Below are 56,797 nucleotides of genomic sequence, written 5' to 3'. Positions count from 1 at the left end.
AGCTGCTGATAGCCGACCGCGCCGACGATCACCTCCTTGCCCAGCACCCAGGAGGGCGTGCCGCTCAGATTGAGGCCGTCGGCGAGCTCCGCGACCTCCCTGATCGCGGCCTTGACCTCGGGGCTCTTGGCGTCCTTCTCCAGCCTGGCCGTGTCGGCGCCGAGCTCCTTGGCGACGGCGAGCGCCTGCGCCTTGCCGACCGAGCCGCGCAGCCCGAGCAGCTTGCGGTGGAACTCGTAGAATTTGTCCGGCTTCAACTGCAGGCGCAGCGCGGCGGCGATCTCCGCCGCCTCCACCGAGCCCGGGCCCAGCACGGGAAAATCCTTCAGCACGATCCGCAGCTTCGGATCGCCGTCGACGAGCTTGGCGACATCGTCGAGCGCGCGTTTGCAATAGCCGCAATTATAGTCGAAGAACTCGACCAGCGTGACGTCGCCCGCCGGATTGCCGACCACCGCCTGATTGATGGAATTGAACAATTTGTCGGCGCTCTGGCTGACGACCTTCTGACGAGAGTCCGCCTCGGCGACCTTCTGGCGGCGATCGAGCTCGTCGATCGCGTCGCGAATCACCTCCGGATTGGCGATCAGATAATCGTGGACGATCTTCTCGATCTCGGCCTTCTGCATCGTCTGGGCCTCGGCGCGCAGCGGCGCGGCGACGGCGACGAGGCCGAAGACCGCCGCGGCCGCGGCGCGCGCGAATGCGCGTTTCTCGAAAACAGGGGCGAGCCGCATGGGGAATCTCCTCGGGGGGTTCGGAACGCCCTCTCTAGGCGTTCGCTCGTCAGGGCTGGGTGCGCACGCCGTCGTTGAGCAGGAGCGAGCCGAGCCCATAGTTGAATTTGGCGTCGCCCAGCGTGCGCAATTGCAGCGACACCATGATCGTCTGGTTCCGCGAGAGCCCGGTCGCGGTGTTCCCTTGGAAGACCGACGAGTAATTGATCGAGAGAGTGGTGCACTCGTCCTTGTAGCCGCCCCCCAGGCCCAGCGCGGCGACCGAGAACAACGGAGCCATTCCCGTGATGGTGCTGCCCGTCAGCGTGATATTCATGGCCGGCGAGGTGGTCAAGGAATTGTAGAGATAGCGGCTCATGTCGAATGTGGCCGAGCCGGTGAGGAAATAATTCTTGGTGATGTCGTAGCGGCCGTTCACCGACATGCCTTGCCGGCGCTGGTCGAAGCCGATGACCTGCTGCGAGGCGTAATTGGCGTATTGCAGATTGACCGTGAGCGGATCGAGCTTGAGCGACGCGATGACGTCGATGCGGCGTCCGCGCAAGCCGTCCGGATCGAAACGGCCCTTGGCGACGACGCTGAAGATGGAGGAAGGCGCGACGGCGAGACGGCCCACCCAGTCCGAGGTGCGCGTGTCGAGGCCCGAGGACAGGCCGACATTGGCGGCGTCGGCCGTCGAATAGCCGTTCTTGCCGGCGACCTGCCGCGACTGGCCGACGAGCGCATTGACGAAGCCGCCATTGGCGAAGGCGAGCGTCGCCTGGCCGCCGTAATTGACGCGCGTGCCGGTCTCGAAACGATCGTAGCCCGAATATTTGCTCCATTCGAACAGGTTCGAATCGTCGAAGACGAGGCTCTGCGCGTCCATATTGACGAGCGAGGGTATGGACGACTGGTTCGGCCGGGCCACGACCTGGGCGATCGGCTCGAAGACGAGGTCGCCGAGATTGCTGCGGGCGAGAATCGGGTAGCGCCATTCGACGCCGCCGCCCGGCGTCGCCTGCCCGCGGAAGACATTGTCCGCCCCGTTGACGAACAGCGACTGCGCGGCGTTGGGGATCGGCTGCCAGAAGCTGTTGTAGGCCGCATAGGAATTGGTGGTGTCGTAGCTGAGATAAGAGCCAGAGACGCGCGTGAAGGCGAAGGGCGTCCAGGAGCCGCCGAGCGGATCGATGATCCGGCGCTGCCACGAGGCCATCGCCGTCGCATGCTCGTAATTGCCGCCGACGCCGCGCAACAGACAGCGGCTCTTATAGGGATCGACGGACGGCGAGTAGACCTGGCACACATTGTAGAGGCCATAGAGCGAGTCGAGCGTGCGCGGCTGGATCGACTCGTAATTGGCGATGCTCGCCGAAGTGCTGGTGAAATTGCCGTCGAGCGTGATCTGGCCGCCGATGCCGAAGGTCTTGGCGGGGTCGATGTCGAAAGCGCGATTATAGTCGAGCAGCGGATGCACGACCGGCTGCTGCGCCTGCACGTCAGTCGCCGAAAGACCCTGGAAGTAGTAGCCGCGCAGATTGAAATAGCTGCGCGGCCCCTGTCCCGTCAGATAGACGGTCGAAGACGCTTCGCGGAAGAAGTAGTTCTGCAGGAAGCTGTTGTACTGCTTGTAGTCCTGCAGGAAATAGCGGTCGCTGAGCGCGGTCACGTCCCAGCCGAAGCGCCAATAGTCGTTGAGCGCGAATTCGCCGTTGCTGTAGACCGAGCCGCGCCAGCGCTCGTTGCGCGCGCCATAAGGCGCGATGGTGAAGGCGCTGGGGTCGCCGACATGAGCGCCCTCGGCGCGAATCACGTAAGAGCCGTTCTCTAGCCGATGACGGAACTCGGCGGCGAGGAAGGGTCCCTGCCGCGTGAAGCCCGTCGGCGTGATGGTGAGGTCGTAATCGGGCGCGAGCGCCCAATAATAGGGCACGCCAATGCCGAAGCCGAGTTGCTGGCGGTAGGTCAGCTGCGGGTTGAGGAAGCCCGACTTGCGCTTCACCGACGGATCGGCCGACCAGAAATAGGGAACATAGGCGATCGGCGTCCCGAACAATTCGAGCGAGGCGTCCTCGTAATAGATCACCTTCTCGTCATTGTCGTGGACGATGCGCTTGGCGTGGACCGTCCACAGACGCGGCTTGGTCGGATCGTCCTGGCAGGCGTCGCAGGCCGTATAGGCGCCCTGCTCGAAGGTCGTGACCTCGCCCGCGCGCTCGGCGCGGGGCGAGCTGAAATGGGTGCTCTCGGCGCTCTCGACCTGGAGACTTTCGATGAAGCCGTTCTTGAAATCGTCGGTGAAGTCGAAGCGATCGGCGTAGGCGACCGTTCCATTCGTCTCGGTCAGCTTGGCGTGACCCTCGGCGAAGACGCGCTGCGTATTGCGGTCATAGACGACGCGGTCCGCCTCCAGCATTCGGCCCTTGTAATAGATCTGCACGGAGCCGAGCGCGGTGACGACATTGCGGCGCTCGTCATAGGCGAGCTCCTTGGCCTCCACCACCATGCGCTGCGCGCTCCCGGGCGGCGCCGCGGGCGTCTGGGCGCGCGCGGCGACCGGCGCGGCGGCGAGCAGCGCGGCGAGAAACGAGAAGAGATGCGAAACGACGCGCGGCCGTGCGAGCGCACCGCCGACGAACGCCGGGTGCGGCTTGACTTCGCGAGAGCGGCGACGACGGCGGGGGCCCATCAGCCGTCCTCCGAATGCAATAATGCGAGCGCACCCAACATGCTTCCGACGAGAGCAGGCGACCAAGCAGCGACCAGCGGGCTGATGACGCCTGCGCCACCCAGATCGGAAAAGATTTTCGATCCGATATAAAGCACGAAGCCCGACGCGACGCCACCCGAAATGGTGCGCGCGATTCCGCCAAATCGAAAGAATCTTAACGAAAAGGAAGCGGCGACGAGAACCATGGCGACGAGCAGCAAAGGCCGCGCCAGAAGCGTCTGAAATTGCAGAGCGTAGCCGGTCGGGTCGAGCCCGGCGTCGCGGCTGCTCTCGCCGAGCCTCGGCAGATCCCAGAAGGGCGCCCCCTGCGGCGGAGTGGCGGCGGAGGCGAGTTGCTCGGGCGTCAGATCGGTCGCCAGCAGATAGGAGCCGACGGCGCGCGATTCCTCGCCCGGCGCGTTGACGCGGGCGTCCTCGAGAACGAACACGCCGGCGAGCAGCCGCGCGCGCGCCGCCTCGACCCGCTCGAGGAAAACGCCGTCCTTCTGATAGACATTGACGCTGACGCCATCGAGCTCGAGGCCGCCCGCCCGCACATTGACCGCATGCATGATCGCTTGGCCGTCGACGCCGTTGAGGCGGAACCATTTGCCATGGTCGATGCGCACGCTGCCTTCGACTCCGAAGAGCTCGAGCTCCATCTGGTCCGAGCGCATCTTCATCGTCGCGGAGAGCGGATTATAGAGAGTGACCGAGACGACGCCGATCGCCGCCGCGACCAGAGCCGGCGGCAGCAGGAACTGCCAGACCGACATGCCCGAGGCGCGCGCCACGACGAGCTCGAGCTTGCGCGTCAAATCCACGAAAGTCGCCATGGAGCCGAACAGAACCGCGAAGGGAAGAATCATCTCCGCCGTCGCCGGCACGCGCAGGATCGTCATCAACGCCACCGTCCCCGCGCCCGCCTGCGGAATGTCGCCGGCGCGCCGCAGCAGCTCCACGAAATAGACGACGAACATGAGACAGAACATGGTGACGAAGATCGTCATGATCGTCTTGGTGAAGCGCGCGGCGAGATAGCGGGTGATCGTGACGCCGATCATGCGGACCTCGCGCTCTGACGCGAAAGCGGTCTCTGTCGCGCAGAATCGATCGCCATCGCCTGTCGTCGCCCCTCCCCCATGCGGCCGCGGCGTCCCGCGCCGGCGCGCCCGTCGCTTCGCTAGACGCTCGGACGGCTCGGCGCAAGCCGGCGGCCGTCCTCCCTCGTCTCGCGAGGGTCCGCCATCCGCCCGATCATTCGGGGCGCCGAGCCGGCCGGCTCTCGCCCCGCCCACGAGAATCGACCCCGCTCGAGGCTTTTCCTGGGCGGACGAAGACGCGCGCGACGGCGACGCGAATGGCGGAAGATTCCCGCCGGTTGCGATGTCGCCGGCCATACCGCCAGAGCGAAGCCGGTTCCCTGAACGCAGGTCGAGCGACGAACGTTGACCCCCGGCGGCGTCGGGAGGATAGTCGTGCCAACGACTCCCCGCTGCTGCGGCAAGCGACTGTTTTCCCTACGAGAGGTTCAAAAATGTCCGCCTATGTGAAAATCGAAGCAGTGTCTTTCGGCGAGGCGGAGCGGCGCCTCGCGGCGGCTCCGGAGGACGGCGGCAGACCTCTCGTCCTCGTCGCCTTCGCCGGCGCCAAGCTGCGCCTCGGCGCCGAGACCGAGACGTTTTTGAAAGAGACGCTGCCCCAGCTGACGCGCGCCGCCGCCGCGGCGAAATTCACCGGCAAACGTGGGACGTCGCTCGACCTCTACGCGCCCCAGGGGCTCGCGTCGGTCGGCCGGCTGCTCGTCATCGGCGTCGGCGCCGCCGCGGAGGGCGAAGCCGCCGATAAGAGCGAGCCGTTCGACGATATCCTCGGCCTCGGCGGCCAGGTCTCCGCCAGGCTCGGCCAGGGCCAGAACGCGCTCGTCCTCTTCGATGCGCCGGAGGCTCCGGCCGACCCCGCCGCCGCGGCCGGACAATTCGCGCTGGGCGCCGAATTGCGCGCCTATAAATTCGATCGCTACCGCACCAAGAAGAAAAAGGACGAGGCCGAGCGCGAAGGCGCGAGCGACGTCGCCGTCGCCGTCGCCGATCCCGAAGCCGCGCGTGACGCCATCGCGCGGTCGCTGGGCCTCGCCGAGGGCGTCGTCCTCGCCCGCGATCTCGTCAACGAGCCCGCCAATATATTGTATCCGGAGGAGTTCGCCCGCCGCGCCAGCCAGCTCGCCGATCTCGGCGTGGAGGTCGAGATTCTCGACGCGGCGGCGCTGCAGACGCTCGGCTTCCGCGCGCTGCTGGGCGTCGGCCAGGGCTCGGCCCATCCGAGCCGCGTCGTCATTCTGCGCTGGAACGGCGGCGCGCCCGGCGCGCAGCCCATCGCCTTCGTCGGCAAGGGCGTTTGCTTCGACACGGGCGGCATTTCCATCAAGCCGGCCGCCAGCATGGAGGATATGAAGGGCGATATGGCCGGCGCCGCGGCCGTGACCGGCCTCCTCCACGCGCTCGCCGCGCGCAAGGCCAAGGCCAATGTGATCGGCGTGCTCGGCCTCGTCGAGAACATGCCTTCCGGAGAGGCGCAACGGCCGGGCGACATCGTCACCTCGCTCTCCGGCCAGACGATCGAGATCATCAACACGGATGCAGAAGGGCGTCTCGTGCTCGCCGACGCCCTCTGGCATGTGAAGGACAAATACAAGCCCGCCTTCATCATCGATCTGGCGACGCTGACCGGCGCTATTCTCGTGGCGCTCGGACAGGAACATGCGGGCCTCTTCTCCAATAATGACGAATTGGCGGGCCGCATCCTCGAAGCCGGCAAGGCGACCGGCGAGAAGCTCTGGCGCCTGCCGATGGGGCCGGCCTATGACAAGCTCATCGAATCGAAATTCGCCGATATGAAGAACACGGGCGGCCGCCACGCCGGCTCGATCACCGCGGCGCAATTTCTGGAGCGATTCGTCGATAAGACGCCCTGGGCGCATCTCGACATCGCAGGGACCGGCATGGGCTCGCCCGCCTCGGACATCAGCCAGAGCTGGGCGTCCGGCTGGGGCGTGCGGCTGCTCGACCGCTTGGTGAAGGACTATTACGAAGGCTGAATGACACGTTTCGCCCCGCCCGCCGCGGGCGGGGCGGCAAAGGCGGGAGGCCGATCGGATAACCTCTTGCTCGGCCGACCAGAGCAGTCTATAGACGCGCTCGTCCGCTCCCTTCGTCTAGTGGCCCAGGACGTCGCCCTCTCACGGCGAAAACAGGGGTTCGAGTCCCCTAGGGAGCGCCAATAAAAACAAAGAGTTAGATGGCGCAAGCCACGGCGATGCGGGCTAGTGCCCAACTTCTGCCCAATAAGCGTCGGCGAACGCGAGCGGTCAGGTGCGGACAAAAAAGGGCGTCCGGCCTCGATTCGTTGGTCTTGCCACTCTGCACGCGCTCTCTCCTTGCTCGCGCCGTCGTCAGGGGAATCGCTTGAAACTCAGCGCCAGGGCCGAGTTATTGCTCGGAAGAGGTAGTGGTCGTTCCAGGCGGCTGTTTTCTTTTTGATTTTGAGGCTGGCCTTATCGGGTATGTCCTTGATGAGGTTGAGAGCCGCGTGTTTGATCGTCGCCATGTTGGCGGGTCCGTTCTCGGTGCGAAGACGCATCTGGTCGTCGTGGAAGACGACGTCCAGAACCCAGTGGAGACCATTCTCCACGCCCCTGTGGGCGCGGGCTGCGTGGGCGAACTGCTTGGCGGACAATAGCGCCGAGGAGAGATAGTAACGGCGCGCCACGCTCGTCTTTCCATCCCGCTCCACCGTCGCCTCGATCATGCCGATCATGGCGAGCGCGGAAAGCGCGGCTCGCCGGGAAAACGGCGGTCGGTGGAGAGCCAGTCGACCGTGTGATATCACTCGTCGTCGGCCGGCTCCTCGGGCCGGGAGTCGGCGAGCGGCAGGGTGAAGCTCAGCCTTGCGCCGCCGCCGGCGTTCTGCTCCGCCCAGAGCTTCCCATAGTGAGCCTCCACGATCGCGCGGGAGACCGGCAGGCCGACGCCCAGCCCATGCGCCTTCGTCGTGATGAAGGGCTCGAACAGCACATTCACCACATCTTCTGAAAGCCCCGCGCCGGTGTCGGCGATGTCGGTGCGGATCATGCCGCCTTCGACGAGGCGGGTGGAGATGATCAGCTCGCGCCTCTCGGCGCTCTGCATCGCCTCTATGGCGTTGCGCTTCAGATTGAGCAGCACCTGACGAATCTGAATGCGATCGACGATGACGGTGTCGTCTGCCGCCGCGAGATCGAGCGTGGTGGTCACTTTGACATTGCTGCGGGCCATGTCCGTGAAGGCGCAGGCGTCGCGGATGATGTCGTGCAGGCGCTGGAGCGTCTTGTCGGGCTCGGAGCGCGTGACGAAGCCGCGCAAATGGCTGATGATCTGCGCCGCGCGCGTCACCTGCGCGACGGCGCTGTCGAGGATCGGCTCGACATCGGTCGCGGCCGGCGTTCGGCGCCGCAGCACGCGCCGCGCGGCGCTGAGATAGGTGGCGATGGCCGAGAGCGGCTGATTGATCTCATGCGCGACATTCGCCGCCATTTGCGCCATCAGATCGAGACGATCGGCGCGCAGCTCGCGCATCTGCGCCTCCGTGCGGCGCTGGTCGGTGAGGTCGCGCAGGAACAGCACGAACAGCCGACCGCCGTCCTGCGCGGCGTCGCTGATGGAGAGCTCCAGAGGAAAGAGCGCGCCGTCCTTGCGGCGGCCGACGCGCTCATGGCCGGATTGTCCGGAGCGCCTTTCGGCGCGGAGCAGCTCCAGGCGAGCGTCGCGGAGCGGCTCGGGGAACAGTATGTCGACCGGCCGGCCGACCACTTCCGCCGCCTCATGGCCGAAGAGCCGCGTCGCCGCGGCGTTCAACGAATGAATGACGCCGGCTTCGTCGAAGATGACGAGCGCGTTCACTGCGCCTTCGACGATCGCGCGAAGGCGCGTCTCTTCCGCGCGGCGCTCGGCGCGCGATTTCTCGCTCAGATCGCTGATCATGACGGCATAGCCGTAGACGTCGTCGGCCTCGTCGCGCAGCGCCGCGATCGACTCCTCGGCGGGGAAGATCGAGCCATCCCGGCGGCGGCGCATGACGTGGCGCTTGACGATCCCGCGCTCCGGAACCGCGTTCGGCGGCGCCTCGTCCTGCGCCTCGGCGGGATGGAGGATCGACAGCCGGCGGCCGAGAATTTCGTCACGGCTCCAGCCGGCGACGCGCTCCGCCGCCTCGCTCCAGGCGACGATGCGCCCCTGCGAGTCCAGCGTGAAAATCGCCGAGGCCGGCGCGCTTTCGGCGAGCAGACGGAAATGCTCCTCGCTCTGCCGCAACGCTTTGCGCGCGCGTTCATGGTCGAGGCTCTTGATCGTCTGCCAGCGGCCGCCCCGGCGGATCAGCGCGAATTCATGGCGGGCGATCACCTCGACGATCTCGGCGGCGCCGATCGATTGCAGGCAATAGGAGCAGAGCGTCAACATGCGCAAGGAGCCGTGCACGGCTCCCAGGTCCTTCTCATAGGCCATGAAGAGCGGCCAGACCGCCTTGTCGAGCGCATAGGCGTTGCCGCAGGCTCTCAACCCCTCGAAACCGTCGCGCAGAGCCGCGTCATGGGCCGCCCGCCAATCGTGCAGCAGCCGATCGATGTCCATTTTAGCGCCGCGAAAATACCATTCATCGCCGGAGACGATGTCGATGCGGCCCAGCGCGAGATCCGTCTCGAGATCGGCGACCAGCATCGTCAGACGGGCTTTGGCCGCCGCCACCGTCAGCGGCGGCGAAGCGACCCACAGGCAGCGCTCATTGGCGGCGAGACCCGCCGCGAAATAGGGAGCGACAATGTCGAGGAGCTCGTCGATATCGGCGTACAAGTGGCAAAAACGCGCGCCCCACGGCAAGTCTCCCACGCCCTCTATGCCGGACGGACGCGATAGCCGCTCGCTCCGCGACCGGTGAGTCACGAATCCCGTAGCGGTCTCAGGTTGCATTTATTCATTTCCAGTATGGACCGCCGCCTCTGGTTTGTCGGGCCGGGACCGCTCGCCTTCGTGCCGCCAATCGGATCGAGACCAAATGGGAGCATTGCCAAAATGGGACAATGTTTCGTCGCCATCTGTGTCGATCAAGAACCGCGCCAGAAGCGACTCGTCCCGAAAATCGGCTGGCGCCGTCCCCTTCTCAGTGGGCGGCGGCTCGCGTGGCGACGACCTCATGCGCGTGCCGGCCGACCATCTCGGTCAGATGATCGAAGGACGCCTCGAAAAATCCGGCTCCCGAAGTGGCCGAGCGCAGCTCGACGATGAGATCGCCGATCTCCGCCTCCGGAATGAGCGCGTCGAGCTCGTCCCAGCCGTCCCATTCCGGGCGTGGTCCGAAGCCCAAAATCTGCCCGCGCCGCGCCGAGACGATGCTGGTGGCGCGGGAGATCGCCTCGCTCGGCGCGAAGATCGACACCGAGAGCATGGGCTCGAGCAGCACGGGCTCCGCTTTGCCCATCGCCTCGGCCATGCCGATGCGCGCCGCCGTGCGGAAGGCCATGTCGGAGGAATCGACCGTGTGATAGGAGCCGTCGACGAGCACTGCCTCCACATCGACGACGGGGAAGCCGAGGGGCCCGCGCGCGAGCGCGTCCCGGCAGCCGGCCTCGACCGAGGAGAAGTATTGTTTTGGCACAGCGCCGCCATGGACGCGCTCGGCGAAAGCGAAGCCTTCGCCGCGCGCGCGCGGCGCCACTTCCAGCACCACATCGCCGAACTGGCCATGGCCGCCGGACTGCTTCTTGTGGCGTCCGCGCACCGTCACCGCATGGCGGATCGTCTCCTTATAGCCGATGGCCGGCGCATGGGTGGCGACCGTAACGCCATAGCGCGTCGCGAGGCGCTCCAGAGCGACGCGAATATGCATCTCCCCCTGGCCGAGCAGCTTCATTTCGCCCATCGCCTGATCGTGGACGAAGACGAGGGAAGGGTCTTCGTCGATGAGCTTGGCGAGCGCGGCGGCGAGGCGCATCTCGTCCTTGCGGTCGCCGACAGAGAGCGCGAGCGCATAGACCGGATGCGGCGCCGCGATCGCCGCCGGCGCTTCGGGCGCCCCGCCGCGCGCGTCCTGCAGCGCCTCGCCGGCCGCAATGCCGTCGAGCCTTCCGAAAGCGACGGTTTCGCCCACTTCCGCTTTCGCTTGCCGCGTCGTCGCGGCGCCGAGCAGCGACGACACGCCGCTGATCTTCTCCTCCGCGCCACGGGAGCCGACGACGGCCTGTCCATCCGAGAAAGAGCCGCGCAGCACGCGCGCGAGCGACAGTTTTCCGCCGTGCGGCGTGTGCGCGGAGCGAAACACATGCGCGAGCGCCGGGCCCGTATCGGCGACGCCGAGCCGCGCCCGCGTCGCGGCGACGCCCGGAGCCTCGTGGCGTAAGGCTTTGAGCAGGCGCGTCACGCCGGCGCCGCGCTCCGCCGAGCCGATGAAGACGGGCGCGACATGGCCGAAGCGCAACTCCTTGGCGAGATCGTCGAAAATCTGATCGCGCGGCGGCTCTATGTCGCCGAGCAGCTCCTCCATCAGCGCGTCGTCGTAATCGGCGAGCCGCTCCAGCATGGAATAGCGCGCCTCTTTCTCGGGCCCGGCTTCGCCCGCGGGAATGTCGACGATTTCGGAGGACGCGTGCTCGCGATAGACATAGGCGCGCTCCAGCGCGAGATCGATGAAGCCGACCGCGATGCCGTTGTTCCAAATCGGGATTTGCCGCAACAGCAATGGCGTGCGCGAGACGGTTTGCAGCAGGGCGAGGGAATCGCGCAGATTTCCCGCGGCGGCGTCGATCTTGTTCAGAAACAGGAAGTGGGGAACGCGCGCCTCTTCCACCGCGCGCAGGACGAGTTGCAGCGCCGGCAGCTTGCGCGGATCGGCCTCGGCGACGACGACGGCGGCGTCGGCGACGGCGAGGACACGGCGCTGCTCATGCGCGAATTCGACGGAGCCGGGACAATCGACGAATGTGTAGCGGTCGCCGAGATAATCGGCGCGCCCGATGTTGCATTCGACGCTCATCGCATGGGCGCGCGCTTCCGGCGAGGCGTCGCCGACGGTGGCGCCGTCACGCACCAAGCCTTGCCGCTGCACCGCGCCGCAACGCGCGAGCAGACATTCGAACAGGCTGGTCTTGCCGCTCTGAAAGGGGCCGACAAGCGCGATCAGTCGCGCGCCTTCGGCTCGCGCCGCGCCGGACGTTGTCGTTTCACTCATGTCCCGCTCCCGTTGCCCGGCGCCGGCGAGTGGAAACCTTGTCGGCTCCGTCGGGACGATGCTCCCACCACATGGGCTCGCGCGCAAGCCGCGAAACGCGCTGCGGCGCCGCAGGCTCGCGCGCGACGGAAGCTGGAGCGCCCCGCGCCGGGGCCGTGCGGCGGCGGCGCGACGACATGCAGGGCAGGGGAGCGAGGGGCCTCCTTCTCCCGCCGTCGGGGGAAGGCCGGGCGGCCCGGCTTCCACTCACCGCCGAACCGCGTTACTAAGGCCAATTCTCGAATAAGGAGCCTTCATGCGGCCGAGCAAACGCGCGCCAGACGAAATGCGTCCCGTCAGCTTCGAACGGGGCGTCGCCCGCTACGCCGAGGGCTCCTGCCTCGTCAAATTCGGCAATACGCACGTGCTGTGCGCCGCCACGCTCGAGGACAAGCCGCCGCCGTGGCTGCGCGGGCAGGGGCGCGGCTGGGTGACGGCGGAATACGCCATGCTGCCGCGCGCCACGCACACGCGCACGCGCCGCGAATCCGCCTCCGGCAAGCCGTCCGGCCGCACGCAGGAGATTCAGCGCCTGATCGGCCGCTCGCTGCGCGCGGTCACCAATCTGCCGGCGATGGGCGAGCGTCAGATCGTCATCGATTGCGACGTGCTGCAGGCCGACGGCGGCACGCGCACGGCCTCGATCACCGGCGCCTGGCTGGCGCTGCATGATTGCTTCCAATGGATGCGGTCGCGCTCCATCATCAAGGACAATCCGCTGCGCGACCATGTCGCCGCCGTCTCCTGCGGCGTGTGCGGCGGCGACGCGGTCATCGATCTCGACTACGCCGAGGATTCGACCGCCGAGACCGACGCCAATTTCGTCATGACCGGCGGGGGCGGGCTCGTCGAGGTGCAGGCGACGGCGGAAGTCGCGGTGTTCTCCGAGGACAATCTCGGCGCCATGCTGGCGCTCGCGCGTTCGGGCGTCGAGAAGCTCGTGCAATTGCAGAAGGCGGCGCTCGCGTGAGGCGCAGAATCGAAGGGCGCCTCGTCATCGCGACGCATAATCCCGGCAAGCTGTGGGAGCTGCGCCAGCTCTTGGAGCCGCATGGCGTCGACGCCGTTTCCGCCGGGGAGCTCGGCGTCGTCGAGCCCGAGGAGACCGAGACGACATTCGCCGGCAATGCGTTGTTGAAAGCGCGCGCCTCGATGCAGGCGACGGGCTTGCCGGCCTTCGCCGACGACTCGGGGCTCTGCGTCGATGCTCTCAGCGGCGCGCCGGGGGTCTATTCGGCGCGCTGGGGCGGCGAGAACAGAGATTTCGCCGCGGCGATCCGCCGCGTCGAGCGCGAGCTGGGAGAGCGCGGCGCGACGCCGCCTTTTACAGCGCATTTCATCTGCGCTCTGGCGATCGTCTGGCCGGACGGCCATGTCGAGGAATTCGAGGGCCGCGTCGACGGCGTGCTGGTGTTTCCCCCGCGCGGCGAGAAGGGCTTCGGCTATGATCCGATCTTCCTCCCCGACGGGCTGGAGCGCACCTTCGGCGAGATGATGTCGGCGGAAAAGCACGCGCTGCCTGGCGACGGCTCGCGCGCGCTGTCGCACAGGGCGCGGGCCTTTCAGGCGCTGGCGCGGGCGTGCCTTTCGTAAAGCGCGTCCAACTTCACCGCACCAAAATCTCCACCCGCCGGTTCTCCGCCCGGCTCGCGGGATCGTCGCCGGCGACGAGCGGCGCGCCGTCGCCGATCCCGGCGCTGGTCAGCCTTTCGCGCGAAACGCCGATGCGGCGCAGATAATCGAAGACCGCGCGGGCGCGGCGTTGCGACAGTTCGCGCTTGTCCTCGGCCGAGCCGACCGAATCCGCATGGCCGCGAATCTCGAGCCCGGCGTCGGGGCATCGCTTCAGCGATCCGGCGAGACGGGCGAGAAATTTCTCTGTCCCGGAGCCGAGCGCGACGCTCTTGGCCGAAAAGCGGATTTTCTCGGAGGCGGCGAGAGCGGCGAGCGCCGCGCGGCAGGGCGAAGCCTCGGCCTCGGCCGCGGGGCCGAGGGGAGGCGGCGCGCTCGGCCCTTCCGGAGGTGGCAGGGTCGGGTCCCGCGGCGTGTTCCAGACGAGCGCGGCGGGGAGCGGCGGTTCCTCGGGGGCGGGCGCCGAGGGCTCGGCCGAGCGGCCTTCCGCTATCTTTTCCTTGCGGCTCCTCCTCGTCGGGGGCGGCGCCTCGGCGACGCTCGGCCGCGCGGCGAGGGCCGCCGGGGCGCGCTCCTGCTCGCGCCTGGTCCAGGCGGCCTCGGCGGCGCGATGGGCGGCCTCTTCGGCGAAGGCGGCGGCCAGCGCCTCCTCGCGCCGCCGGGCGGCGGGCGGCGACAGCGCGTCCACGCGCCAGACCGTGCGCACGCCCGCGGCGCGCGCGAGCCGTTCCGCCAGCCCCCTGTGGCCGGGCGCGTCGGCCGGCAAATAGACGTCGCGGCCGCTCACTTCGAAATTCAACGGATCGCCGCCGTCGCGCAGCACGAGCGAGCCGAGGCGATGCCCGAGCGCCGCCTCGAGGCTCCGGGCCGCCTCGCTATTGGCGACGACGGCGAGGAGCGCGATCGCGACCACGCCGATCCGCCAGCCGACGCGCTCGCGCGAGAGCGGCCCCGACCACAGCGCGACCGCGCCGACGCCGGCCAGAAAGGCCGCATAGAGCGCGAAGGCGCCTTCGAAGTAGAGAGCCAGACGGCCGAGCGCCGCCTTGGCGAATATCACGGCGAGGCAGAGCGCCATGCCGAGGAGGAAATCGCCTTCGCGCAGCAGGGCCGGGTCGTCGCCCTCCCGGCGCAGGCTGCCGAGGCCCGCAAGGGCGCCGACGAGAAAGGCGATGGCGAGCCAGACGCCGTAGAAGCCGAGGAAATAGGTCATGTCCTGCGGATGATCTCGGGCGGGACACGACCCCGCGAAGCGGCAATTAACGCTATTCGGGCGCCTTTCAATGCGCCGATGCGCGGCCGCCGCCGCGGCGCGGCGCGCGACGGCTTCGCCACAGCGTGACCTTCTCGGCCCGCCGTGGCATAAAGCCCCCATGGCTGCGACGATTCGAAACGCGTTCGACCCGGGCTTCGGCGTCTATGTGCATTGGCCGTTCTGCCTGTCGAAATGCCCCTATTGCGACTTCAACAGCCACGTCCGCAAGGGCGAGGTCGACGAAGATCGCTTCATCGACGCTTTTCGCACGGAGATCGCGCATCGCGCGGCTCTCGCGCGGGGGCGCGAGGTGCGCTCGGTGTTCTTCGGCGGCGGCACGCCTTCGCTCATGCATCCGTCGACGCTCGAAGCGATATTGAAGGCGATCTCCGACCATTGGCCGCTCGCTTCCGACGTCGAGATCACGCTCGAGGCCAACCCCACCAGCGTCGAGGCGTCGCGCTTCCGCAGCTTCAAGGCGGCCGGCGTCAATCGCGCCTCGCTCGGCGTGCAGGCGCTGAACGACATAGAATTGCGCGCGCTCGGCCGCCAGCATTCGGTCGCCGAGGCGCTCGCCGCGCTCGACATCGCCAACAAGACTTTCGAGCGCGTCTCGTTCGATCTCATCTACGCCCGTCCACAGCAGACGCCGGCGGCCTGGCGCAAGGAGCTCGAGCTCGCGCTGGCGCGCGGGACCGAGCATGTCTCGCTCTATCAGCTGACGATCGAGCCGGAGACGATGTTCGAGCGCATGTTCGACGCCGGCAAGCTCGATATTCCCGACAATGAGACGCAGCGCGCTCTGTGGGACGTCACGCAGGAGGTGACGGCGCGCGCCGGCCTGCCGGCCTATGAGGTCTCAAATCATGCGCGGCCGGGCGCGGAATGCCGGCACAATCTCGTCTATTGGCGCTATGGCGAATATGCGGGCATCGGCCCCGGCGCGCATGGGCGGCTCATCACGCCGCGCGGGCGGCGCGCCCAGGCGGCCGAGAAGCACCCGGAAATGTGGCTCACCTGCGTCGAGACCGAAGGACACGGGCTCGTCGAGGACGAGTTGCTCTCCGCCGAGCAGGAAGGCGACGAGTTCCTGCTGATGGGCCTGCGCCTGCGCGAAGGGATAGATCCGGCGCGCTATTTCGCGCTCACCGGCAAGAAGCTGTCGCAATCGCGCGTCGCCGAGCTCATCGGCGACGGCCTCGTCGAGCTGACGCGCGACAATCGGCTGCGCGTGAGCTCGGAAGGATTTCCCGTGCTCGACGCGGTGGTGGCCGATCTCGCGGCCTGAGCGGGCCAGACTCTTCGATCTCTCATGGAAAAACGAAAGGCGGCCAGGGCAGCTCGCCCTCGCCGCGATGGAGCGCCGCCGCGCGTGGCGTGAAGGCGCCGTCGGCTTCGTGCAGGACGAGCGGCGCAAGCAGGGACAGCGGGGCCCTGGAGCCTTTGACGCCGCGCAGGAGAATGCGTGTCGCCGCTTCGCCCGCGCGCGGACAGAGCGGCAGGATGGCGAGCGCGCCGAGCCGGGCGCCGACGCCAGCGAGGCAGTCGGCGAGCGCGTCGGCGCGATGGATCATGACGAAGAGGCCGCCTGGACGCAGCAGCGCGACGCAGGCGCGCAGCCAGGGCTCGAGGCCCTCCGCGCTCACATGGGCGAGCGCGCGTCGCGGGTCGGGCGAGACGCGCGCGCGGCCGGGCGTGAGATAGGGCGGATTGGTGAGCACGACATCGGCGCTCTCATTGGCGAGTCCGGCGGCGCGGCGGGATGCGGCGGAGAGAAGATCGGCCTCGTGGACGGCGGCCCGCGCGGTAAGATCGTTCTCGGCGATATTCTCGCGCGCCAATGCGCAGGCGGCGCTGTCGATCTCGAGCAGCGCGATCTGCGCCGCGGGCGCGCGCTGCGCGGCGGCGAGGCCGACGATCCCGGTCGCGGCCCCGGCGTCGATGACGAGGCCCCGTGCGCCGGGCGGCGTCGCGGCGGCGAGCAGCACCGCATCCGTGCCCGCGCGATGGCCGCGCGCCATCTGGCGGAGGCGCAAGCGACCCGCGAGAAAATGATCCGCGGTCGGAGATCCCTCCGGGGTCGGCGAAACGTTCATCGCCGGGCAAACGTTCATCGCTGACAAAATGTCACAGCTCCCCCCGTCGGGCAATCGCTCGGCCATTTCCATGCGTCCAAGGTCCAGCGACGGGACCACAACAGGAAGACGCCATGAAAACGACCGAGAAACCGACCGACATCATTCGGCTCCTGGCCGCGACGGCGATCCTATACGCCTTTTCGACGATCGGCGCTTTGGAGCCTGCGGGCGCCCAGCCGGCGCGCGGACTTTCCTGCGGGCGGCTCTGGTATCAGCGGAACGCCATCTACGCCCGCGCTGGACATTGCTTCAACACCGAGCGCGGGCGCGCGACCTTCGGCGAAGGATGTTTCTCGCCCTATGGTCGGCTGAGCGGCGCCGAGAGCCGGCAGGTTCAGCGGATTCAACGGCTCGAGCGCATGAACGGCTGCTGAGAGCGAATTGCGCCCCGGCCGGGTCAGCCGGGGCTGCGACCCTCGGGAGAAGGCCGTCGCGCAGAGCGGCCGAGCGCGCATCCCGGCTTGCCGCGGGCCCGTCGAAGCCTTAAGTTCCCCCGCGTTCTATAGAGAGCAGGGCAAGGGGGCTACGTGGGCATCGTCATACCGCTGGAAGAAAAGGAAGAGAAGTCCGCCAGCCTCGATAATCTGCTTTCGCTGATCGGCCCCGATCTGCAGCGCGTCAACCAGCTGATCCTGCAGCGCATGGGCTCGGATGTGACGACGATCCCCGAGGTCGCCGATCATCTCATCTCGGCGGGCGGCAAGCGCCTGCGGCCGATGCTCGTGCTCGCCACCGCCGGAATGTGCGGCTATCAGGGCGACGGCCACCTCAAATTCGCCGCCGGCATCGAATTCATGCACACGGCCACTCTGCTGCACGACGATGTGGTGGACGAGAGCGACATGCGCCGCGGCAAGATCGCGGCGCGCATGCTCTGGGGCAACGAGACCTGCGTTCTCGTCGGCGACTTCCTGCTCGGCCACGCCTTCAAGATGATGGTGGAGCCCGGCGTGCTCTCCTGCCTGACCGTCGTCTCGCAGGCCGCGGCCGTCATCGCGGAAGGCGAGATTTTGCAGCTCAACGCCGCCAAGGACACGCAGACGACCGAGGACGCCTATATGGCGGTCATCCGCTCCAAGACGGCGGAGCTCTTCGCCGCGGCGGCGGAGGTCGGGCCGATGCTCGCCGGCCGCTCCAAGGCCGACGAGGCCGCCTGTCGCAGCTATGGCATGAATCTCGGCGTCGCCTTCCAGCTCATCGACGACGCGCTCGACTATGGCGGACAATCGGCCAAGCTCGGCAAGAATGTCGGCGACGATTTCCGCGAGGGCAAGATCACCCTTCCCGTCGTGCTCGCCTTCCGCCGCGGCAGCGAGACGGAGCGCGAATTCTGGCGGCGCACGCTGGAGAAGGGCGAGATTCACGACGGCGACGTCGAGACCGCCTGCGCGCTGATGAAGAAGCACGACGCGATCAAGGATACGGTCGAGCGCGCGATTCATTACGGCGCGATCGCGCGCGACGCGCTGGAGATATTCCCCGCTTCGCCCTGGAAGTCGGCGCTGCTCGAGGTCGTCGATTTCTGCGTCGAGCGCGCCTATTGACGCGAGAACGCCCCGCGGGCGGGAAGCCGGCGGGGCGTGAGGACGAGGAGGAGACTTTTCGGCGTCAGTCGCGCCCCTCGCCTTCGTGCTCGCCTTCATGCCCGTGATGATGCGGGCCCTTGGCGATCGCATGGAGCAGAATGGCGAAGCGGCGCTTCTGCGCATCGTCGAGGCTGTCGAAGAGCGGCTTGGCGGCCTCGGCGAGCTTCTGCGTCTCGGCGGCTTTGGCGGAGAGCGTCTTGGAGTGGAGCTGGAGGCCTTCGATCACGCTGCGATGCTCGTGGATGTCTTTCCACTTGTCCTTGTTTTCGGCGAAACGCGCGGCGCGCGCCTTGGCGATGTCGCGCAGCGCGGTCTCGACCGCCGGCCAGTTCTTCTCCTGGGCGGGGCTGAGCTTGAGGCCTGCCTTCAGAGCGGCGATCTTGGCGTCGGCGAAAGCGGCGTGATCTTCCGCCGAGAATTGGTGATGATGATGCTCCGCCGTAGCCTGCTGCGCCGAGACTCCGGTCGAGAGCGGGAGGGAGAGAGCGACCGCGGCAACGGCGGCGAGGAGATGTTTCTTCATGAGCGTTCACCTGAGGGGGTGGGTGGACCTGACGCTCCGACAATTCGTTCGCGGCGGACGAAAAGCAACTTAATGTTTGGTAATGTCCTCGGCGAGAAACCTTTCGTCTACTTAATGTTTTACGTATTCGTATTTTACATGTTCGGCCGGAGCGCGCGCCGCGGCCGCGATCCGGCTCGCGTCTCGGGCAAGGAGGGAGCAGGAGAGTGAGCGCATTCGCCGCCATACGCATCGACAAGGACGAGGCCGGCTATCGCGCCGCCTATGCCGAGCTCGCCGAGAGCGAGCTGATGGAGGGCGACGTCGATGTCGAAGTGACGCACAGCACCGTCAATTACAAGGACGGCCTCGCCGTGACCGGCAAGGCGCCGGTGGTGCGGCGCTTCCCGATGATTCCGGGCGTCGACTTCGCCGGCCGCGTCACGCGTTCCGACCATCCGGACTTTCGCCCGGGCGATCAGGTGATCGCCGGCGGCTGCGGCCTCGGCGAGCAGCATTACGGCGGCTTTTCGCAGCGCGCGCGCGTCAGCGGCGACTGGCTGATCCATCTGCCGAAGGGGCTGACGCCGGCGCAGGCGATGGCGATCGGCAGCGCCGGCTATACGGCCATGCTCTGCGTGCTCGCGCTGGAGCGCCAAGGGCTCGAGCCTTCGCGCGGGCCCGTCGTGGTGACGGGCGCCGCGGGCGGCGTCGGCTCGGTGGCGGTGGCGCTGCTCGCGGCGCTCGGCTGGCGCGTCGTCGCCTCCACTGGACGTCCCGAGGAGGGAGCCTATCTCAAGGATCTGGGCGCCTTCGAGATCATCGACCGCGCCGAGCTCTCCACTCCCGGCAAGCCGCTGCAGAAACAGCGTTTTTCCGGCGGCGTCGACACGGTGGGCGCGGTCACGCTCGCCAATGTGCTGGCGCAGACGGCGATGGACGGCGTGGTCGCGGCCTGCGGCAATGCGCAGGGAATGGAGCTGCCGACGACGGTCGCCCCCTTCATCCTTCGCGGCGTCTCGCTCATCGGCGTGGAGAGCGTGCGGCCCAATCTGCCGCTGCGGCGAACCGGCTGGGAGCGGCTGGCGCGTGATCTCGACAAGGGGATGCTCGCGCGCATGACCGAGACGGCGCCTTTCTCGGAGGCGCTGGAGCGCGCGCGGTCGATCGTCGCCGGCAAGATCAGAGGCCGGCTGGTGATCGAGATCGGTTGACGGGCGAGCTCGGCGGACGTTCGATCGACGTCCGCGACAGCGACGATTCTCGCAGCGTCGGACAGGACGTGATGACATGAGCAGCGCCTTCACCAAAGAACAGAACGACGACGAGCTGCGCCAGGAGCTCCCCGATCGCCCGGTCAGTCCGCATCGCAATCTCGTCACGCCGGAAGGCTTGGCGCAGATCGAGGCCGAGCTCACGCGTCTGCATGTGGAGCTCGAATCGGCGCGGGCGAAGGACGACAAAGGCGCAGTGGCGCTGGCGGCGCGCGATCTGCGCTATTGGACGGCGCGGCGCGCCAGCGCCGAAGTCGTGCGGCCGATCGCCGACCATGAGCAGGTGCGCTTCGGCCATCGCGTCGTGATAGAGGACGAGTCCGGCAAGCGTCAGGCCTTTCGCCTCGTCGGCGAGGACGAGGCCGATCCCGCCAAGGGCCTCATTCCCTATGTCGCCCCGCTCGCCAAGGCGCTGCTCGGCAAGAGCGTGGGCGATGGCGTCGAGGTGATCCATCACAGCGCCAGGATCGTCGAGATCGCCTGAACCGCGGGAGAGGAACCGCGCGAGAAGTCGCGCGGTCCGTCGTATCGTCGTCACGCGGCCTTTTTGACCGCGGGCTTGGCCTGTGGCTTGGCGGCCTTCTCGGGGGCCGGCTCGGCGACCGCGGCGGCCTGCTTGCGCGCTGGCTGCGGCTCCTGCTTGGGCGCGATCTTGGGCGCGATCTTGCCGGCGACCTTCGCCTCCGCCTTGGCCTGGGGCTTGGCCTCGCCCTTGGATTTCGCCTCGGCCTTGGCCTCGACCTTGGCCTCGATCTTGGCCTCCGTCTTCGGCTCGGCCTTGCCGGCGGGCGCGCCCTTCTTGAGGCGGCGCTTCACCGATTGCCACAATTCGCGCATCTCCTGCGCGGCGACGCCCTCCGGATTGAGCTCGCAGACGCCGAGACCGAGACGAGCGGCCTCCTGATAGTCGACGCGGGCCGAGACGAGCGGGGCGAGCAGCGCGCCCATCTCCTGCAGCGCCTGAGCGCCCTGATCGACGCGGGCGGTCTGCTGCGCCGGCGGGCATTGGTTGAGAAGAAAGGCGTAGTCCTTCTTCTTGTCCTTGATGCTGATGCGGGTCAGCTCGCAGGCCCATAGATCGAACACATTGGGCCGCGCCGGAATGATGCAGAGATCGGCGGCGCGAATGGCGGCGTCGGTATATTCGGTGTCGGCGCCGGGCGCGTCGATGACGACGAGCGTGACGCCTTTCTTCTCGAGCGCGACGAGCGCCTTGCCGAGCTTGGCCGGCGGCACGTGCTCGACCGGAACGTCGGTCGCTTCGCGCGCCTTCGACCATTTGACCAGGGACTGGAGCGGATCCAAATCGATAATGAAAACACGCTCGCCCGCTGAGCGGGCGGCTACGGCGATGCTGCTGGCGAGCGTGCTCTTTCCGGCGCCGCCCTTCTGCGTGACGAATGCGATAGTGCGCATGCTGATCGACCTGTGTTTGAAAGATTGGGCTCCTACGCCGCCAGGAACGTTACAGGGGAACACCACGGGGGAACGCCACGAAGGGAACAGGGAGGGTCGGTAGATTTTTACAGAATCGTAATACTCCCCGAATGGTTAACCGTCGGTTAAATCGGGCCTGCAAAGGTAAAGGTTCGGAAAATACGAACAAGAGAAGGGGACGCATGTCATCCGCGGCGATCGTCTATAATGGCGCCCATGAGTGATTTGTTCGCCGCCGCCGGGCTCGAGCGCAATGCGCCGCATCCGCTCGCCGATCGTCTGCGTCCGCAGAAGCTGGAGGAGGTCGCCGGCCAGGACCATCTCGTCGGTCCGGACGGGGCGCTGACGCGCATGATTCGCTCCGGCTCGCTCGGTTCGCTGATTCTCTGGGGCCCGCCCGGCGCCGGCAAGACGACGGTGGCGCGCCTTCTGGCGCATGAGACCGATCTCGCCTTCGTGCAAATCTCGGCGATCTTCACCGGCGTCGCCGATCTCAAGAAAAGCTTCGAGGCGGCGCGCGCCCGTCGCGCGGCGGGGCAGGGCACGCTGCTCTTCGTCGACGAGATTCATCGCTTCAACCGTGGCCAGCAGGATTCCTTTCTGCCGGTGATGGAGGACGGCTCCGTCACGCTGATCGGCGCGACGACGGAAAATCCATCCTTCGAGCTCAACGCCGCCCTTCTGTCGCGCGCCCGCGTGCTGGTCTTCAAGCCGCTCGACGCGGAGGCGATCGAGAGACTGCTGAAGCGCGCGGAGAGCAGCGAGGGAAGGCCGCTGCCGCTCGAAGAGGACGCGCGCGCGGCGCTCGTCGCCATGGCCGACGGCGACGGCCGCGCGGCGCTGACGCTCGCCGAGGACGTCTGGCGCGCGGCCAAAGAGGGCGAGGTCTTCGACCGCGCCCGGCTCGCGGATGTGGTGCAGCGGCGCGCGCCCGTCTACGACAAGGCGCAGGAGGGCCATTACAATCTCATCAGCGCGCTGCACAAATGTGTGCGCGGCTCGGACCCGGATGCGGCCCTCTATTATCTCGCGCGTATGCTGGTCGCGGGCGAGGACCCGCTGTTCCTCGCGCGGAGAATCGTCCGCATGGCGGTCGAGGACATAGGCCTCGCCGACCCGCAGGCGCTCGTCGTCGCCAACGCCGCCAAGGACGCCTATGATTTTCTCGGCAGTCCGGAGGGCGAGCTGGCGCTGGCCCAGGCGGTCCTCTATGTGGCGGCCGCGCCGAAGTCCAACGCCGGCTATGTCGCCTATAAGGCCGCCCGCCGCCTCGCCGAGGAGAGCGGCTCGCCCATGCCGCCCAAGACCATCCTCAACGCGCCGACCAAATTGATGAAGAGCGAAGGCTATGGCGAGGGCTATCGCTACGATCACGACGAGCCGGACGCCTTCTCCGGCCAGGATTATTGGCCGGAGGCTATCGGGCGGCGGAGCTTCTACCGGCCGGTCGAGCGGGGATTCGAGCGCGAGATCGCCAAGCGGCTCGACTATTGGGAGCGGTTGCGCCGCGAGCGGCGCGGCTCGTGACGCGGCCCTTCGCAAGTCATTGAACAGAATCGGTTTCGCGCGGCGAAGCGTCGCTGCGACCGGCCGACTGCATGACGAATGCTTTATTTCTTGCTCTGTGATGTTCGAACAATTGTCAGGCTTCGATGCTGCGACGCATCGAAGCGCGCCGCGCGCGCGAACGCCGTGATTCTAGCTAAGATATAGAAATTAAACAATATATTTGCACTCTGGATTCGTCCGGCGAATCGCGTGCGAGCTTTGTTTCCCTCGCAATGTCAAGCAAATAGCGTCATGTAACAAGTATTAAATGTTGTATAATTGTCACAATTGTCGATGAAAGCACTATCCGTCCCAGCAAGTGGACTGTTCAGCGTTGACGCGGCTTTGTTCCGCGGCGTAGTACACGCTCGATCGGCAACACCGAGCGGCCGCTCGGATTTTCGGCGTCGGGGGGCGCCAGCGGCGGCCGCACTGATCGAAACGAGGGAACCATGAAGACGATTTCCGCAGCCGGCGCGCTCGCGCTGGTTCTCGCCGCCGCGCCGGCTCTCGCGGCCGACCTTCCGTCGCAGAAGGGCGCGCCGGCCTTTGTCGCTTTGGCCGCTCCCGCCTTCAGCTGGACCGGTCTCTATGGCGGTCTCAACATCGGCTATAGCTGGCTCGAGAGCTATCGCCTGTCCGGCGTCGAATTCGGCCCCGGCGGCGCACCGACCGGCGTCGCCTGGAACTATCCGTCGGCCGACATCGACGGCGTCATCGGCGGCGGCCAGATCGGCTATAATTATCAATTCGCCAACAGCGGCTTCGTCGTCGGCCTCGAGGCCGATTTCCAGGGCGCCGATCTGAGCGGCCAGACGCAGGGCGTCGGCTCCAATGTCGGCTATTTCCCGGTGCTGACCACGCGCCATTCGATCGACTGGTTCGGGACGGTGCGCGGCCGTATCGGCTATGCCGTCACGCCGACCATTCTCGTCTATGGCACGGGCGGCTTCGCCTATGGCGAGGCCTCCAGCCGCTTCACCTATTGGGACACGGCCGGCTTCTGGGGCCAGGGCTCGGAGAGCGACATTCGCACCGGCTGGACCGCCGGCGGCGGCGTGGAATGGGCCTTCATGCCCAATCTCTCGGCCAAGATCGAATATCTCTACACCGAGCTCGACGCCGGCCGCGGCTTCTGGTTCAACCAGATCACCCCCGGCGGCGCCGTCTCGGCCTTCACCTCGCAGCAGCGCGGGGTGCAGAACCACTTCCACACGATTCGCGTCGGCCTGAACTATCATCTCGATCTGTTCGGCGCGCCGGCTCCGGTCGTCGCCAAATATTGACATCTCGGCTCGTCGCAGAGCCTGCTGTCGAGAGAGCCCGGCGCCCGCGCGCCGGGCTTTTCGTTCGTGCGGCGCGGCGCCTGTTTTTTCGGCGCGCCGGCGTGGACGCGGCCGGGCGTACGGGTTAAAGAAGTCTCGAGATGCGTATGCGAGACTTGGCCCATATCCTCCGCCGCCTGGCGGCGCCGAACGTCGTTCCGACCGACGCCGGAGAGCGGCGATCGAGCTTCGCGCCTTTCTCGAACTATTCTAGCCTCGCCCGCATGCGCCTTCTGCGCTACGGCGCGGCGCTGCTGGCGAGCGCCATGCTCGGCTCGCTATTCCCGCAAATTTCCGCGCCGATCCGCGCCTTGTTCGCGGCCGGCGAGAAAGCCGGCGACGCCTCCGTCGTCAAGGCCGCGGAAGGGCTCGTCAAGCTCTCCGCCGAGCAGATCGAGGCCGCCAAGATCGCCATTGTCGCGGCCGCGCCCGGCGTGCTGACGCGGGCCGTCGTCGCCCCGGCCGTCGTCGCCGTCGATCCGGACCGCATCGGCCGCGTGGCCGCGAAAGTCGCCGGCGCCGTCGCCGAATTGCGCAAGAAGCTCGGCGATCCGGTCGAGAAGGGCGAGGTGATCGCCGTCATCGAGAGCCGCGAGGTCGCCGACGCCAAGAGCGACTATCTCGCCGCCAAAGTCGGTCTCGACCTGCAATCGGCGCTGTTCCAGCGTGAGAAGGGGCTCTTCGAGAAGAAGATTTCCGCCGAGCAGAGCTTTCTGAAGGCGCGCGGCGCCTATGAGGAGGCGAAGCTGCGCGTCGATCTCGCGCGGCAGAAGCTCGCCGCGCTCGATCTCTCCGAGGCCGAGATCGCCGCGCTGCCGAGCCAGCCGGTCGGCGAGCTGCGCCGCAAGGAGATACGCGCGCCCTCGTCGGGAAAAGTGATCGAGCGCCGCGCCGATCTCGGCCAGCCGGTCGGCGGCGAGGGGCAGACGAAGGAGCTGTTCGTCATCGCCGATATCTCCACCGTCTTCGCCGAAATCGCCGTCGCCTTGGCCGATCTTCCTCTGGTGCGGGAAGGGCAGAGCGTGCGCCTTTCGCACACTGACGAGGACGAGGCCGAGGGCCGCGTCGTGTTCATCGGCCCCATGCTCGACCACGAGACGCATTCCGGCCGCGCCGTCGCCTCTTTCGCCAATGCGGATTTCGCGCTACGGCCCGGCACGGCGATGACGGCGCATATCGCGCTCGAGGAGAAGCCGGCGCGCCTGCGCCTGCCGCGCTCCGCCCTTCTCACCTTCGAGGGCGAGACGGTCGTCTTCGTGCGCGCGCCGGAAGGTTTCGTGAAGCGCAAGGTCGAGACGGGCGCGAGCGACAGCGAATCGATCGAGATCGTCTCCGGGCTCGAGGCGGGGGAACAGGTCGCCGCGACCAACGCCTTCGTCCTGAAGGCGGAGCTCGGCAAATCGCGGCTCGAGGGTTTGGACTGACCGCCCGTCTCGTCGATGACGGCGGCGCGTGTGACGGGAATGTGTGACCGGAGATGATCGAGCGTTGCATCGCCTTTTCGGTTCGTCAGCGCTGGCTCGTCGCGCTGCTCACTTTGCTCGCCTGCCTCGTCGGCGCCGGCTCGCTCGAGCGCCTGCCGATCGACGCCGTGCCGGACATCACCAATAATCAGGTGCAGATCAACGCCATCGCGCCGGCGCTGTCGCCGACCGAGGTCGAAAAGCAGATCACTTTCCCCATCGAAAATGTGATCGCCGGCATTCCCGGTCTCGAATACACGCGCTCGCTCTCGCGCAACGGCTTCTCCCAGGTGACGGCTGTCTTCGCCGAGAAGCTCGACATTTATTTCGCGCGCCAGCAGGTGAACGAGCGTCTCGCCGAGGCGAAGGAGAATTTCCCCGCCGGCGTCGAGGCGCGCATGGGGCCGATCGCCACGGGTCTGAGCGAAGTCTACATGTGGGCGATCCGCTATGCGCCCAAGGAGCCCGGCCGCAAATATAGCGACGGCGAGCCGGGCTGGCAGAATGACGGGACCTATCTGACGCCGGACGGACATTCGCTGCGCAGCGAGCTCGAGCGCGCCGCCTATCTGCGCACCGTGCAGGATTGGATCGTCAAGCCGCAGCTCAAGGTCGTGCCCAATGTCGCCAGCATCGATTCGCTCGGCGGCTATGTGAAGCAGTTCGATGTGCGGCCGGATGCGATGAAGCTCTATTCGCTCGGCCTCTCCTTCGGCGATGTCGCCGCCGCGCTCGAGCGCAACAATCAGAGCCGCGGCGCCGGCTACATAGAGCGCAATGGCGAGGGCTATGTCGTGCGCAGCGGCGGCCGGCTGGAGAGGATCGACGACATTGAGCGCGTCGTCGTCACGACGCGCAACGGCGTGCCGCTGCGCGTGAAGGACATCGCCGAAGTGGGGATCGGCCGCGAGATGCGCGTCGGCAGCGCCAGCATGGACGGCGAGGAGGTCGTCATCGGCACGGCCCTCATGCTGATCGGCGGCAATAGCCGCTCGGTCTCCGCCGCCGTCGGCGCCAAGCTCGACGCCATTCGCGCCGCGCTGCCGCCCGGGATAGAGGCGCGAACGATCCTCGACCGCACCGTGCTCGTCGACGCGACGATCCGCACCGTCGCCTCCAATCTCGCGGAAGGCGCGCTGCTGGTCATTCTGGTGCTGTTTCTGCTGCTCGGCAATTTCCGCGCGGCGCTCATCACCGCGCTGGTCATTCCCGTCACCATGCTGCTGCTCGCCACCGGCATGGTCTATGGCCGCATCAGCGCCAATCTCATGAGCATGGGCGCGCTGGATTTCGGCCTCATCGCCGATGGCGCGGTGATCGTCGCCGAGAACAGCCTGCGCCATCTCTTCGAGCGGCGCCATGGGCTCGGCCGCGCGCTCTCGCTCGAGGAGCGGCTGCAGACGGTGATCGCCTCCGCCGTCGAGATGATCCGCCCGACCGTCTATGGCCAGGCGATCATCATTCTCGTCTATGTGCCTTTGCTGTCCTTCTCGGGCGTCGAAGGCAAGATGTTCCATCCGATGGCGATGACGGTGATTCTGGCGCTCGTCGCCGCCTTCGTTCTCTCGCTCACCTTCGTTCCGGCGATGATCGCCATTCTCGTTTCCGGGCGCGTCGAGGAGAGCGAGAACAAATTCATCGCGGCCCTCAAGCGCGCCTATCTGCCGCGTCTGCAGAACGCGATCACTGCGCCGCGGAGGCCCATCGCCATCGGCGCCGGCGCTTTTCTGCTGGCGCTGCTGCTCGCCTCGCGCCTCGGTCAGGAGTTCATCCCGACGCTCGACGAGAAGAATCTCGCCATGCAGGCGGGCCGCATTCCGAGCGCCTCGCTCACCCAGTCGCAGGCGATGCAGAACGAGGTCGAGAATGCGATCCATCGCGCGCCCGAGGTCGCCTATGTCTTCTCCAAGACCGGCACGGCGGAGGCGGCGACCGACCCCATGCCGCCCAATCTCACCGACACTTATATTTTCTTGAAACCGCGCGAGGAATGGGCCGATCCGAAGCTTCCCAAGGAGGAGCTGATCCGCCGCATCGACGCACATGTCTCCGAGCTCCCCGGCAATCTCTATGAATTCTCGCAGCCGATACAGCTGCGCTTCAACGAGCTGCTCGCCGGCGTGCGCGGCGACGTCGCAGTGAAGGTGTTCGGCGAGAATTTCGACTCCATGGCCAAGGAGGCGGAGCAGATCGCCGGCGTGCTGCGCGGCGTCGCCGGCGCCGAGGATGTGAAGGTCGAGCAGATCACGGGGCTTCCCTTCCTCGAGATCGAGATCGACAAGACCGAGATCGCCCATCTCGGCCTCAGCGTCGCCGAGGTGCAGGACGTCATCGGCGCGGCGGTCGGCGGCCAGCGCGCCGGCGTCGTCTTCGAGGGCGACCGCCGCTTTCCGATCATCGTGCGCTTGAAGGACGAATTGCGCTACGACATTGGCGCGCTCGAAAATCTCCCCGTCTCGGTGCATGGCCATGACACGGGGCGCATTCGCACCGTGCCGCTGAAACAGGTCGCCTCCTTCGTCTTCCACGAAGGGCCCAATCAGATCTCGCGCGAGAATGGCAAGCGCCGCGTCGTCGTCACCGCCAATGTGCGCGGGCGCGACATCGCCTCCGTCGTCGCCGAGGCGCAGGAGAGGGTGAAGGCGAAGGTCACGCTCGCTCACGGCGACTGGCTCTCATGGGGCGGGCAGTTCGAAAATCTCGCGGCCGCGCGGAAAAAGCTCGTCGTGGTCGTGCCCTTGTGCTTCTTCCTCATTTTTCTGCTGCTCTTTTCGGCGCTGGGCTCGGCGCGCGACGCGCTCATCGTGTTCAGCGCCGTGCCGCTGGCGCTCTCCGGCGGCGTCGCGGCGCTATGGCTGCGCGGAATGCCCATGTCGGTCTCCGCGGCGGTCGGCTTCATCGCGCTCTCCGGCGTCGCCGTGCTCAACGGCCTCGTGATGCGCAGCTACATATTGCAGCTCGTGCAGCAGGGCCGCGCGCCGCGCGAGGCCATCGTCGAAGGCGCGATGACGCGCCTGCGCCCCGTGGCGATGACGGCGCTCGTCGCCTCGCTCGGCTTTTTCCCCATGGCCTTTGCGACGGGCACGGGCGCGGAGGTGCAGAAGCCCATCGCCACAGTGGTCATCGGCGGGCTCGTCAGCGCGACCATTCTCACGCTCTTCGTGCTGCCGGCGCTCTATGCGCTGTTCGGGCGCGACGAGGCGATCCACGCGCCGGCGGAGGGTGTCGTCGCGGACGCGCGCGGGGCCGACGCATGAGACGCGCGTCGCTCATCGCTCTGGCGCTCGGCCTGCTCGCGCCCGCATCCGCTTTCGGCGAGACGCTCGCCGAGGCGCTGGCGCGCGCCTATGAGCTCAATCCGACGATCAATTCCGCGCGCGCCGGCCAGCGCGCCAATGACGAGAATGTGCCGCGCGCGCTCTCGCAATTCCGCCCGAGCGTGCGCGCCGACGCCTTTCTCGGTGTGGAGCGGCGGCGCTCGGTGCAGAAATCCTTCGAATACGACAATGGCAGTCGACTCGAGCCGCTGTGGGTCGAGAGCATTCAGAACAATCGCGGCGGCCCGCCGCGCTCCGCCGTGCTCAGCGTCGAGCAGCCGCTGTTCGATGGTTTTCGCACGCGCAACGCCGCGCTCTCCGCCGAGACCAATGTGCATGGGGGACGCGAGCGGCTGCGGCTCATCGAGCAGCGCCTGCTGTTCGAGGCGGTCTCCGTCTATATGAATGTGCTGCGCGACACGGCGGCGCTGCGCCTGCAGCAGAATCATGTCGCGGTGCTCGAGGAGCAATTGCGCCAGACCAAGGAGCGCTATGCGGCCGGCGAGATCACGCCGACCGATATTGCGCAAGCCGAGGCGCGGCTCTCCGCCGGCCGCTCGCAGGCGGCGACGGCGCGCGCCGAGCTCGACGCGAGCCTCGCGCGCTATGCGCAGATCATGGGAGCCGAGCCGAAGCGCCTCACGCCGGCCGAGCCGATAGACCGCCTGCTGCCGAAGACGCGCGAGGCGGCCGAGCGCGTCGCGCTCGCCGAGCATCCGGTGGTGCGCGCCGCCCAGCATGACGCCGAGGCCGCCGATCTCGACATAAGGGTGATCGAGAGCGATTTTCTGCCGAGCCTCTCCATGGTCGGCAAGGTCTATACCGAATCCGATATAGACGGCCGCGGCAATCGCGCCGTCGGCGCGCAGCTCCTCGGCAAATTATCGGTGCCGATCTATTCCGGCGGCGGGACCTCGGCGCGGCTGCGCCAGGCCAAGGAGACGGCGGGGCAGAAGAAGTTCGATGTCGACGCCGCGCGCGCCGAGCTGATGGCGCTGACGCGCGCCAATTGGGGAGGGCTGCAGGCCGCCAAGGCGCAGATCGGCGCGGCGAGCGCGCAGATCGCCGCCGCCGAGCGCGCGCTCGAGGGCGTGCGCGAGGAGGCCAAGGCCGGCAAGCGCACGACACTCGAAATATTGAACGCGCAGCAGGAGCTGCTCGGCGCGCGTCTGGCGCTGGTCGTCGCGCAGCGGGACCGCGTCGTCGCCTCTTACGCCGTGCTGGCCGCGATCGGCCGCTTGTCGGCGCAGCAGCTCGGCCTCGCCGTCGCCGGATATGACGCTTCCGCGCATTTCGAGGCGGTCAAAGACTCTTGGGGCGGAATCGAAACGCCCGGCCGCCGCTGAGAGCGGCGCCGGGCGTCTTTCATATATGTGGAGTCCGTCACCGCGAGCGAAGCGAAGCAATCCAGAATCGTGAGGCGGCCCCTGGATCGCGTCGTCGTTCCGCTCCTCGCGATTGACGGCCGTTTGTCAGTCTCGGCCGGCGGAGCGGCGCTGGTCGCTCTGCGCGGCCTTGTCGCTTTCGGCGGCTTTGTCGCCGGCGGGCGCGGCGGCCTGGGCGGTCGCGGGGATCGCTTCCTGGCCGGCGGCGGCCAGCACCGCCTCGCGGAAGGCGCCTTCGACCGAGACGACGAAATTGTAATTCGTCGAGGAATAGGGGCCGATGCGCGAGGGGTCGTTGCTGCGCCAGCCGACGAGAATGGCGCCGAGCTTCATGCGCGGCTCGCCGGCGAGAACAGCGCCGCCGGAGGCGCCGTCGCCGGTGCCGCAATCGAAGGCGAATTCGCGCGCGCCGCCCTTCAGCTGATTGGTCTGCGCGCGCAGGCGGCAGGCCTCGAAGGACATGGTCTCCGCGTCGCGCCAGTCGGAATGGCCGCGCGAGACGAATTCGACGGTCTGCTCGACGGCGAGCGGATCGGCGAGATCATAGGGCTTCACATCGTCGAGCGGCTGCGCGAGGCGGGCCACCGCCCAATCATTGATCGCCTTGACCGCATAGGGCTTGGCGGAGCCGGCGACGATCGACGTCATGTCGATCGCGACGCGGCGCTTCTTGCCATCGACATCGGTGACGAATTGGCAGCTGCGCGCGCGCTTGGCGCCGCGCTCGTCGTAGAAAACATGCGCCGCAGTGGTGATGACATTATTGGCGAGGGTGAGCTGCCCGGCGCCATGCGCGCGGCCGCATTGGATGAGGCCGGAGGCGGCGTGCGCCTGCTTCAGCGACCCGGCGTCGAGCTTTTGGCGCGTCGCGTATTGGTCGGCGCTCGCGCGACGCTCGGAGCCGAGCACCAGCACTTTCGTCGGCTCGAGCCGCGCGGCGGCGGAGAGCTTCTCCTGCTGAGTGACGCCGGCCTCGGCCGAGGAGGTGGAAAATGGCGCAGCCGCCAAGCAAAGGGCGGCCGCGAAAAGACGATATTCGACGTTCTTCATCGCGTCCTCTTGTCTTGTTCGAGACTAGGACTATGCGAGGCCGTTGCGGTTCACAAGCTTGGCAATAAGCAAAAACACGGACTTCGCCGGAATACCTTCGAACCGTCACAGTGTCGCCACGCGCGGGCGTGGCCGCCGCGAAATCGCCGTCGTCTGCGGCGCGCGACAGCGTCCTTCTCTTGCGTTATTCACGCGCGAGGAGAAACCGAGGAGCGTTGCGATGCGAAGGATGACGAGACGAACGGCTGTCGCGGGGCTCGTCGCCACGTCCCTCGCCATGTCCGTCGCCGCGCCGTGCTGGGCGCGCGCGCCTTGGCCGGATGATTTCGTCGGCCGGCTCGAGGCGCTGGCGCTCGTCGAGACGCTGAACGCCGAATTGCTCGCCGGACGCAGCGCGACGGCGGTGCTGGAGAAATGGTGCGCCGATCATCATATGGCCGCGGAGCCGAGGATCGTCGCCCATGTGGCCCCCGGCGTCGTCGCGCCGCCCGGCGCGGAGCAGCGCGAGCGGCTGCAGATCGGCGCCGAGGAGCAGGTGAAATATCGCCGCGTCGCGCTCCGCTGCGGCGAGCATACGCTCTCGGAGGCGGATAATTGGTATGTGCCCGCGCGCCTGACGCCGGAGATGAACCGCGCGCTGGAGACGAGCGACGCGCCCTTCGGCAAGGTGATCGCGCCGCTGCGTCCCTTCCGTCGCACGTTCTCGGTCGAAATGCGCTGGTCGCCTCTGCCGGCGGGCTGGGAGAGCAAGACGCGCGCGACGATCATGCGAGAGCGGCCGAAGAAGGAGGCGCTCGACGCGCCGCATGCGCTGTTCGAGCATCGCGCCATCGTGCATGGCGGCGACGGCAAGCCGATTTCCGAAGTGCGCGAGACCTATACGAATGAGATATTGGATTTCGACGCCGCCGCGCGGGAGCCGTGAAGCGCGCCGGCGAGGAATGGCTGTCGATGCTATCGGCTTGGCGCGCCGCGCGCGACGAATTATGATGCCGGCATAATCGCGAGGATATTTCGATGGCGGCTTATCCACTGATCGACAAATGGCTGGCCGGCGTCGATCCGGCCGGACCGGGCGGTGGCTTCGACAAAGACATCGTTCCCTATCTCATAGCTATCTGGCTCGACGACTATGCACAGGATTTCGACGCTTCGAATATCGTCGAGACATCGTCGTCGGAATTCTCCTATCTCTTCGACATCACCGCCGAAAGGCTGCTCGCCGCCTGGGGCGTCAGCCGCGGGCGGCACGGCGGAGCGCGCGACGCCTCGCGGATGCGCGGACATCCGCTGAGCGCCGGCGCGCATTACCACAGAGGACATGCGATTCCCCATACGCTCGGCGGTCCGACGGACATTAATCTCGTGCCGCAGGCGGCCAAGGTGAATGTCGGCGCCTTTCGCCCGCTCGAGCGTCGAGCGGTCGCGAGCCCGGGGTCCTTCTATTTCAGCTATTGGAGCTATCGCGGCGCCGCGCCGGCGCGCGCCGGCGGACCCGGCCAGACGCCGACCGGAGTCGATCAGGGCCTGCTGATCCCCGGACAGAAAGCCGATATTCGTCGCCACGGCAATTGAGCCTCAGCTTTCCGTCTCGCCCTCGTCGAACAGGCCGAATTGCGCCGCCGGGCGCGCGGGCTCGGCGAGGCCGAGATGGCGGAAGGCGTGGGCGGTGAGCAGGCGGCCGCGCGGCGTGCGCTGGAGAAAGCCCTGCTGCAGCAAGAACGGCTCGATAATATCCTCGATCGCGTCGCGCGGCTCCGAGAGCGCGGCGGCGATCGTCTCTATCCCCACCGGGCCGCCGCCGAAATTGACGGCGACCATTTCCAGATAGCGGCGATCCATCACATCGAGCCCGATGCTGTCGACCTCGAGCAGCGCCAGCGCGCGATCGGCGAGCATACGCGTCACGCTGCCCTCATTCTCGACGATGGCGAAATCGCGCACGCGGCGCAACAGGCGCCCGGCGATGCGCGGCGTGCCGCGCGAGCGCCGCGCGATCTCGCGCGCGCCGTCCTCGCTCATGGCGACGCCGAGCACGCGCGCGCCGCGCCGCACGATGAGCTCCAATTCTTCCGCAGTGTAGAAATTGAGCCGCACCGGAATGCCGAAGCGGTCGCGCAGCGGCGTCGTCAAGAGGCCGGCGCGCGTCGTCGCGCCGACGAGGGTGAATTTGGCGAGATCGATCTTCACCGAGCGCGCCGCGGGGCCCTCGCCGATGATGAGATCGAGCTGAAAATCCTCCATGGCCGGATAGAGGATTTCTTCGACCGCCGGGTTGAGGCGATGGATCTCGTCGATGAACAGCACGTCGCGCGGCTCGAGATTGGTGAGCTGCGCCGCGAGATCGCCGGCCTTGGCGATGACCGGGCCGGAGGTGGAGCGGAAATTGACGCCGAGCTCGCGGGCGACGATCTGCGCCAGCGTCGTCTTGCCGAGGCCGGGCGGACCGACGAAGAGCACATGGTCGAGCGCCTCGCCGCGCGCCTTGGCGGCCTCGATGAAGATTTTGAGATTCTTGCGCGCCGCCTCCTGGCCGGTGAAGTCGCCGAGCGAGAGCGGACGCAGCGAGAGATCCGGATCATCGTCGCGTTTCTCGGGCGTCACCAGCCGGCGGGGAGGGGTGGTCAAGGATCGGGGCTCCAATTGCGTCGGATGCGCGGGCAGCCGCGTTATGCTAGACTGACGGTCAGGAGAAAAGCCCGTGAGCCGCCTCTCGTCGCAATACGAGTATATGTCCCTCGACGATTTCGAGGAACTTCTCGCCGACAAGCCCTCGGACGAAAAATGGGAGCTGATCGGCGGCCGCGTCGTGCGCATGATGGTCGGCGCGCGTTGGGAGCATCATTTCATCGCCCGGAACCTCGCCTTCGGCCTGATGCAGCGCCTTCGGGCGAAGGGATCGTCCTGCCAAGTCTTTCAAGAGACCTTCTTCATGAAGGAGAAGGCGATCGATTCGGCGACATTGCCGGACGTCATGGTCCGCTGCGGCGCGATGGAGCCGGGCGCGACCTCCGTGAACGATCCGACGGTCCTGGTCGAGGTGATGTCCGAGGGCAGCAAGGCGCGCGATCGATCCGAGAAATGGGCCGTCTATCAGAAGCTGCCGAGCTTGCGCCATTACGTGCTGGTGGAGCGCGACCAGCCGCATATCGAGACCTTCGACCGCATCGGCGATGTCTGGTCCGGCGTGCAGATTCTCGACGGGCTCGAGGCGGAACTGAATTTGCCGGCGATCGGGGTGAGCCTGCCGCTCGCGGAAACCTATCGGGATGTGATTTCTGTCTGACGCGGCGCGTCCTTCTCCCGCTTGCCGGAGAAGGTGGCCCCCGCGTCAGCGAGGGTCGGATGAGGTCCGAGCCCGTTTGCCGCCATCTTCGAAACCGCCCGTCACGACCAGCGCGCCACGAACCGCCGCCGCCCTCATCCGACCTCGCTACGCGAGGCCACCTTCGCCCACGAGTGGGAGAAGGGAGCGCTGCGCCCCTTCACCGCGCGCCGACCCGCCGCCGCGTCTCGATCGAGACCCAGATATTCGGGTCTTCCTGCGACTGGCGCTTCACGAAGCGATAGAAGGTCGCGTCCCAGGGCTTCACCTCGTCGGTGAGATTGTCGAGTATGAAATCGCCGCGGCTCGTGCGCGCCGTCAGCACGGCGTGGCCCTGGTCGTTCTTGTCGCGCACGATCGTCATCAGCAGCGCCTGGCGCGGAAAGCCCATCTCCATGAGCAGCCGGCGCTTCTGCAGCGCATAGATCTTGCAATCGCCCTTGCCGTCGGTCGGATAATCCCAATGATCGGCGATCGTGCCCCAATGCTCGAGATTGGAGAGCGGCTCGATCGCCGCGTTCACCGCGCGATTGATCGCGGTCAGCCGAGCCCAGGCTTCGCGCGAGAGCTCGATGTCGGCGGCGGGCAGGACCGTCTGTCGGCACTCTTGCGGCTGGCGTCCGCAGAAATCCATCCAGCCGTAAGGGATGGAGGTCGGCTCGCCGGTGACGGCGAAGCTGCCGCGCGGGACTTCCGCGCGGGCGGCGGAGGCGCCGGCGACGATGAGCGCGAGAGCGAGCGGAATCGAGACGCGAACCAGGAAATAGAACACGCGACCCCCCGAATGCCGGGCGAGGCGCGTCTACGCCGCCCTCGCCGTCGGGGATCGAGAATGCGCGCGGCGTTTTGCCGGCCCGCCAATTCGAATGCTCGGATTTTAGCGATTGCGCTTTTTTTCGCGGCGGCGCGGCGCGGTTGACCGGGGACCGGGAGGCGCAATCTGAGACGAGCGGAAGCCGTCCCCTCGGATCACTGCGGAGAGAGAGTTATGGCCACTGCCTCGAAACGCGAGACGATCGCGGAACGCCCGATACCGTCCTTCGGCAATCCCGATCTGCCGCCCCAGGGCGCGATCAACGCCAGGAACAAGGCGAGCCTCACCGATCCCGGCCCGCGCAGCGAGGCGATCGGCGGGCAGTTCCCCTCGGCGCAGTTTCCGCCTCCGACCGACGTCAGCGACATGCCCATGTTCTGGGCGTCCTTCAACAATGCGCCGAAGCGCGTGCAGAACGGCGGCTGGGCGCGGCAGGTCACGCAATATGACTTCGCCATCGCCGAGGAGATCTCCGGCGTCGATATGCGGCTCACCGCCGGCGGCGTGAGGGAGATGCATTGGCATCTCGCCGCCGAATGGGGCTATGTCTCCTACGGCTCCTGCCGGGTCACCGTGCTGGACGATCAGGGCCGCGCCTATGTCTCCGATGTCGAGGAAGGGGACATTTGGTATTTCCCGGCCGGCTTGCCGCATTCGCTGCAGGGGCTCGGGCCCGACGGCTGCGAGTTCCTGCTCTGTTTCGACGACGGCAAGGCGACGGAATACAATACGCTGCTCGTCACGGACTGGATCGCTCACACTCCGCCCGAGATACTCGCCGCCAATTTCGGCCTGCCGGCCGAGACATTCACCAATATCCCGCTGAACCAGCTCTATATTTTCCAAGGGGAGGTTCCGGGGCCGCTCGCCGCCGACCAGGCCTCCGCGGCAGGCGGGGAGGGGGCGCCGCCCTATCCCTACACTTTCTCGCTCAAGAGCAGCGCCGCCGCCAAAAAGATGAAAGGCGGCGAGGCGCGCGTCGCCGACAGCGACAATTTCAAGGTCTCGACGACGATCGCCGCCGCTCTGGTCACGCTCGCGCCTGGCGCGCTGCGCGAGATGCATTGGCATCCCAATGGCGACGAATGGCAATATTGGCTGAAAGGCCACGGCCGCATGACCCTCTTCGACGCCGGGCCGAAGGCCGTGACTCAAGACTTCCACCCCGGCGACATAGGCTATGTGAAGCGCGCCCACGGCCATTACGTGCAGAATGTCGGCGACACGGAGCTGCAATTCCTCGAAGTGTTCCGCGCCGCGCATTTCCGCGACGTCTCGCTCGTCGACTGGCTCACTCACACACCGCCCGCCATGGTCGCCCGGCATCTGAACATAGACGAGGCGACGATCGCCAAATTCCCGCGCGGCAAGCCGATCGTCAGGCCATAGGAATACGGTAGCGTGATACCAATGCCGGCTATCGCCAGGAAATGCGGGGTTTTCAGGCGCTCACGAGCGCCCGATTCCGTTTGACAGGGGCGGCGCGCTCGCTTATCACGCCGCATCCCGCGCGCGCGGACCCGAGAACAACGGAACTCGCTATCCCATGTTTGGCAAAACCTATTCGGCGAAGCCGGCCGAAGTGCAGAAGAAATGGGTGCTGATCGACGCCAAGGGCCTCGTCGTCGGCCGCCTCGCCAGCCTCATCGCGCTGCGTCTGCGCGGCAAGCACAAGGCGACCTTCACCCCCCATGTCGACGACGGCGACAACATCATCGTCGTCAACGCCGAGAAGGTGATCCTCACCGGCCGCAAGCGCGACCAGAAGGTCTATCATCATCACACGGGCTTCCCGGGCGGCATCAAGGAGCGCTCGGCCAAGTTCATTCTCGATGGGCGCTTCCCGGAGCGCGTCGTCGAGAAGGCGGTGCAGCGCATGCTGCCGCGCGGCCCGCTCGGCCGTAAGCAGCTCGGCAATCTGCGCGTCTACAAGGGGCCGGATCATCCGCATGTCGCGCAGAGCCCGGAGCCGCTCGACGTCGCCGCCCTCAATCCCAAGAACGCCCGCAACGGCAAGAGCGCATAACCCATGGCCGAGACCACGCTTTCCTCTCTCTCCGAGCTCAATCAGGCTGCGGTCGCCGTCGCGTCCGAAGCGCCGAAATATGAGCAGAAGCTCGACAAATACGGCCGCGCCTACGCCACCGGCAAGCGTAAGAACGCCGTGGCGCGCGTGTGGATCAAGCCCGGCACGGGCAAGATCACGGTGAACGGCCGCGACGTCGCCGTCTATTTCGCCCGTCCGGTGCTGCGCATGATCCTGCAGCAGCCGCTCGGCGTCGCCAATCGCGTCGACCAATACGACCTCACCGTCACGGTCGCCGGCGGCGGCCTCTCCGGCCAGGCCGGCGCCGTGCGTCATGGTCTTGCAAAGGCGCTCACCCATTATGAGCCCGAGCTTCGCGCCGCGTTGAAGCGCGAGGGCTTCCTGACCCGCGACTCGCGCGTCGTCGAGCGCAAGAAATACGGCAAGCGCAAAGCCCGCCGCAGCTTCCAGTTCTCGAAGCGCTGATTATCTCTCGATCGGCGAACGACGACGAAGGGCGGCGCGAGCCGCCCTTTTTGTTTTTCACTCGGGGAACGCTCGAGACCAATGGCCAAAATCTTCATCGACGGCGACGCCGGCACCACGGGCCTCGAAATCCGCGAGAAGCTCGCGGACGAAAAGGACATAGAGCTCGTCTCCATCGCGCCGGAATTGCGCAAGGAGGTCGCCGCCAAGCGCGACATTCTCGCATGCGTCGACATTGCGATCCTCTGCCTGCCGGACGCCGCCGCCAAGGAGACGGTCGCGCTCGCCGATGAATTGGGCGCGGCGGCTCCGCGCATTCTCGACGCCTCCACAGCGCATCGCGTCGCGCCCGGCTGGACCTATGGCTTTCCCGAGCTCGCGCCCGGCCAGGGGGAGGCGATCCGCGCCGCGCGGCGCGTCGCCAATCCCGGCTGCTATGCGACGGGCGCGATCGCTCTGTTGCGGCCGCTCGTCGACGCGGGGCTGATCGCGCCGCAGGAGAATATCGCGATCAACGCCGTTTCCGGCTATTCCGGCGGCGGAAAGCAGATGATCGAGGCTCATGAGAAAGGCGAGGCGCCGGGCTTCGAGCTCTATGGCCTTACGCTCGAGCATAAGCATCTGCCGGAGATCGTCGCTTATGCGCGGCTTGCTTCGACGCCCTTGTTCGTTCCCTCCGTCGGCAATTTCCGGCAAGGGATGCTCGTCTCCATTCCGCTCGCGCTCGAGTCTCTTTCCGCACGTCCTCGCGCGGTCGATCTCGAGGCGGCGCTGGCGCGTCACTATGCGGGCGCGACGCATGTGCGCGTGGTTCCGGCGCCGAAGTCCGGCCGTCTCGACGCGCTCGCCTCGAACGGAACCAATGATCTCGAAATCTTCGTCTTCGCGCATGAGGAGCGGCGTCAGGCGCTGCTCGTCGCGCGGCTCGACAATCTCGGCAAAGGCGCGTCGGGCGCCGCCGTGCAGAATTTGTCGCTGATGCTCGGGGGCGCGAGCTGAAATCGATCGACCGCGCCGAAGGCGCGGTTCGAATATCAGTCTTCGTCCGTCATGGCCTCGGCCGTGCGCAGGCGCCGCGCATGAAGCGTCGCCACGGCCAGCACGCCCATTGCGAGCGCCTGATGCGAGAGCGCCGCCCAGAACGGCACGACGAGCACCAGCGTCGCCACGCCCAGCGCCGCTTGCGCGACAATATGGCCGAATAGAACGCCGGCCCCGCGCGCGGCGCGCCCGCCCGCCGAGCCCGCCGCATCGATGAAGTGGAACAGCGCCAGCGCGAGCAGCGCATAAGCGATGATGCGATGGTCGAATTGCACCAGCGCGACATTGTCGACGAGATTGCTCCACCAAGGCGAGAGCCGCAGCAGCTCGTCCGAGGGCGGAACGAAGCTGTCGTCCATCAGCGGCCAAGTATTGTAGGCGTAGCCGGCGCGAAGCCCCGCGACCAGCGCGCCCGCGCCGATCTGCACGAAGACCAGGACGAGCAGCAAAGTCGCGAAAAAGGAGAGACGCCGGCGCCCGCTCGCGACTTGGATGCGCGCTCGATAGCCGAGCCCGCCGGCGACCCACAGACATGCGGAGAAGATGAAGGCCGCGAGCAGCAGATGGATCGCGAGCCGCTCCTGCGCCACCTCGACCCGATTGACGAGGCCGGAAGACACCATCCACCAGCCGACGCCGCCCTGCAGCGCGCCCAGCGCCAATATTCCGACGAGCTTCGGCTTGACGCTCCTCGGCAAACGCCCGCGCAGCCAGAACCAGGCGAGCGGCAGAGCGAAAACGAAGCCGATGAGACGGCCGAGCAGACGGTGGCTCCACTCCCAGGCGAAAATCACCTTGAAGCGCGAAAGGTCCATGTTCGGGAACATTTCGCGATATTGCGGGATCTTCTTGTAATCCTCGAAAGCGGCGGCCCATTGCGCCTCCGAGAGCGGCGGCAGCACGCCGGTTATCGGCTTCCATTCGGTGATGGAGAGGCCCGATTCGGTGAGTCGCGTCGCGCCGCCCACCACCACCATGGCGAAGACCAGCGCGGCGATGATCAGCAGCCACAAACGCACGTCGGTCGCGCTCTCCTCGCTCGGCGGCGCGACGATGGCGGGCGTCGGAGCGGGAAACTGGATCCAGTCGGTCATGGGAGGGCTCGAGGTGAGAGGCTCTGGCGCGCCAATTAAGGCGAGCCGCGCGCCCTTGTCCAGGCGCGCGGGCGACGGGCGGGCGGCCGAAACGGCGGCGAAAGCAAAAATTCCGGCTGAAAAACGCCACGGCAAGGATGAAAATAGAAGCGCGCGAATCGTCGCGCGGGCAGGGAGCGGAGCTTAGATTTTGACCGCCAAGAGCGATGGCGCCTTCCGCACGATCGGCGAGGTCGCGGAGAGCCTCGACCTTCCGCCCCATGTGCTGCGCTTCTGGGAGACGCGCTTTTCCGAGATCGAGCCGGTCAAGCGCGCCGGCGGGCGGCGCTACTACCGGCCGCGCGACGTCGAGCTCGTCGCGGCGATCCGCCATCTGCTCTATGGCCGCGGCTATACGATCAAGGGCGTGCAGCGCCTCTTGCGCGAGCAGGGCGCGCGCGCCGTCATCGAAAGCGCCCGCGGCTCCGGCGCCGCCATCGAGCGGGCGGAGCGCGACGCCGATTTCGACGAGCGGGAACGTCCCTCGCCCGAGCTTTCGCTCTTCTCCCACGCGGACGCCCCGGCCCGGCGGGAGGAGCCGCCGCCCGTCGATCTGCGCGAGATCCACGAGGCGGCGGAAGAAATCCACGAGGAACGCGAAACGGAAGAGCGGGGGGCCGCGACCACTCTGGTCGCGCTCGCCCCGCGCGAGCCGCCGCCCATGCTGACGCTGCCGGCCGTGCGGCTCTCGGAGGCGCCCACGGGCGGCCTGCGCTCGCAGGACGAGCGGCTTCTGCGGCAGGCGCTGGCCGATCTCGCCGAATGCCGCCGCATGTTGGAGCTGACGCGGCGGTGAATTCCTCGCGCTCTTCGCTCCGACATGCGTTGCCAGCGGCGGCCGCGGCCTCTATAAGAGCGGCCATCGGAGTGTAGCGCAGCCCGGTTAGCGCACTTGTCTGGGGGACAAGGGGTCGTGGGTTCGAATCCCGCCACTCCGACCATTCGCCGCTCCCACTCTCGGCAGGGTTGATAATCCCTCGCTGCGCGCAAATTCGTTTTCGGTCGTCAACCGTCAACGAAAGGCGCAGCCCATGTCTGAAACGCTCCTCAATCTCATCATCCAGCTCATCGGCGGCGCCGCAGGCGGCTCGGGCGTCGGCAAGACGGCCAAGAGCCTCGATCTCGGCCCCGTCGCCAACGCCATCGTCGGCGCGCTCGGAGGGGCCGGCGGCGGCTCGATCCTCTCCTCGCTCATTCCGGCGCTCACAGGCGCCGCGGGCAATGGCGGCTTCGATATCGCCGTCGTCGCCGGCCAGCTCGTCGGCGGCGGCGTGTCGGGCGCCATCGTGACGGCGATCGTCGGCCTCATCCGCAACGCTCTCGTTCAGAAGCAGAGGGCGTGACGGCGCTTCGCGCGGGCCCGTAGACGCATCGGCCGAATATCGGCATACCGATTGCGTAGAATGCTTCCAAAAGACGCCCGCTCGGGAGGGCGTCGGAAGCGGGTTCGTGCGAAAGGCGAAGACAGTGGCCGATGAAGCATCAGTCTTGAAGGCGCTGGAGAGCGTCGCGGGTCCGGGCGGCAAATCCATCGTCGCCGCGGGCCTCGTCAGCGGAGTCAATGTGTCGGGGGCCAAGGCCTTCGTGTCGCTCACCGGCGATCCGGCGCGGGCCAAGGAGCTCGAGGTGCTGCGCGTCGCGGTCGAGGGCGCCGTGAAGACCGTGCCGGGAATCGAGGCGGCGATCGTGACGCTCACGGCGGAGCGCGCGCCGCAAGCGGCTGCGGCTGCGCCGCCGGCGGGTCAAGCGCCGCAGCGCCGGCCCATCGCCGCGATCGAGAAGATCAAATACATCATCGCCGTCTCTTCGGGAAAAGGCGGCGTCGGAAAATCGACAACCTCCGCCAATCTGGCGCTCGGCCTCGCGGCGCAGGGCTGGCGCGTCGGCCTGCTCGACGCCGATATCTACGGACCCTCGGCGCCGCGCCTGTTCGGCCTCAGCGGCAAGCCGGAGGTGGTCGACAACAAGATGATCCCGCTCGAGGCCTATGGCCTGAAAATCATGTCCATCGGCTTCCTCGTCGAGGAGGATGTCCCCATGGTCTGGCGCGGGCCCATGGTGGCGCAGGCGCTGGGCCAGATGCTCGGCGAGGTCGCCTGGGGCGAATTGGACGCGCTCGTCGTCGACATGCCGCCCGGCACCGGCGACGCGCAGCTCACAATGGCGCAGCAGGTGCCGCTCGCCGGCGCGGTCGTCGTCTCGACGCCGCAGGATCTGGCGCTGATCGACGCGCGCCGCGGCGTCGCCATGTTCCAGAAAGTGTCGACGCCCATTCTCGGCGTGGTCGAGAATATGAGCTATTTCCTGTGCCCGCATTGCGGCGGCCGCACCGACATCTTCTCGCATGGCGGCGCGCGCCATGACGCCGAGGCGCTGGGCGTGCCCTTCCTCGGCGAGGTGCCGCTCGATCTGAAGATTCGCGAGACCTCCGACGCCGGCACGCCGGTCGTCGCCTCCGAGCCGGACGGCCCTCATGCGGCGATCTACAAGGAGCTCGCCGCCAAGGTGAAGAATTTGCTGGAGACGCAGTCGCGCCGGGCGCCGCCGAAGATCGTCGTCGGATGAGGCGAAGGCCGCGGCCCGGTTCCGGCGGGCCGCGGCCTTCTGTTCTCGTCCTTTAGAGATGGGTCGGGATCAGAGAATGATCGCCGGCGTCGAATTTATAGGTCCAGCCGACCGAGATCTCGAGGCCGCGCAGCCAGAGATTGACGTTCGCGGCCGGATTATAGGCGCCCAAGGGAGTCAGCGGCGTCTGCGGCAGCGCCTCTGGGCCGCGCACACTGTTCTTGAACGCATAGACGACCGCGAGGTCGACCGACGAATTCTTGGTGACGGCGTAGCTGACGCCGCCGCTGATGTGATGCGCATTGATGATCGGCGCCAGCAGATTGAGCGTGACCGAATTCGAGGGGATCGGATTGGTCGCGTAATGATAGCCGGCGCGCAGCGCAAAGCCCGGCTGCACGCGCCATTCGACGCCGAAGGCGGCCGAATCCGTGTCCTTCCAGCCGAAGCCCGGGCCGTTGGACGCGCCGAGCGACCGATAGAGGACCGGGAAGCTCGGATTGCTCACCGACGACACGCCCGAATAGAAGATATGGTGCCAGTCGGCCATGACGGTCAGGTCCGGCGTCAGATCATAGGCGACGCCCGCGATGATCGAAGCCGGAATGTCGAACCGTCCGCCATCGGCGAAGAGGCCTGCATATTTCGCGAAGCGCGTCATGAACATGGGCGTCGACGCCGCGACGCCGATGCGAAACTGATCGGTCACGCGCCATTGCGCGCCGAAGCGGACGCCGCCGCCGACCGACCAGTCATAGCCATTGTCGGACAGACGATACATGTCGGAAGAGTAGGGCGAGAAAGCCTTCAACCCCTGCAGATTGATTGTCTGCACCGCGATGGTAGGCGCCGCGCCGATCGACAGCGAGCCGAATTTCTGCGCATAGCCGACGCTGGTGAACGCCTGTTCGAGATCGACGCCCGCATAGCCGCCGCCGAAGGGGCCGCCGAGCGGCGGGTGATAATGGCCGAAATCGAAAGAGGTGTTGATGCCGCCATTGGCGTAGGACGCCGTGCCCCAGGCCGAATCGGCGTCGATTGGCGCGGCATAGGCGTCATGAGGCACGGGGAAGATCGGACGTCCGCTGCGGACGTCGCCCGGCGCTATGACCCGCGGCAGGCCGTCGGTCGAATAGCCGCGCTCCGGCAAGAGGGCGGTGACGCCCAGCTGCATCTGGCGCTCGAGATCGACGAGGCCGGCCGGATTGACCGACAATGACATTGCGTCGCGCGAATCGGCGACGCCCGCGCCGCCCAGCGCCTTCTGACGCGGCCCGTAGCCGATCAGAAAATAGCCGTCCGCCGCGATCGACGGAGCCGCGAGCGAAACGGTGAGAGCAGCCGCCGAGACAAAAACACGCCAGGAATGTCCGTTCATTATCTATCGCCCCGCCTCAGATCGGTCGCCGTTCACACGCCATTTAAGAAGCACTCGGCAACCCGGCGGCGTTCATATCTCACGACTCGCTTTATCTGGGAAACTATCAGAGCGGGCGACCTCGGACAGCGCTGCCGCCGCCTCGCCGACGAATATTTCCAGGGCTGTCACGTTTTTGCCACAGGCCGCCGACGCCGGGCTGTCGCTGGGCGATCGGGGGAACGCCCCTTCCGGCGCGCGATTGCTCTGCGGGCAGTCGACGCCGGGCTTGCCGGGATGACGGGGCGCGGATAAGATTCTCGAGATGGCGAGGGGCGCCTCTCCGGTAAGGAGTGGCTGAGAAGCACCCATCGAACCTGATCCGGGTAATGCCGGCGCGAGGGAAGGCCAGGCTGGACCGTCGTCCGATCTTCGGGACGGCGTCTTTCGACTTCATCGCCCGCCGCCCTTCGATCTTCGTAACCAGGGAGCGCGACGATGAACGTGCAGGACAAACGCCCGACGACTCCCCAGAGCGTGACGACCGGGCCCATCGGCGCGTCGCGCAAGATCTATTCTTGCCCTCGCGGCCGGGAGGACATTCGGGTTCCCGTGCGCGAGATCGCCCTGCATCCTTCCGCCGGCGAGGCGCCGCTGCGCGTCTATGACCCCTCCGGTCCCTATAGCTGCGCGGAATTCGTCGCGGACCTCTCGGCCGGATTGCCGCCGACGCGCCGCTGGCTTTCGAACCGCGCCGGCCTCGAGACCTATGACGGCCGCACGGTGAAGCCGGAGGACAATGGTTTCGTCGGCGAGGATCGTCTCGTTCCGCCCTGTCCCGCGCCGCGGTCGATCCGCCGCGCCAGCGGCTCCGCCCCCGTGACGCAGCTCGAATTCGCGCGCGCCGGCGTCGTCACCGAAGAGATGATCTATGTCGCCCATCGCGAAAATCTCTGCCGTGAGCGCGCCTTCGCGCAGGCCGCCGAGCGGATAGAGGCGGGCGAAGGATTCGGCGCCGAAATTCCCGCTTTCGTGACGCCGGAATTCGTGCGCGAGGAAGTCGCGCGCGGGCGCGCCATCATCCCCGCCAACATCAATCACCCGGAAGCCGAGCCGATGATCATCGGCCGGAATTTTCTGGTGAAGGTCAACGCCAATATCGGCAATTCCGCCGTCGCCTCCTCGGTCGCCGAGGAGGTGGAGAAAATGGTGTGGGCGATCCGCTGGGGCGCCGATACGGTGATGGATCTCTCCACCGGCCGCAACATCCACAATATTCGCGACTGGATCATCCGCAATTCGCCCGCGCCGATCGGCACCGTGCCGATCTATCAGGCGCTGGAGAAGGTCGGCGGCGACGCGACGAGGCTCGATTGGGAGGTGTTCAAGGACACGCTGATCGAGCAGGCGGAGCAGGGCGTCGATTATTTCACCATTCACGCCGGCGTGCGTCTCGCCCATGTGCCGCTCACCGCGGGTCGCGTGACCGGCATCGTGTCGCGCGGCGGCTCGATCATGGCGCGCTGGTGTCTCTCGCGCCATCAGGAGAGCTTCCTCTACGAGCGCTTCGACGAGATCTGCGACATCATGCGCCGCTACGACGTCTCCTTCTCGCTCGGCGACGGCCTGCGTCCCGGCTCGATCGCCGACGCCAATGACGCCGCGCAATTCGCCGAGCTCGAGACCTTGGGCGAATTGACGAAGATCGCCTGGGACAAGGGCTGCCAAGTGATGATCGAAGGCCCCGGCCATGTGCCGATGCACAAGATCAAAGTGAATATGGAGAAGCAGCTGCGCGAATGCGGCGAGGCGCCTTTCTACACGCTGGGCCCGCTCGTCACCGACATAGCGCCGGGCTACGACCATATCACCTCCGGCATAGGGGCGGCGATGATCGGCTGGTTCGGCACGGCGATGCTCTGCTATGTGACGCCGAAGGAACATCTCGGCCTGCCCGATCGCGAGGATGTGAAGACCGGCGTCATCACCTATCGCATCGCCGCCCATGCCGCCGATCTCGCCAAGGGCCATCCCGCCGCGCAGGAGCGCGACGACGCGATGAGCCGCGCGCGCTTCGACTTCCGTTGGGAGGACCAATTCGACATCGGCCTCGATCCGGATACGGCGCGCCGCTATCACGACGAGACGCTGCCCAAGGAGGCGCATAAGGTCGCGCATTTCTGCTCCATGTGCGGGCCGAAATTCTGCTCCATGCAGATCACCCGCGACCTGCGCGAGGAGGCGGCGGCGATCGCCGAGCGCGACAAGGGTTTCGCCGAGAAGAGCGCGGAATTCATCGAGAAGGGCGCGCAAATCTACGTCGCCGAGTAATCGGCGCGTTCGCGCAGGTTCTCTTTGCGAGATCGGCCGCGAAAAGATCTCTTGCTGCGGCGCGAGATGTTTTCCGGCATGAATTTTGCCTGACATGCGCGCGACAACAAAATGTCACTTACATTGACAGGCGCAGCAAAAACAGCCTATTTGCGCGTGGGACGATGCGCCCTGAGACAAAAATAAGGGACAAATGCTCCCGCGTCCAAAAGAGGGAAGACAAATGAACATTCGCGCCGTTGCGACCGCCGCCGTTCTCTTCGCTGGCATGGTCGGCCCGTCCTTCGCCGCCTGCGACGTCAAAGACGAAGACAAGCAGGGCGTCTGCGTGGACAAGTGCTATTTCGAATTTCTGTCCGTCAAGAATCGCTTCGCGACGAGCCCTGACGGCGTTCAAAAGGCCAAGGCGGACAAGGAAGCCTGCTATCAGAAGTGCGGCTGCGAGCCGGCCTCGGTCAAGGAATAATCCATCCGACATGAACGCGGCTCGGCGGAGGCAAATCCGCTTCCGCGATCGTGACGCCCCGGGCGCGCGACATAACGCGCGCCCAGGAGGCCTCGCTCGAACGAGGCTCGATTTTTCAGAATTTTTTCACGAGAGCGCCCGCGCGGCGAGTAGATCGGCGGAGCCGGTTGTCACACGCCCCCGAGCCGCTATTGTGCGGGCCCATGACACAGAAGCAGGAAGCCGTCATCGGAGTCGTCACCGCCTCCGACCGCGCCAGCGCCGGCGTCTATGAGGACGTCAGCGGCCCCGCCATCGCCGCCTATTTCGAGAAGGTGCTGACGAGCCCGTTCCGGATCGAGCGGCGCCTCATTCCCGATGGTTTCGAGAGCGTGCGCGACACGCTCATCGACCTCGCCGACAATGTCGGCTGCGACCTCGTCGTCACCACCGGAGGGACGGGGCCTTCGCCGCGCGACCTCACGCCCGAGGCGACGCTGGCCGCCGCGCCGCGCGAATTGCCCGGTTTCGGCGAGCTGATGCGCAAAGTATCGCTGGCGCAGACGCCGACGGCGATCTTGTCGCGGCAATTGGCGGCGCACCGCGGCAAATGCCTCGTCATCAACCTGCCCGGAAAGCCGGCGGCAATCGAGCTCTGTCTCGATGCGGTGATGCCGGCCGTCCCCTATTGTCTCGATCTCATCGGCGCAGCCTATATAGAGACCGATCCGGCGCGCGTCGTCGCCTTCCGCCCGAAAGGCAAATAGCTGCCCGATCAGGTGGGGTAGCGCCCCTTCTCTTTCGCGCATCGGGGCTGTATAGACTGGCCGTCGGGCGTCGGGAGAGGCCTTGCGCGAATTTCGGGGGCGAGCGTGATGAGCGATGTGCGGCTGGTCGTCGTGGGCGCCGCCGGCCGCATGGGCCGGATGCTGATCGCCTCCACGGGCGAGACGCCAGGCGCCGTGCTGACCGGCGCGGTCGACTCGCCGAATTCACCCTTCATCGGCGAGGACGCCGGCCTGCTGGTCGGGCGCCCCGCCAATGGCGTGCGCCTCACCGCCGACGCCGAGGCCGCGCTCGCCAACGCCGACGTCGTCATCGATTTCTCGACCCCCGCGACCACAGTGGCGCTCGCCGGGCTCGCCGCGGCGGCGGGCGTCGCTCATGTCATCGGCACGACCGGACTTTCGGAGCGCGAGCTCGCATCCGTCGCCGCGGCCGCCGAGCGCGTCGCCGTCGTGCGCTCCGGCAATATGAGCCTCGGCGTCAATCTTCTGGCCGTTCTCGTCGAGCGCGCCGCGAAGGCGCTCGGCCCGGCCTGGGACATAGAGATCGTCGAGATGCATCACCGCATGAAGGTCGACGCCCCCTCCGGCACGGCGCTGCTGCTCGGCGAGGCGGCGGCGCGGGGTCGGGAGATCGCGCTCGGCGAGCATAGCGCCCGCGCCCGCGACGGGCTCACCGGCACGCGCCGGGAAGGCGATATCGGCTTCGCCGCATTGCGCGGCGGCACGGTGGTCGGCGAGCATTCGGTGATTTTCGCCGGAGCGGGAGAGCGCATCGAGCTGACGCATCGCGCCGAGGATCGGGGCATTTTCGCGCGCGGCGCGATCGCCGCCGCAATTTGGACGCGAGGCCGGCCGCCCGGCCTCTATTCCATGGCCGACGTGCTCGGCCTCGCCGGCGCCTGACGCGCCGCTTCGTTCGATTCGAGGGACACAGCCCGCATGGACCGCATTCTCGTCCTCCTCCGCCATGGCGAAAGCGAGTGGAACGCAAAGAACCTGTTCACGGGCTGGAAGAACCCCGATCTGACGCCCAAGGGCGTCGACGAGGCGCGCCGCGCCGGACGCGAGCTGAAGCGCATCGACCTGCGTTTCAACATCGGCTTCACCTCATTGCTGCTGCGCGCGCAGCACACGCTCGATCTCGTCTTTCAGGAGCTCGGGCAGCGGGACGTGCCCATCATTCGCAGCCGCTCGCTCAACGAGCGGCATTACGGCGACCTCTCCGGGCTCAACAAGGACGAGGCGCGCCAGCAATGGGGAGAGGAGCAGGTGCGTCTGTGGCGCCGCTCCTATGACGTCGCGCCGCCCGGCGGCGAGAGCCTCAAGGACACGGTGGCGCGCGTGCTGCCCTTCTATTGCCAGGAGATTCTCCCGCGCGCCATGCGCGGAGAGCGCGTGCTCGTCGCCGCTCATGGCAATTCGCTACGGGCGCTGGCCATGGTGCTCGATCGGCTGACGCCCGATTCGGTGCCGGCGCTCGAGATCGCGACAGGCGTGCCCATCGTCTATCGGCTGAATTCCGATTCGACCGTCGCCGCAAAGGATGTGCTCGACCGCTGACGAGCGGCGCTACTCCGCGAAGACGAAAGCGAGAATGGCGGAGATCGAACCAGGCGCTCGCCTCTGTAGCGGCTATTTCGACGAAGCCGCGCAGATCGCGCTGTTGCGCGAATTGGAGAAGGCGATCGCGCGCGCGCCTTTGTTCACCCCGACGATGCCGCGCACGGGACGGCCTTTCTCGGTCCGCATGACCAATTGCGGTCCGCTCGGCTGGGTCAGCGACCGCGCGCGCGGTTATCGCTATCAGGACCGCCATCCCGAGACCGGCGAGCCTTGGCCGCCCATTCCGCCCGTGCTGCTCGCGGCTTGGGAGGCGCTCGCCGATTATCCGCATCCGCCGCAGGCCTGCCTCGTGAATTTCTACGGGCGCGAGGCGCGCATGAGCCTGCATCAGGACCGCGACGAAGCGGATTTCTCGGCGCCTATTCTCTCCGTCTCTCTCGGCGCGGATTGCCGATTCCGCCTCGGCGGCGGCAAACGCGCCGATTCGTCGCGCGTCTTCGTTCTGTCCTCCGGCGATGTGATGACGCTCGGCGGCCCGGCGCGGCTGCGCTTCCATGGCGTCGATCGGCTGCTGCCGGAGCTCGCGCCGAAGCTCGCCTCGCCGCTCTTCGCCGAAGGCGGACGCATCAATCTGACGTTGCGCCGCGTTACCTGATCGGGCGTTCGCCGGCGGGGCGAGGAACGCCCGCTCGGCGAGATTTCATGCGCCGTTCAGGCGGGGGAGGATATTGTCACCATTAGCGCTCCGATATAGTTTCCCGCCCGCGGGATGAACGATCGGCGCAGGCGTCACGCCAGGGCCGGCAAAACCGAGACAGTCGGTTCCGAGGGGACGACGCTTCGAGGAAAGGAACGAGGATGAAATCAGTGACCAGACTGACGCTCGCTGCGGGCGTCGTTTTCGCCGCCACGGCCGGCCAGGCGATCGCCGCCGGCGATCCCGCGGCGGGCGAGAAGGTCTTCAACAAATGCAAGGCCTGCCATCAGGTCGGCGAGACCGCCAAGAATGCGGTCGCTCCGGAGCTCAACGGCATCAACGGCCGCAAGGCCGGCGCCGTCGAGGGCTATAATTATTCCGACGCGCTCAAGGGCTCCGGCATCACCTGGGACGAGGCCGCCTTCAAGGAATTCGTCAAGAATCCGAAGGCCAAGGTGGCCGGCACCAAGATGGTCTTCCCCGGCCTGCCTTCCGAGGCGGATCAGGAGAACGTCTGGGCCTATCTCAGCCAGTTCGGCGCGGACGGCAAGAAGAAGTAATCCGAACGTTCCGTTCGGTCGGCGAAAGCGGCCCTCGCGGGCCGCTTTTTCTTTTGCCCGATCGGGGCTAAATGCCGTCAATTCCCCTCTCCCCGCCGGCGGGGAGAGGGAAGGCGGCGGACGCCGCGATCGATAGGAAACCTATGACGCGCAAGCCAGACGAAGTCCCGGCCGAGCTGATGCAGGAGCTCGCGACGCTGCCGGTGTTCTATGCGCTCGAGGGGCGGCGCGTCGTCGTCGCCGGCGGCTCGGACGGCGCCGCCTGGAAGGCGGACCTCGCCGCGGCGGCGGGCGCGAAGGTCGACGTCTTCGCCGCGGCGCCCTCGCGGCGTCTCGAGGAGGTCGCCGGAGCGAGGCCGCGTCTCGCCCTCTTCGAGCGGCGCTGGCGCGCGGAGGATCTCGGCGGCGCGGCGCTGGCGCTCGCCGTGATAGAGGACGACGCGGAGGCCGAGGCTTTTCGTGACGCCGCCAAGGCGCGCGGCGTTCCCGTCAATCTCACCGACCGGCCGGCGCTCAGCGACTTCATGATGGGCGCGATCGTCAATCGTTCGCCGCTCGTCATCGGCGTCTCGACGAGCGGCGCTGCGCCGGCGTTCGCCCAGGCCGTGCGCGCGCGCGTCGAGACGCTGATCCCGTCGAGCTTCTCCGCCTGGACCAGAGCGGCGCGCGCCTGGCGTCCGCGCGTGATGGCGTCGGGCCTCGACTTTCTCGCGCGCCGCGACTTCTGGCGGCGCTTCACCCGCGAGGCTTTCGCGCGCATCGAGCATGCGCCGCAGGACGAAGATCTCGACAGCCTGCTCGAGGAGACGCGCCGCGCCGACGCCGCGGCGGCGCGCGGCCGCGTGACGCTGGTCGGCGCGGGGCCGGGCGATCCGGAGCTGCTGACGCTCAAAGGGCTGCGCGCCCTCGTCGGCGCCGATGTCGTCCTGTTCGACGATCTGGTGCCGGCCGCCGTGCTCGATCTCGCCCGGCGCGAGGCGACGCGCATCAATGTCGGCAAGCGCGGCTATGCGCCCTCGGTGAAGCAGGAGGAGATCACGGCTCTGCTGGTGAAGCTCGCCACGGAGGGCAAGAATGTCGTGCGCCTCAAAGGCGGCGATCCGATGATCTTCGGCCGCGCCAATGAGGAGATACGCGCCATTCGCGCCGCCGGCCTCGAGGCCGAGGTGGTGCCGGGGGTGACGGCGGCGCTCGCCGCCGCGGCGGCGCTCGAGGTCTCGCTCACCAATCGCGATACGGCGCGCCGCGTGCAATTCGTCACCGCCCATACGAGCGACGGCAAATTCCCCGAGGACATAGATTGGCGCGCGCTCGCCGACCGCCGCGCGACGACGGCTGTCTATATGGGCAACCGCACGCTGCCGGCGCTGTCGAAGCGGCTGCTGGAGGAGGGCATGGATCCGGCGACGCCGGCCTTTCTGGTCGAGCGCGCGAGCACGCCGCGCCAGCGCGTCATCGCCGGCACGATCGGCGATCTGCCCGAGCGCGTCGCGCAGGAGACGATCGACGGCCCCTGCCTCGTGCTGATCGGCGCGACGCTGCGTGGGTGAGGCGACGCCGATGCGAGCCTTTAGGCTCGCTTCATGAGTGGCTTCAGCGCAGCGCGTCCGCCAGCGCCTCTAGAAACGCCTCGCCATATTGCGCGAGCTTGTGCTCGCCGACGCCCTGCACGCGGCGCATCTCGTCGAGCGTCGCCGGGCGGCGCGACGCCATTTCGATGAGCGTGCGATCGGGAAAAACCATATAGGCCGGCAGGCCAGCGTCGCGCGCGAGCTCGAGGCGCTTTTTCTTCAAGGCCGCGAGCACGCGCTCCTCTCGCTCGTCCAGCGGCGTCGCGCGCGGCGCCTCGCCGCGCTTGGCCTTTCCTTTCGAGGTCAGCGGATCGCGGCGCAGCGAAATCGGCGCGCGGCCGAAAAGAATGTCCTCGCCCTTCGGCGTCAATCGAAAGCCGCCATGCTCGGTGCTCGCCAGCGCGCGGGCGGCGAAGAGCTGGCGGATGATCGCGCCCCAATCCTGCTTGGAGCGATCCTTGCCGACGCCGAAGGTCTTGATGGCTTCATGGCCGTTGCGGCGCACGGCGTCGCTCGCTTCGCCCATGAGAATATCGGCGAGATAGCCCGCGCCGAAGCGCTGGCCCGTGCGCATCGCGGCCGAGAGCGCCTTTTGCGCATCCACCGTGCCGTCATAGATATGAACCTGGCCGAGGCAGATGTCGCAGCGCCCGCAGGGCGGGCCCTCCTCGTCGAAATAGGCGAGCAGAGTCTGGCGCCGGCAGGAGGGCGTCTCGCAGAGCATGGCGAGAGCGGAGAAGCGGTCGTGCTCGACGCGCTTCCGCTCTTCCGGCACGTCTTTCTGATCGATTTGCCGGCGGCGGAACGCCATGTCGTCGAGGCCATAGAGGGTGAGCGTGTCGGCGGGCAGCCCGTCGCGGCCGGCGCGGCCGATCTCCTGATAATAGGCTTCGACGCTCGACGGCATGTCGGCATGGGCGACGAAGCGAACGTCCGGCTTGTTGACGCCCATGCCGAAGGCGATTGTCGCGACGGCGATGATCCCGTCCTCCTGGAGGAAGCGGTCCTGATTGCGGTTGCGCCGCGCCTGATCGAGTCCGGCGTGATAGCAGATCGCCTCATGGCCCTGTTCGGCGAAGACGGCGGCGAGCTTCTCCGTGGCGTCGCGCGAGGAGCAATAGACGATGCCGCTCTCGCCGCGATGCTTTTCCAAAAAGCGCGTGAGCTGGCGGCGCGGGCTGTCCTTGGCGGCGAAATTGAGCGCCAGATTGGGCCGGTCGAAACTATGCAGGAAGACGCGCGGGCTCGTCGTGAACAGGCGCTGCGCTATGTCGTCGCGCGTCGCTCTGTCGGCGGTGGCGGTGAGGCCGACGACCTGCGCGCCGAGCGCCGCCGCCGTCGCGCCGAGCTCGCGATATTCCGGGCGGAAATCATGGCCCCATTCGGAGACGCAATGCGCTTCGTCGATCGCGAGCCGCGTCGCGCCGGCGCGGGAGAGCTCGGCGATAAGGCCCGGCATGACGAGCCGCTCGGGCGAGACGAACAAGAGCCGCAATTCGCCGGAGCGCATGGCGCGGCGCGCCTCGTCGTTCTCGGCGGCGTCGTTCATGGAGTTGAGCGTCGCCGCGGGCACGCCGAAGGCGCGCATCTGCCGCACCTGATCGCGCATCAGGGCGATGAGCGGCGAGACCACCACTGTGAGCTTGCCGTCGACGAGGGCAGGCAGCTGATAGCACATGGATTTGCCGCTGCCCGTCGGCATGATGGCGAGCACCGGCTCGCCCGCCAGCACGGCGGCGATGATCTCCGCCTGTCCGGGCCGGAAATCCTCATAGCCGAATACGGATCTAAGAAGCGCGCGGGCCTGCGGCGGGAGCGGGGGCATGGGGCCGGGGTAGCACGAAGCGGCGAGCGGCGCGAGGGCGGCGTCTCGGCGGGGCGGGCTGCGACGCCGCGATCTCGACAGCAATCGAGAAGCCGATCGAAAAGCCGTTGCGGAGCGAAGCGCCTTCGGCCACCATCGCGCCATGCCGCTCGGAGCCTTTCCGCCAGAACTCCTCACCACCGCGCAGATGGCGCGCGCCGACCATCTCACCATGGAGAGCGGCGTCGCCGGCATGGCGCTGATGGAGAAGGCCGCCGCCGCCATCGCCGCGGCCGCCACCGCCTTTCTGGTGAAGACGGCCGGGCGGCGCGTGCTGGTGCTCTGCGGTCCCGGCAATAATGGCGGCGACGGCTATGTCGCCGCGCGCATATTGCGCAGCCAGCGCTTCAAGGTTCGGGTGGCGGCGCTCGTTCCGCCCGATCAGCTGCGCGGCGACGCGCGCGAGGCGGCGGCGAGCTGGGACGGGCGCATCGAAGACGCCGCCACTTGCGATTTTCAGGGCGTCGACCTCGTCATCGACGCGCTGTTCGGCACGGGTCTCGCGCGCGACATCGACGGTCCGGCGGCCGAGCTCATCGAGCGCCTCAACGCCTGGCGCGAGGAGACGAAGCAGAAGATCATCGCCATCGACATCCCTTCGGGCGTGGACGGCACGAGCGGCGCCATTCGCGGCGTCGCCGTGCAGGCGGATTCGACGGTCACTTTCTTCCGCCTCAAATGCGGGCATCTGCTGCTGCCGGGCCGGCTGCGCTGCGGAACCATCTCCTGCGCCCATATCGGCATCAGGTCGAATGTGCTGGAGAAGATCCAGCCGCAGACCTTCGTCAACGAGCCCGCCGCCTGGCGCGACGCGCTGCGCCTGCCGCGGGTGGAGGGCCATAAATATGCGCGCGGCCATGCGGTGGTCGTGTCCGGCGGCGCTTCCCATACGGGGGCGGCGCGGCTCTCGGCTCTGGCGGCGCTGCGCGCCGGCGCCGGGCTCGTCACTCTGGCGACGCCGCAAGAGGCTTTCGCCGTCAGCGCCCCGGCGCTCACCTCCGTGATGCTGCGCGTCGCCGACGGCCCCGCCGGCCTCTCCGCCCTGCTCGAGGACAAGCGCAAGAATGTCGTGGCGCTGGGGCCGGGCCTCGGCGTGGGCGAATCGAGCTGCGCTCTGGTCGAGACCGCGCTCGCGCCTTCGCCCGAGCGTCGCGCCGCCGTGCTCGACGCCGACGCGCTGACGAGCTTCGCCCTCGCGCCGGACCGTTTGCGCGAGGCCATCCGCGCGGCGCCGGGTCCCGTGGTCCTGACGCCCCATGGCGGGGAATTCGCGCGTCTCTTCCACGGCCAGCGCTGGGAGAAGACGATCAGCGGCGCGCCCATCTCCAAGCTCGAGCGCACGCGCGACGCCGCCCGCGACATAGGCGCGATCGTGGTGTTCAAGGGGCCGGACACGGTCGTCGCCGCGCCGGACGGGCGCGCCTCCATCCTGCCGGAGGCTTCGCCCTGGCTCGCCACAGCGGGTTCGGGCGACGTTCTCACTGGAATTGTCGCAGGTCTGCTCGCGCAGGGGATGGAGCCTTTCGCCGCCGCCTGCTGCGCGGTGTGGATGCACGCCGCCGCGGCGGAGGACTTCGGTCCCGGCCTCATCGCCGACGACATCATCGATCATCTGCCGTCGGCGTGGCGTCGGCTGGTTTCGATTTGAGCCTTAGAGGCTTTTCATGTTTCATTGAAACATGAAAAGCCTCTAGATTTTTGTTTTTAATGCGTTTCCAACGCCGAGCCGGCGTCCGCTTCGGCTGGAAACGCTCTAGATGAAGTGAGTAGCGGAAACGATGCGCGCGCTCGCGCGTTTGGCCGACTGGCGGCGCGCGGCTCCCCCATAATTCGCGCAGTCGTCGCAACGACACGTTCACGCGCTTGGATGAGGATGCGAGCCGTCCGTCAAAGGGAGAGCTTTCATGTCCGATCTCGTTGTCATTGTCTATCCGACCGAGGCCAAGGCCGAGGAAATACGGCAGAAGCTGTTCGATCTGCAAAAAGAATATGTGATCGAGATCAGCGACGCGGTCATCGCGGTCAAGGAGCCGAGCGGCCATGTGAAGCTGAACCAGCTCATCAACACCACCGCTGCCGGCGCCGTGAGCGGCACCTTCTGGGGCGCGCTGATCGGCCTCATCTTTCTCAATCCGCTGCTCGGCGCGGCGATCGGCGCGGGCGCCGGCGCGCTCAGCGGCGCGCTCACCGATTACGGCATCAACGACGATTTCATGAAGCAGCTCTCGGAGACGCTTCAGCCCGGCAACGCCGCGCTCTTCGTGCTGATCCGCAAGCTGACGGCCGACAAGCTGCTCGACGCGGTGAAGGGAACCGGCGGCGTCGTGCTCAAGACGTCGCTGGATCACACCAAGGAGCAGGCGCTGCGCGACGCGCTCGCGGCGCATGTCTCGACGCCGGTCGCCGCGCCGTCTACGCCTTGAGTCGGTGAAGGCCCCCGCTATCGCGGGAGAGGGAGGCGGCGAGCGTCGCGCGTGATCTCGATGAAGCGCAGAATCTTCTCCCTCTCCCGCGAAGCGCACGGCTGTCCGGGGAATGAGTCGATAGGTCGCGGGCGCATGCCCGGCTTTCCCGAGAGTTTCGGGGTACTTTCTG

At 67.2% G+C, this 56,797-nt stretch carries 48 protein-coding genes, 2 tRNA genes, 1 pseudogene and 1 riboswitch (1 of these 52 cut by a window edge); of the genes and pseudogenes, 35 read left to right on the top strand and 16 right to left on the bottom strand.

Features of this window, described 5'->3' with window-relative positions:
* The 3 genes in view from Mspo_RS13760 to lptG are tightly spaced (at most 49 nt apart) and all read right to left on the bottom strand, a layout consistent with a single transcriptional unit that may run on beyond the window.
* Nucleotides 1–737 carry the 5' portion of a DsbA family protein gene (locus Mspo_RS13760; RefSeq protein ID WP_159730659.1) on the bottom strand. 49 nt of this gene lie to the left of the window's left edge, so the window shows 737 of its 786 coding nt (coding positions 1–737); its start codon is at nt 735–737; its stop codon lies beyond the left edge, outside the window.
* A gap of 49 nt (nt 738–786) precedes the next feature.
* Complete coding sequence (locus tag Mspo_RS13755) at nt 787–3,408, bottom strand: LPS-assembly protein LptD (RefSeq protein ID WP_159730657.1); 2,622 nt, start codon at nt 3,406–3,408, stop codon at nt 787–789.
* Complete coding sequence (lptG, locus tag Mspo_RS13750) at nt 3,408–4,493, bottom strand: LPS export ABC transporter permease LptG (RefSeq protein WP_159730655.1); 1,086 nt, start codon at nt 4,491–4,493, stop codon at nt 3,408–3,410. Before lptG ends, Mspo_RS13755 begins: the two co-directional genes overlap by 1 nt.
* Before the next feature lie 473 nt (nt 4,494–4,966).
* On the opposite strand from lptG, the gene Mspo_RS13745 reads away from it, so the two are divergent.
* Both Mspo_RS13745 and Mspo_RS13740 read left to right on the top strand, forming a co-directional pair.
* Nucleotides 4,967–6,526, top strand: coding sequence for a leucyl aminopeptidase (locus Mspo_RS13745; protein ID WP_159730653.1), 1,560 nt, complete (start codon nt 4,967–4,969; stop codon nt 6,524–6,526).
* Nucleotides 6,527–6,632: 106 nt separating this feature from the next.
* Nucleotides 6,633–6,708: transfer RNA gene (locus Mspo_RS13740), tRNA-Glu, on the top strand.
* 192 nt (nt 6,709–6,900) lie between these two features.
* On the opposite strand, the pseudogene Mspo_RS13735 reads toward Mspo_RS13740, so the two are convergent.
* The 3 genes and pseudogenes from Mspo_RS13735 to Mspo_RS13725 form a co-directional block, all read right to left on the bottom strand.
* Nucleotides 6,901–7,416, bottom strand: a pseudogene (locus tag Mspo_RS13735) (ISAs1 family transposase); the annotation flags it as partial.
* A complete protein-coding gene (locus Mspo_RS13730) occupies nt 7,314–9,350 on the bottom strand; it encodes a PAS domain S-box protein (protein ID WP_244613441.1) in 2,037 nt (678 codons plus the stop codon). The gene Mspo_RS13730 and the pseudogene Mspo_RS13735, both read right to left, overlap by 103 nt.
* A 271-nt stretch (nt 9,351–9,621) precedes the next feature.
* A complete protein-coding gene (locus Mspo_RS13725) occupies nt 9,622–11,685 on the bottom strand; it encodes an elongation factor G (RefSeq protein WP_159730651.1) in 2,064 nt (687 codons plus the stop codon).
* Nucleotides 11,686–11,980: 295 nt separating this feature from the next.
* On the opposite strand from Mspo_RS13725, the gene rph reads away from it, so the two are divergent.
* Nucleotides 11,981–12,694: a ribonuclease PH gene (rph, locus tag Mspo_RS13720; protein ID WP_159730649.1), complete on the top strand. Its 714-nt coding sequence runs from the start codon at nt 11,981–11,983 to the stop codon at nt 12,692–12,694.
* The gene (gene rdgB, locus Mspo_RS13715; protein WP_159730647.1) at nt 12,691–13,317 is read left to right on the top strand and encodes an RdgB/HAM1 family non-canonical purine NTP pyrophosphatase; all 627 of its coding nucleotides are present in this window, start codon (nt 12,691–12,693) and stop codon (nt 13,315–13,317) included. The genes rph and rdgB overlap by 4 nt, the downstream gene beginning before the upstream one ends.
* A 13-nt stretch (nt 13,318–13,330) precedes the next feature.
* Here the strand turns inward: rdgB and Mspo_RS13710 are convergent, their stop codons facing one another.
* Complete coding sequence (locus Mspo_RS13710) at nt 13,331–14,569, bottom strand: OmpA family protein (protein WP_159730645.1); 1,239 nt, start codon at nt 14,567–14,569, stop codon at nt 13,331–13,333.
* A gap of 160 nt (nt 14,570–14,729) precedes the next feature.
* Between Mspo_RS13710 and hemW the strand changes: the two genes are divergently transcribed.
* Entirely contained in the window at nt 14,730–15,899 is a 1,170-nt protein-coding gene (hemW, locus tag Mspo_RS13705) for a radical SAM family heme chaperone HemW (RefSeq protein WP_159730643.1), read from the top strand.
* 22 nt (nt 15,900–15,921) lie between these two features.
* Here the strand turns inward: hemW and Mspo_RS13700 are convergent, their stop codons facing one another.
* Nucleotides 15,922–16,707, bottom strand: a complete 786-nt coding sequence (locus tag Mspo_RS13700; RefSeq protein WP_159730641.1) for a tRNA1(Val) (adenine(37)-N6)-methyltransferase — start codon at nt 16,705–16,707, stop codon at nt 15,922–15,924.
* Nucleotides 16,708–16,820: 113 nt separating this feature from the next.
* Here Mspo_RS13700 and Mspo_RS13695 point away from each other — a divergent pair, with 113 nt between their 5' ends.
* Together Mspo_RS13695 and Mspo_RS13690 are read left to right on the top strand one after the other, a co-directional pair.
* Entirely contained in the window at nt 16,821–17,123 is a 303-nt protein-coding gene (locus Mspo_RS13695) for a YARHG domain-containing protein (protein ID WP_159730639.1), read from the top strand.
* A 153-nt stretch (nt 17,124–17,276) separates the two neighbouring features.
* Nucleotides 17,277–18,293, top strand: coding sequence for a polyprenyl synthetase family protein (locus Mspo_RS13690; protein WP_159730637.1), 1,017 nt, complete (start codon nt 17,277–17,279; stop codon nt 18,291–18,293).
* Between the two features lie 64 nt (nt 18,294–18,357).
* Here the strand turns inward: Mspo_RS13690 and Mspo_RS13685 are convergent, their stop codons facing one another.
* Nucleotides 18,358–18,858 carry a Spy/CpxP family protein refolding chaperone gene (locus tag Mspo_RS13685; RefSeq protein WP_159730635.1) on the bottom strand — a complete coding sequence of 167 codons (501 nt, stop codon included), beginning with the start codon at nt 18,856–18,858 and terminating at the stop codon, nt 18,358–18,360.
* A 206-nt stretch (nt 18,859–19,064) separates the two neighbouring features.
* Here Mspo_RS13685 and Mspo_RS13680 point away from each other — a divergent pair, with 206 nt between their 5' ends.
* Nucleotides 19,065–20,051: an MDR family oxidoreductase gene (locus Mspo_RS13680; RefSeq protein WP_159730633.1), complete on the top strand. Its 987-nt coding sequence runs from the start codon at nt 19,065–19,067 to the stop codon at nt 20,049–20,051.
* Between the two features lie 76 nt (nt 20,052–20,127).
* Nucleotides 20,128–20,595, top strand: coding sequence for a transcription elongation factor GreA (greA, locus tag Mspo_RS13675; protein WP_159730632.1), 468 nt, complete (start codon nt 20,128–20,130; stop codon nt 20,593–20,595).
* Between the two features lie 50 nt (nt 20,596–20,645).
* Here greA and Mspo_RS13670 read toward each other — a convergent pair whose 3' ends face one another.
* Entirely contained in the window at nt 20,646–21,527 is an 882-nt protein-coding gene (locus Mspo_RS13670; RefSeq protein WP_159730630.1) for an AAA family ATPase, read from the bottom strand.
* Nucleotides 21,528–21,764: 237 nt separating this feature from the next.
* On the opposite strand from Mspo_RS13670, the gene Mspo_RS13665 reads away from it, so the two are divergent.
* The 5 genes from Mspo_RS13665 (at nt 21,765) to Mspo_RS13645 (ending at nt 30,547) form a co-directional block, all read left to right on the top strand.
* Entirely contained in the window at nt 21,765–23,075 is a 1,311-nt protein-coding gene (locus Mspo_RS13665) for a replication-associated recombination protein A (protein ID WP_159730628.1), read from the top strand.
* A gap of 473 nt (nt 23,076–23,548) precedes the next feature.
* Nucleotides 23,549–24,382 carry an outer membrane protein gene (locus tag Mspo_RS13660; protein WP_159730626.1) on the top strand — a complete coding sequence of 278 codons (834 nt, stop codon included), beginning with the start codon at nt 23,549–23,551 and terminating at the stop codon, nt 24,380–24,382.
* 146 nt (nt 24,383–24,528) lie between these two features.
* Nucleotides 24,529–25,845 carry an efflux RND transporter periplasmic adaptor subunit gene (locus Mspo_RS13655; protein ID WP_244613440.1) on the top strand — a complete coding sequence of 439 codons (1,317 nt, stop codon included), beginning with the start codon at nt 24,529–24,531 and terminating at the stop codon, nt 25,843–25,845.
* Nucleotides 25,846–25,898: 53 nt separating this feature from the next.
* On the top strand, nt 25,899–29,141 hold the full coding sequence (locus Mspo_RS13650) for an efflux RND transporter permease subunit (protein WP_159730624.1): 3,243 nt from the start codon (nt 25,899–25,901) through the stop codon (nt 29,139–29,141).
* Entirely contained in the window at nt 29,138–30,547 is a 1,410-nt protein-coding gene (locus Mspo_RS13645) for a TolC family outer membrane protein (RefSeq protein WP_159730622.1), read from the top strand. The genes Mspo_RS13650 and Mspo_RS13645 overlap by 4 nt, the downstream gene beginning before the upstream one ends.
* A 126-nt stretch (nt 30,548–30,673) precedes the next feature.
* Here the strand turns inward: Mspo_RS13645 and Mspo_RS13640 are convergent, their stop codons facing one another.
* Nucleotides 30,674–31,636 (bottom strand): trypsin-like serine protease, encoded by a 963-nt coding sequence (locus Mspo_RS13640; protein WP_159730620.1) that lies wholly within the window; start codon nt 31,634–31,636, stop codon nt 30,674–30,676.
* 220 nt (nt 31,637–31,856) lie between these two features.
* Here Mspo_RS13640 and Mspo_RS13635 point away from each other — a divergent pair, with 220 nt between their 5' ends.
* Nucleotides 31,857–32,561, top strand: coding sequence for a hypothetical protein (locus Mspo_RS13635; RefSeq protein ID WP_159730618.1), 705 nt, complete (start codon nt 31,857–31,859; stop codon nt 32,559–32,561).
* Nucleotides 32,562–32,653: 92 nt separating this feature from the next.
* Nucleotides 32,654–33,211 (top strand): DNA/RNA non-specific endonuclease, encoded by a 558-nt coding sequence (locus Mspo_RS13630; RefSeq protein ID WP_159730617.1) that lies wholly within the window; start codon nt 32,654–32,656, stop codon nt 33,209–33,211.
* 3 nt (nt 33,212–33,214) lie between these two features.
* Here Mspo_RS13630 and ruvB read toward each other — a convergent pair whose 3' ends face one another.
* Complete coding sequence (ruvB, locus tag Mspo_RS13625; RefSeq protein WP_201281702.1) at nt 33,215–34,264, bottom strand: Holliday junction branch migration DNA helicase RuvB; 1,050 nt, start codon at nt 34,262–34,264, stop codon at nt 33,215–33,217.
* 73 nt (nt 34,265–34,337) lie between these two features.
* On the opposite strand from ruvB, the gene Mspo_RS13620 reads away from it, so the two are divergent.
* A complete protein-coding gene (locus Mspo_RS13620) occupies nt 34,338–34,922 on the top strand; it encodes a Uma2 family endonuclease (RefSeq protein WP_159730613.1) in 585 nt (194 codons plus the stop codon).
* A 199-nt stretch (nt 34,923–35,121) separates the two neighbouring features.
* Here Mspo_RS13620 and Mspo_RS13615 read toward each other — a convergent pair whose 3' ends face one another.
* Nucleotides 35,122–35,733, bottom strand: coding sequence for a transglutaminase-like cysteine peptidase (locus tag Mspo_RS13615; protein WP_244613439.1), 612 nt, complete (start codon nt 35,731–35,733; stop codon nt 35,122–35,124).
* Between the two features lie 216 nt (nt 35,734–35,949).
* On the opposite strand from Mspo_RS13615, the gene Mspo_RS13610 reads away from it, so the two are divergent.
* From Mspo_RS13610 to argC, 4 genes are all read left to right on the top strand, one after another.
* Entirely contained in the window at nt 35,950–37,164 is a 1,215-nt protein-coding gene (locus Mspo_RS13610) for a cupin domain-containing protein (protein ID WP_159730611.1), read from the top strand.
* A gap of 157 nt (nt 37,165–37,321) precedes the next feature.
* Nucleotides 37,322–37,801 carry a 50S ribosomal protein L13 gene (rplM, locus tag Mspo_RS13605; protein WP_159730609.1) on the top strand — a complete coding sequence of 160 codons (480 nt, stop codon included), beginning with the start codon at nt 37,322–37,324 and terminating at the stop codon, nt 37,799–37,801.
* 3 nt (nt 37,802–37,804) lie between these two features.
* Nucleotides 37,805–38,287 (top strand): 30S ribosomal protein S9, encoded by a 483-nt coding sequence (gene rpsI / locus Mspo_RS13600; RefSeq protein ID WP_159730607.1) that lies wholly within the window; start codon nt 37,805–37,807, stop codon nt 38,285–38,287.
* 81 nt (nt 38,288–38,368) lie between these two features.
* Nucleotides 38,369–39,286 (top strand): N-acetyl-gamma-glutamyl-phosphate reductase, encoded by a 918-nt coding sequence (gene argC / locus Mspo_RS13595; RefSeq protein WP_159730605.1) that lies wholly within the window; start codon nt 38,369–38,371, stop codon nt 39,284–39,286.
* A gap of 35 nt (nt 39,287–39,321) precedes the next feature.
* Here argC and Mspo_RS13590 read toward each other — a convergent pair whose 3' ends face one another.
* Nucleotides 39,322–40,422: a COX15/CtaA family protein gene (locus Mspo_RS13590; RefSeq protein ID WP_159730603.1), complete on the bottom strand. Its 1,101-nt coding sequence runs from the start codon at nt 40,420–40,422 to the stop codon at nt 39,322–39,324.
* A gap of 190 nt (nt 40,423–40,612) precedes the next feature.
* Here Mspo_RS13590 and Mspo_RS13585 point away from each other — a divergent pair, with 190 nt between their 5' ends.
* From Mspo_RS13585 to Mspo_RS13570, 4 genes are all read left to right on the top strand, one after another.
* On the top strand, nt 40,613–41,257 hold the full coding sequence (locus Mspo_RS13585; protein ID WP_159730601.1) for a MerR family transcriptional regulator: 645 nt from the start codon (nt 40,613–40,615) through the stop codon (nt 41,255–41,257).
* A gap of 67 nt (nt 41,258–41,324) precedes the next feature.
* A tRNA-Pro gene (locus Mspo_RS13580) sits at nt 41,325–41,402 on the top strand.
* Nucleotides 41,403–41,492: 90 nt separating this feature from the next.
* Nucleotides 41,493–41,804, top strand: a complete 312-nt coding sequence (locus tag Mspo_RS13575) for a hypothetical protein (protein ID WP_159730599.1) — start codon at nt 41,493–41,495, stop codon at nt 41,802–41,804.
* Between the two features lie 124 nt (nt 41,805–41,928).
* A complete protein-coding gene (locus Mspo_RS13570; RefSeq protein WP_159730597.1) occupies nt 41,929–43,026 on the top strand; it encodes an Mrp/NBP35 family ATP-binding protein in 1,098 nt (365 codons plus the stop codon).
* Between the two features lie 52 nt (nt 43,027–43,078).
* On the opposite strand, the gene Mspo_RS13565 is transcribed toward Mspo_RS13570, so the two are convergent.
* Nucleotides 43,079–44,404, bottom strand: coding sequence for an OmpP1/FadL family transporter (locus Mspo_RS13565; RefSeq protein ID WP_159730595.1), 1,326 nt, complete (start codon nt 44,402–44,404; stop codon nt 43,079–43,081).
* A 300-nt stretch (nt 44,405–44,704) separates the two neighbouring features.
* A riboswitch (TPP riboswitch) is annotated at nt 44,705–44,806 on the top strand.
* Nucleotides 44,807–44,881: 75 nt separating this feature from the next.
* On the opposite strand from Mspo_RS13565, the gene thiC reads away from it, so the two are divergent.
* The 8 genes from thiC to cysG all read left to right on the top strand — a co-directional run bounded on the left by thiC (nt 44,882) and on the right by cysG (nt 52,317).
* Nucleotides 44,882–46,714, top strand: a complete 1,833-nt coding sequence (gene thiC, locus Mspo_RS13560) for a phosphomethylpyrimidine synthase ThiC (RefSeq protein ID WP_159730593.1) — start codon at nt 44,882–44,884, stop codon at nt 46,712–46,714.
* A gap of 223 nt (nt 46,715–46,937) precedes the next feature.
* Entirely contained in the window at nt 46,938–47,180 is a 243-nt protein-coding gene (locus tag Mspo_RS13555; protein ID WP_159730591.1) for a hypothetical protein, read from the top strand.
* A 203-nt stretch (nt 47,181–47,383) separates the two neighbouring features.
* Entirely contained in the window at nt 47,384–47,926 is a 543-nt protein-coding gene (gene mog / locus Mspo_RS13550; protein WP_159730589.1) for a molybdopterin adenylyltransferase, read from the top strand.
* 108 nt (nt 47,927–48,034) lie between these two features.
* Nucleotides 48,035–48,850, top strand: coding sequence for a 4-hydroxy-tetrahydrodipicolinate reductase (gene dapB, locus Mspo_RS13545; protein WP_159730587.1), 816 nt, complete (start codon nt 48,035–48,037; stop codon nt 48,848–48,850).
* 36 nt (nt 48,851–48,886) lie between these two features.
* Nucleotides 48,887–49,507 (top strand): 2,3-bisphosphoglycerate-dependent phosphoglycerate mutase, encoded by a 621-nt coding sequence (locus tag Mspo_RS13540; RefSeq protein WP_159730585.1) that lies wholly within the window; start codon nt 48,887–48,889, stop codon nt 49,505–49,507.
* A gap of 34 nt (nt 49,508–49,541) precedes the next feature.
* Entirely contained in the window at nt 49,542–50,165 is a 624-nt protein-coding gene (locus tag Mspo_RS13535) for an alpha-ketoglutarate-dependent dioxygenase AlkB (protein WP_159730583.1), read from the top strand.
* 203 nt (nt 50,166–50,368) lie between these two features.
* A complete protein-coding gene (locus Mspo_RS13530; protein ID WP_159730581.1) occupies nt 50,369–50,767 on the top strand; it encodes a cytochrome c-554 in 399 nt (132 codons plus the stop codon).
* 143 nt (nt 50,768–50,910) lie between these two features.
* Entirely contained in the window at nt 50,911–52,317 is a 1,407-nt protein-coding gene (gene cysG / locus Mspo_RS13525; RefSeq protein WP_159730579.1) for a siroheme synthase CysG, read from the top strand.
* A 43-nt stretch (nt 52,318–52,360) separates the two neighbouring features.
* Here cysG and recQ read toward each other — a convergent pair whose 3' ends face one another.
* Nucleotides 52,361–54,163, bottom strand: a complete 1,803-nt coding sequence (gene recQ / locus Mspo_RS13520; protein WP_159730577.1) for a DNA helicase RecQ — start codon at nt 54,161–54,163, stop codon at nt 52,361–52,363.
* Nucleotides 54,164–54,305: 142 nt separating this feature from the next.
* Between recQ and Mspo_RS13515 the strand changes: the two genes are divergently transcribed.
* Together Mspo_RS13515 and Mspo_RS13510 are read left to right on the top strand one after the other, a co-directional pair.
* Nucleotides 54,306–55,850 (top strand): NAD(P)H-hydrate dehydratase, encoded by a 1,545-nt coding sequence (locus Mspo_RS13515; protein ID WP_159730575.1) that lies wholly within the window; start codon nt 54,306–54,308, stop codon nt 55,848–55,850.
* A 256-nt stretch (nt 55,851–56,106) separates the two neighbouring features.
* Complete coding sequence (locus Mspo_RS13510; protein ID WP_159730573.1) at nt 56,107–56,625, top strand: DUF1269 domain-containing protein; 519 nt, start codon at nt 56,107–56,109, stop codon at nt 56,623–56,625.
* Nucleotides 56,626–56,797 lie beyond the last annotated feature (172 nt).

The organism is Methylosinus sp. Ce-a6 (genome assembly GCF_009811655.1).
GTDB lineage: Bacteria > Pseudomonadota > Alphaproteobacteria > Rhizobiales > Beijerinckiaceae > Methylosinus.
Note: the sequence above shows the minus strand (reverse complement) of the source record. Positions and strands in the feature narration are given on the sequence as shown.

Coding starts and splice junctions, on each gene's coding strand:
- Mspo_RS13755 (WP_159730657.1), bottom strand. CDS start 3,408: ATGGGCCCCCGCCGTCGTCGCCGCTCTCGCGAAGTCAAGCCGCACCCG.
- lptG (WP_159730655.1), bottom strand. CDS start 4,493: ATGATCGGCGTCACGATCACCCGCTATCTCGCCGCGCGCTTCACCAAG.
- Mspo_RS13745 (WP_159730653.1), top strand. CDS start 4,967: ATGTCCGCCTATGTGAAAATCGAAGCAGTGTCTTTCGGCGAGGCGGAG.
- Mspo_RS13725 (WP_159730651.1), bottom strand. CDS start 11,685: ATGAGTGAAACGACAACGTCCGGCGCGGCGCGAGCCGAAGGCGCGCGA.
- rph (WP_159730649.1), top strand. CDS start 11,981: ATGCGGCCGAGCAAACGCGCGCCAGACGAAATGCGTCCCGTCAGCTTC.
- Mspo_RS13710 (WP_159730645.1), bottom strand. CDS start 14,569: ATGACCTATTTCCTCGGCTTCTACGGCGTCTGGCTCGCCATCGCCTTT.
- hemW (WP_159730643.1), top strand. CDS start 14,730: ATGGCTGCGACGATTCGAAACGCGTTCGACCCGGGCTTCGGCGTCTAT.
- Mspo_RS13700 (WP_159730641.1), bottom strand. CDS start 16,707: ATGAACGTTTCGCCGACCCCGGAGGGATCTCCGACCGCGGATCATTTT.
- Mspo_RS13695 (WP_159730639.1), top strand. CDS start 16,821: ATGAAAACGACCGAGAAACCGACCGACATCATTCGGCTCCTGGCCGCG.
- Mspo_RS13685 (WP_159730635.1), bottom strand. CDS start 18,858: ATGAAGAAACATCTCCTCGCCGCCGTTGCCGCGGTCGCTCTCTCCCTC.
- greA (WP_159730632.1), top strand. CDS start 20,128: ATGAGCAGCGCCTTCACCAAAGAACAGAACGACGACGAGCTGCGCCAG.
- Mspo_RS13670 (WP_159730630.1), bottom strand. CDS start 21,527: ATGCGCACTATCGCATTCGTCACGCAGAAGGGCGGCGCCGGAAAGAGC.
- Mspo_RS13665 (WP_159730628.1), top strand. CDS start 21,765: ATGAGTGATTTGTTCGCCGCCGCCGGGCTCGAGCGCAATGCGCCGCAT.
- Mspo_RS13660 (WP_159730626.1), top strand. CDS start 23,549: ATGAAGACGATTTCCGCAGCCGGCGCGCTCGCGCTGGTTCTCGCCGCC.
- Mspo_RS13655 (WP_244613440.1), top strand. CDS start 24,529: ATGCGAGACTTGGCCCATATCCTCCGCCGCCTGGCGGCGCCGAACGTC.
- Mspo_RS13650 (WP_159730624.1), top strand. CDS start 25,899: ATGATCGAGCGTTGCATCGCCTTTTCGGTTCGTCAGCGCTGGCTCGTC.
- Mspo_RS13645 (WP_159730622.1), top strand. CDS start 29,138: ATGAGACGCGCGTCGCTCATCGCTCTGGCGCTCGGCCTGCTCGCGCCC.
- Mspo_RS13640 (WP_159730620.1), bottom strand. CDS start 31,636: ATGAAGAACGTCGAATATCGTCTTTTCGCGGCCGCCCTTTGCTTGGCG.
- Mspo_RS13635 (WP_159730618.1), top strand. CDS start 31,857: ATGCGAAGGATGACGAGACGAACGGCTGTCGCGGGGCTCGTCGCCACG.
- Mspo_RS13630 (WP_159730617.1), top strand. CDS start 32,654: ATGGCGGCTTATCCACTGATCGACAAATGGCTGGCCGGCGTCGATCCG.
- Mspo_RS13610 (WP_159730611.1), top strand. CDS start 35,950: ATGGCCACTGCCTCGAAACGCGAGACGATCGCGGAACGCCCGATACCG.
- rplM (WP_159730609.1), top strand. CDS start 37,322: ATGTTTGGCAAAACCTATTCGGCGAAGCCGGCCGAAGTGCAGAAGAAA.
- rpsI (WP_159730607.1), top strand. CDS start 37,805: ATGGCCGAGACCACGCTTTCCTCTCTCTCCGAGCTCAATCAGGCTGCG.
- argC (WP_159730605.1), top strand. CDS start 38,369: ATGGCCAAAATCTTCATCGACGGCGACGCCGGCACCACGGGCCTCGAA.
- Mspo_RS13590 (WP_159730603.1), bottom strand. CDS start 40,422: ATGACCGACTGGATCCAGTTTCCCGCTCCGACGCCCGCCATCGTCGCG.
- Mspo_RS13575 (WP_159730599.1), top strand. CDS start 41,493: ATGTCTGAAACGCTCCTCAATCTCATCATCCAGCTCATCGGCGGCGCC.
- Mspo_RS13565 (WP_159730595.1), bottom strand. CDS start 44,404: ATGAACGGACATTCCTGGCGTGTTTTTGTCTCGGCGGCTGCTCTCACC.
- thiC (WP_159730593.1), top strand. CDS start 44,882: ATGAACGTGCAGGACAAACGCCCGACGACTCCCCAGAGCGTGACGACC.
- Mspo_RS13555 (WP_159730591.1), top strand. CDS start 46,938: ATGAACATTCGCGCCGTTGCGACCGCCGCCGTTCTCTTCGCTGGCATG.
- mog (WP_159730589.1), top strand. CDS start 47,384: ATGACACAGAAGCAGGAAGCCGTCATCGGAGTCGTCACCGCCTCCGAC.
- dapB (WP_159730587.1), top strand. CDS start 48,035: ATGAGCGATGTGCGGCTGGTCGTCGTGGGCGCCGCCGGCCGCATGGGC.
- Mspo_RS13540 (WP_159730585.1), top strand. CDS start 48,887: ATGGACCGCATTCTCGTCCTCCTCCGCCATGGCGAAAGCGAGTGGAAC.
- Mspo_RS13535 (WP_159730583.1), top strand. CDS start 49,542: ATGGCGGAGATCGAACCAGGCGCTCGCCTCTGTAGCGGCTATTTCGAC.
- Mspo_RS13530 (WP_159730581.1), top strand. CDS start 50,369: ATGAAATCAGTGACCAGACTGACGCTCGCTGCGGGCGTCGTTTTCGCC.
- cysG (WP_159730579.1), top strand. CDS start 50,911: ATGACGCGCAAGCCAGACGAAGTCCCGGCCGAGCTGATGCAGGAGCTC.
- recQ (WP_159730577.1), bottom strand. CDS start 54,163: ATGCCCCCGCTCCCGCCGCAGGCCCGCGCGCTTCTTAGATCCGTATTC.
- Mspo_RS13515 (WP_159730575.1), top strand. CDS start 54,306: ATGCCGCTCGGAGCCTTTCCGCCAGAACTCCTCACCACCGCGCAGATG.
- Mspo_RS13510 (WP_159730573.1), top strand. CDS start 56,107: ATGTCCGATCTCGTTGTCATTGTCTATCCGACCGAGGCCAAGGCCGAG.